The sequence below is a fragment of the Marinoscillum sp. 108 genome (genome assembly GCF_902506655.1).
In the GTDB taxonomy this organism is placed as follows: domain Bacteria; phylum Bacteroidota; class Bacteroidia; order Cytophagales; family Cyclobacteriaceae; genus Marinoscillum; species Marinoscillum luteum.
The window spans coordinates 115344-173014 of sequence record NZ_LR734808.1 but is presented as its reverse complement, the minus strand read 5'-3'; the positions used below and the strand labels follow the sequence as shown (position 1 = coordinate 173014).

Sequence of the window (57671 nt, the reverse complement as noted above, 5' to 3'; positions counted from 1 at the left end):
ATAACAGCATTTAGCTCAGACCACCCAAATTTCAATCTCATATTCAGTCCTCTGCACACATTTTATATAGTGAATGAGTTCATTTATGACTTACCGCTTTACCTTTGAGAGCCAAAATAAACAGCGCTTTGCGCCTGCTTGCCAGCTTCATAATCAACCCCATGAAATTACCTTCGATTCTCGTTTTGCTCCTAATGCTTTGGCATCAAAGCCATGCACAAACAACTATTTCCGGTCATGTGAAAGATGGTGCGAACGAAGAAGCACTCATAGGTGCAATAGTCAGTACGGGAGTCGATACTACAGTCACAGACACAAATGGAAATTTCCATTTGTCCGTGAGGGCTTTTCCTGTAACGCTTCGGGTAAATCACCTGGGGTACCAAACCCTCACCATCCAGATGAGAGCACCTAAGGAAATCACTCTGGCTCTGGAACCCTCCAGCCTCACGCTCAATGACGTGATCGTGACCAGTGGAAGTTTTTCCAGAAAAACACTCAACACGCCCACGAGTATTCAATCCATCAATCAGGAAATGCTCAGACGAGACGACCCTTTTTCAGTCACCAGCGCCCTCAATCGAACTCCCGGGGTGTACATGCATGCGGGTACACTCACCACCAATCGAATCACTATCAGGGGTATTGGCTCCAGAAGCCTCTATGGCACCAATAAGATCAAGGCCTATTATGAGGACATACCCCTCACTGATGGCTCGGGAAACTCTTCCATTGAGGACATTGATCAGGAGATGATCAGCCGGATAGAAATCACCAAAGGCCCTAACTCAAGTGCCTATGGAGCCGGACTGGGGGGAGCCATCAGACTACTGGCCCCTGTACCTTCAGCACAGCAAACCAGTGCCAAAACCAGTCTGACAATGGGCTCATTCGACACCCATAGGTGGATGCTGCAAGGTGCACATCATGACAACAAAACCACCGTATCGGTAGTCTACTCCGACTTACAGCGTCAGGGATTCAGAGAGAACAGTGCCTACAGCAGGCAGCAAGCCGGTGTAACTCTCAAGTACCAGCTGACCCCACAAAGCTACTTTTCTGTACTGGGTATATTCACTCACTTAAAAGCCTTCATCCCCAGCTCTATCAGTGAAGATGATTTTAAAAACAATCCTGAAAAAGCAGCATTCACCTGGAAACAAGCCAAGGGGTATGAAGCCTACGACAAAACGCTGCTGGGTCTGAGCTACCACCAGGCTTTCGGGCAGGATTGGAGCTTGAAATCAACTCTTTTTCTAAAAAACCGTGATGCCTATGAGCCAAGGCCTTTTAATATTTTGGACGAAGAGACCTTTACCATAGGTACCAGAAACACACTGGCCAAGCGATGGGAAAACTTTAGGTTCTTCACTGGTATGGAGCTATTTTTTGATGAATACCGATGGAAAACCTTTGAGAACAACTATGACGAAAATAGCAATGGCAGCGTGAAGGGAGATCCTCTTTCAAACAACCTGGAAAACCGAAGCTATTTCAATGCTTTTATCGAAGCAGCCGCCACATTGGCTCCAAATCTCAATGCTACAGCCGGACTCAACTTAAATTTCACCCATTATACCCTGGATGATCAGTTCAATGAGCCAGGCAACAACATCAGTGGAGATTATGCATTTAATCCAGTGGTTTCTCCCAAGCTGGGGCTGACCTATGTGACAGGTGCTCACAATACGCTTTTTATGAATGTAAGTCACGGCTTCTCTCCTCCTAGTCTGGAAGAGACCCTGTACCCCGATGGTCAAATTAACCCGGACATCCTGCCAGAATCTGGTTGGAATTATGAATTGGGTGTTCGGGGTACGCAGCGCAGGTTTACCTACGACCTCACCACCTACTACATGCAGATCAAAAACCTGTTAGTAGCTCAGCGTATAAGTGACGATGCCTATGTAGGTGTCAATGCCGGATTGAATAATCACCTTGGGGTGGATCTTTTGGGCAATTATTACTTTGTGCTTTCAGACCGATATACTCTCAATGCTTTTGCCAGCGTGGCCTATATGAATTATCATTTTGATGAATTTGTGAACGACGGAAATGACTATAGTGGAAATGAGCTAACCGGAGTACCCCAGTGGATTTTCAACCCGGGAGTAGAGCTACTCAGCGACCTGGGTTTCTATGGAAATATCAGCGGACAATTGGTTGGGGAGATTCCTGTAAATGATGAAAATTCTCTTTATGCCGAACGGTATTTCATCCTCAGAGCCAAAGCCGGGTTCAGGTACGTCATTGGACCCTGGGAGCTCGACATGAATCTGGGTGCCAACAACCTCTCTGATACCAAATATGCTGCAATGCTCTTGATCAACGCAACTGGTTTTGGAGGTAGTCAGCCTCGACATTATTATCCAGGCAATCCCAGAAACTATTTCGGCGGAGTTTCCCTCAAGTACACTTTCAGATAGTCTTACCGGATAATCTCAAGTTTCTTTGCCAAATACCTGTCCATCATTCTGGTAGGCAAAAACTTTGGAAGCCACCAATTCAAGAAGGGCTTGGCCACAATAGCGTACCTCGGTTTCGGGCGGTCTTTTTTGAAAATCCTGAAGATATCCAGGGCCAATTTCCCGGGCTCAAACCCATGTTTAATACTGCCCCTGATAAATCCCTTGGCAAAAATTTGCAGTGAACGAGCGAAGGCCGTATCCTCGTAAAGGCTATCCATCCCTTTGTTCCAAATGGGCGTTTTGATGGCTCCAGGACCCACCACCACTACATCAATGCCGTAATGCATCAATTCGCGCCGCATTACCTGCGAAATACCCTCCAGTGCATACTTGGAACCCACATATGGCCCCAGAAAAGGCATGGCAATCTGGCCGACTACCGAGCTAATATTGATAATCCTGCCTGGTTTTCCAATGTGACCTGCTCTCGCTCCCAGAAGAGGCAGAAAGGCCTGAGTTACCTTTACCAAACCGATGACATTGACCTCAAATTGTTCTCGTAAACGCTCAATGGGGACGTGCATCATGGGCCCACCCAAAGCAACTCCCGCATTGTTAATGAGACAGTCTAATCCCTGATCGCTTAGCGCTTTGGACACCGTGATCGCGGCAAGGTCAATGGCCTCATGATCCGTGACATCAAAAATGAGTGGTGTGAACCTTTCACCGAATGTCTCACTCAGTCTGTCGGCATCTTTTTGAGTCCTCACACTACCAAACACCCGGTACCCTGAGGCGATAAATACCTCGCAGCAAGCATACCCGATCCCGGTAGACACTCCTGTAATGAGTGCATTTCCTGATTCACTCATTATTCGATGTTTTGAATTTCCAGCTTAATCTCCAAAGGCCCTACCTCGTGACTCGTCCCAAGCCATACACCTTTATACTGCTGCCAGTCAGCCCAGCTACTCTCCAGTCCTCCTATCGGGATTTTCTGCACCCAAAATTTCCAGGCGATGGGTCTGTCATTTTCGTCTAATATCCAGAGGTATGAATCGCCGGGAGTCACTCCGCCACTGGTATAGGTCACCAGCAATGCCGGCCCCCGGTCGGTCTCTACGACTTTGCGTTCAGTTCCCGGATCCTTCACCTTGAATGGGGCTATCAGCCAAAAGGAATCATTGGCAAAGAAGTCCCATGCGGTATACAACGCCTTTTCCTTTTCGCTACCGGATAAAGCCTCATTGCCCAAAAAAGCACTTCCATCTAGTGTGGTGGTACAAAGTAAAACTCGCATATTACCCCAGCGCACCTCCACGGTGTCCTTCTGTTTATACCAGTCATACTCATGCGGCCCCCTGGGGTATTTCCAGCTAATTAGCTCGAGATTCTGATAAGCACTATCGTTGAGGGCGAGAAGCATTCGGTCGGCAAGGGCCTCAGCGCGTGGACCCGGCTCCCCTTCAGGTAGCGGCTCATTTGCCGTCAGCCATGCAATGATGAGCACGATTAGCAAGCTCAGAATAGTGATCAGGGTGATTTTAATTGCTCTTTTCATCTGCTTGATTAAGTTTTGAAAAACCACTGGGACACTTCATCGGTCACCCGCTTGGGGCGTTTGGTCACGGCATCCAGCATACACCATTCTGTTTTGGCCTCTGCGATCAGCTCCGTCCCTCTCTTGATCTTCACATAGCGAATGCTTCTCACACCTTCAAACTCCCCCACATAAGTGAGCAGTGTGAGGTGGTCATCGAGCACTGCCGACTTGTGATATTGAATGAAATGACTCAAAACCACCCAAATGTATTGGTTCTGGAGGGTCTGGCTAACTGCCGATCTCCAGTGATTTTCAGCTACCAGCTGCACCCATTTCAGATAAACCACATTGTTGACATGATGGAGCTCATCCAGATCCCCGGCACTTACCTTTATTTCTTCAATGTACTGTATAGGGATCATGAGAGAATTTAACCTGATTGAATAAAAAGAATCTCGTGAAAGATACTAGGTACTGGTCAAACCACCCAAAAACTCAATTCAAATACGGCTCCAGCTTCTGTGGATTTTACACGCAGATTTCCGTTGTGTGCACGCATGATCTGCTTGCTGTAGCTCAACCCTATGCCTGATCCCTCCTTCTTGGTGGTAAAAAACGGAATGAATATCTGGTCTAATATTTCCTCCTCTATTCCGGGGCCATTATCAGCCACCTGCACCACTACCTCAGAGGCATATTTGGCAATGACCAGTTGGATCTGACCGTTTGGAGTATTGGCATCCTTGAGTGCCTCAGTGGCATTTTTGACCAGATTGATCACTACTTGCTGAATCATCTCACCATCCAATGAAAGTGTAAGGGCACCTTTCGGAAAATTGGTTTCCAACGCAATCCCCGCTTTGCGCAGGGGCTTCTCTTGTAACCTCACCACCTCACGTACCAACTCACACAGATCTACCTGCTGTAGCTCTGGTCTGGGTACCCTGGCCAGGTCTCCATAGCTGGCGACGAACTTTACCAATCCCTTGCTCCGTTTTTCGATGGTTCGTATACTCACAATGAGATCATCCTGATCTTCCGGTGAAAGATCACCCAGGGCAAATGAACCTTCACCACTTCCTTTGAGCATGTCATTGATCACTTCCGCCAGGGTAGAGATTGGAATCACTGAATTTTTGATCTCGTGGGTCATCACCCGTATGAGCTTTTGCCAGGACTCCACTTCCTTCTGGTCCAGTTCGGTATTGATATTATGGAAGGCAATGACCTTATTGCGTCGACCCTGCAAAATGAGCTCCCTGGTCACAATGGACAGGTACATCATTTCACCATTGATCTTCACTTTGACCAAGACCTTGTCTCCGGTCCTCAGTGACCGGATGGTCTCCACCAGAGTTGGGTCGGCCCGCTGCAGAGAACCAAGCTTAGTAAAGTATGGAATCCCAAAAAGTGTTTTAACCGATTGATTGACCAGGGTCACCTCCTCGTCATCTACGGTATAGGCCATCAGCGGCACTCCACTGTGCTCCACCACAGTTTTGAGAAAGTGAAAATTGGACTCCTTTTCACTCCGTAATTTGATAAACTCCCCAGTGATCACATTGAAGGCCCTGTGCAGTTGATTAGAACGGCTCCGGGCAGCTGGATAGGTATTGGTAAAATCATTTTGGCGAATGGCCATCAGGAAGCCGGACAGCTCCCGGTCGGACTTTTCTACATAGCGAATCAGTGAAACAATGGTCACCACAAAAAACAGAACCATCCAGGCACTCATCAACCAAAAGGGTGTCAACATCCCAAAATAGTAAGCCACCAGCCCAAAACTCACGGCTAAAACTACTCTGATAACTACATGGAGGCGAAACGACTTCAAGGCTCGCACAGGTTACAATTGCCAATTCATATGCCGTATTTCTTCATTTTCCTATAGAGGGTGGTCCGGCCCATTCCCAGCTCATCTGCTGCCTTACTCAGGTTACCACCATGCTTTTCGATGGCCCTGATTACCGTACTTTTCTCCACGTCTTCTACCCGTAGAGAGCGTGTCTCATTCGATTGTGCTTTCCGCTGCGGGAGGATATCCTCAGCAGCAATCACAGAGTCATCACACATGATTACGGCGCGCTCTATGGCGTGTTGCAATTCGCGGATATTCCCCGGCCATGTATAGTTAGCCAGCTGCCGGTGAGTTCGTTCCTCTATCTTAAGGCCTGATTTCTGATACTTCTCCCCGTATTCCTTCAAAAAATACAGGGAAAGAAGTCGTATATCCTGTTTTCGCTGCCGCAAAGGAGGCAGTTCTATTTCCACGGTATTGATCCTGTATAGCAGGTCCTGACGAAACAACCCCGCTTCCACCATGGGATAAAGTGGCTGATTGGTGGCACTGATCACCCGTACGTCGAAAGCAACTGCCTTGCTCGAGCCCACCCGCGTAACTGATCGGTTTTGCAGTACCGAAAGCATCTTAGACTGCATGGTGATGCTCAGGTTTCCAATTTCATCCAAAAAAAGTGAGCCCCCATCTGCGATTTCGAACCTGCCCGGCCGGTCTTCCTTTGCATCGGTATAGGCCCCTTTCACATGACCAAACATTTCCGCTTCGAACAGGCTTTCCGGTAATGCCCCCAGATCCACCTTAATCAGTCCCTCATCGCGACGCTGTGACCGCCGATGAATCTCACGGGCAATTAGCTCCTTACCGGTTCCGTTTTCACCCAGAATAAGGATGGAAGCATCGGTGGCGGCTACTTTATCAATCTGAGCAAGCACAGTTTGCATGGGTTCACTTTCTGAAACCAGCTGACCATAGCCTGCGTCGATATCCTGTGTGAGGGCTGACTCACGTCCCTTGAGCTTTTCGACACTCCTATTGGAAAGTGCAAGCTGATAGACCGTATTGACCGTAGAAAGCAATTTTTCCTTTTCCCAGGGTTTTACTAAAAAGTCCACCGCACCTAATTTCATAGACTCCACCGCCAGCTGTATATCACCATAGGCTGTATTCATGATGACATATACATGCGGATTAATCGCTTTGATTTTCTTTAGCCAGAATAGGCCCTCATTGCCAGTGGTGGCACCTGTCTTAAAATTCATATCCAGCAGGATAATGTCTACCGACTCCCTTCTGAGCATAGACTCCAGCCTAAGGGGAGAACTCTCCGTAGATACCTGCTCGTAGTGCCCTTTCAATACCAATCTGGCCGTATGCAGCACATCAGCATCATCATCTACAATCAATATGTGTCCTCTTTGCTTCATACAGGGCTCGGGTATGGTCAATGGTTATGACCCTCTGGTACAAAAGTGTTTCATTGTAAATCAATGAAATGTTTCAGTATGAAACAAGTCATGAGAATCAAAAAACACTCAAAATACTGATTATCAACAACTTGAATTAATGGCATACCTCTTGGAACCGGGAGGACAGACTGAAAAAATAATCCTATGCTAAAAAACTATTTTGTCATCGCGCTGCGAAGCTTCAGAAAAAACAAAGCCTACTCTCTTCTGAATGTTCTGGGATTGGCTATAGGCCTGGCCTGCTGCCTGTTTGTATTTACCATCATCCGGTACGAAAACTCCTTTGACAATTGGCACACCAAGAAAGACCGGATATATCGGGTGGTCTCCCACTATCACGGCGACAACAGAATTTATTATTCAGGAATTCTCCCTTATCCAACTGGAGATGCCATTTTACGGGATTTGCCGGATTTCGAAAAAGTCGTACAGTTTCACGGGCCTGAGGATGAAAAGATTTCCCTGATTGACGCCTCTGGCAACTTTCAGGTTTTCAGACAATCAGGTATCCTCTATACCGATGAGCACTTTTTTGAAGTCATGGATTTTGAAATTCTAAAAGGAGCACCCGGAGAGGCGCTCAAAGACCCCTATAAGGTATATCTCACCCAGGAAATGGCCACCAAATACTATGCAGATGAAAACCCCATAGGTAAGATGGTGAAGCTCAACAATGACAAAGACCTGGAGGTGGTAGGCATTGTGCAAACCCCACCCAAAAACACCAACCTGCCCTTCAAAATGATCGTTTCGCTGCCTACCATGCGTCTGAGAATGCCAGATGCCTTTAGGGATAACTGGGGTATGACCTGGGCCTTCTCCTGCTATGCGCTGGCCCCGGAAAATGCGGACATCCCGGAACTGGAAAGGAAACTGGATGCTGCTATGGATGCCTACGACAGGGACCTGGAAGATCGGGAAAAGTCAACCATCAAACTACAACCGCTTTCTGAAATACATAATGACGAACGCTATGGCGATGGTCAAAACTATGTCACCCCATCACTGATGATTTGGGCATTTGTGCTGCTTGGAGCGCTGATCCTGGGTACTGCCTGTCTCAACTTTATTAATCTTTCCACCGCTCAGGCCATACGCAGGGCCAAAGAAGTGGGAGTACGCAAAGTCCTCGGTAGTCTCAAATCTCAGCTCTTTTGGCAATTCATGATTGAAATACTGGTGATCGTACTCGTGGGCATGGTGATCGCACTCACCCTGGGGCAAATCCTTATTTCAAAATTCAACACCTTCCTGACGGAAATTGAGTACGACCTCTCCTATGGCAGTGATGTCATTTGGTTCGCTATACTCCTGGCTGTTGTCGTGGCGTTTTTCGCAGGACTATACCCAGCGCTGATCCTCTCCGGATACAAGCCAGTGGATGCCCTCAACCATAAGATCAATATCAGAAAAGGTAGTGGCAACATCAACCTACGGAGGATCCTGGTGATTACACAATTTGCCTTCACCAACCTAATGCTCATTTGCACGGTGATCATAGCCGCGCAGATGGATTTTATGAAGTCCAAAGACCTGGGTTTCAACTTTGATCGGGTGGTCACCATTGATTTTCCGGATGGAGCCTATCTTAAAATGGATGCCATTGCCGGAGAATATCGATCCAAAAGTTACGTGGAGGATGTTAGCAAAAGCAGAACTACACCCCTTTCCAACAGTAATTGGAACAATTCCTACTTTATCAAGGGCGAAGAGTACATAGATGGGAACAATGCCAACATCAAACACGGAGACAAAAATTATCTTGACTTTTATGACATAGAGCTCCTATCTGGTAGAAATATTCCAGAGCAGCACATCAATGATTCCACCTATGACATCATCGTCAATGAGAAGCTATTGACCACTCTGGGTTGGAAAACACATGAGGAAGCAATAGGGCAATGGATCGACATGGGTTATATAGAGGGAAAGGTCATCGGGGTGATGGAAGACTACAATGTACGTTCACTCCAGTATGGGCTGAAGCCTGCCATATTCATGTACAAGTCAGATGAATTCAATCAGCTGGCCATCCGACTGAAGTCTGAACCTTCACCAGATGTAGTAGCCGATATTGAAGCCACTTTCAGACAGTTTTACCCGAATGATCTTTTCGAATTTGAAGTGCTCAAAGATGAGATTCAGGACCATTACGTTTTGGAGAACATGCTCCACCAGATCATTAAATTTGTATCTGTATTGTCCATCCTGCTGGGTACCATGGGGCTCTATGGGCTGGTTTCCTTCATGACCAATAAAAATGCCAAAGACATAGGTGTAAGAAAGGTGTTTGGCGCATCTGTGGCAAGTATTCTGGGCATCTTTGGGAGAGAATACACCAAACTGATGCTCATCGCTTTTGTGGTGGCCGCACCTTTGGCTTACTGGCTCATGAGCCTGTGGATGGAGGAGTTTGCATACCGCATTGACATTACTTACGGCTATTTCGTCATTGCATTTGGGATATCCTTTGCCATTGCACTGGGTACAGTCGGCTACAGATCCTTCCGGGCCGCTACTGCCAACCCCATACAGTCGCTCAGGTATGAGTAAAAGAGGAGTAAATATGGGAGCCTTAGCCCACGGGAGAGGGCTCCCTTTTCACCAATAAAATAAAATCATTGCCCAGGTGAAGGTAACCCTGATCATAGCAAAACCGGTATTCCTTCTGATCTTTGGTGGTGTAGGTATTGGTGCAGTAGTCAAAGTCAAAACCGGCTTTCAAGAGCTTCTCCCTGTGGGTGGTAGTCTTGCCGTCGGGGTTGAGCTGTACAAGGATGCTATGGTTCTTTTTGAGGCGCCTGTTGACCGTGCGCATGTACTTGTCACCCCCGGCAAGGGCCTTATTGTTATAGGCACTGCGGCAGGCATCCGAACAGAACTTTTTATCCGATCTGCCGAACAATTCCCGTCCGCATTCTGTACAAACTTTGGTTTCAGTACTCATACGGGCTTCTTTCCATTCTAAATTAATTATTCCGGGCATTATACGCAACCGCCCCTGTTCATCTATGAAATATACCCATTCACCGAAACTATTTTGATTTTACAGTCGTTTTTAGACTAAATTCATTGTATAATTAAGAACCAGTTATAAGATAAATCCAGCATCATGAGAAAGCCCAATCATCTCAATAATCTAAAAAATATATTGCATTATGCCTTCGATGACCTTATCCAGAGCCTCTGGAAGTTTATCGTTAGACGACAAAATAGGTTCCGATTATTCGAGCATTAATAGCGTTTAAAAGCCGTCACATGACGGCTTTTTTGTAAGCGTCTTCCTCAAGCAAAATTCCCATTTAGCTCACGCTCAAGGATGAGTTCCTTTGACGTAGTGCCAGCAATAGTCTTGGGCTCTCGTCGTTTCATCTGATATCATTTTACCTTTCCACTCGGTCATTCCAGCTCGGATAGCTTCAGTCTTCTTTTTCAGTACACACTATCCACTTTTAATTCCTCCCAAAAATTGTTTCTCCCAACAATCAAACATAAGCGGAATTCCTGCGGGGAGATTGTATTAAAGATGGATGGTGAGGTAGTAACCTGAAACCTTATATATCTCAATCTGCCCGCCCTCCTTTACGTCCCTACTTTTCCGAATTCATGTGGATTAATTCGGTTTTGCAAAATATAACTCTAGTGATACCCCACATAAATATTATCTTAATCCAATTTTACACTCACTTATCAAAAACATTATATCTCTGAAAAACAGCAATATACCCGATTTTAACCGTTTATAATCGGCTGTATTCGGTTACCACACGAATAACGCTTCCACCTCACTTCAACTTTGTCATCGTCAATCGACACAAGTCATCTGCCAATCAGAGACTTTCATGTTTAACACAAATTTTTAACATCATGACAACTTTAAAAAACAGCGTACAATTAATCGGCAGATTAGGTAACGACCCACAAGTGAGAACTTTTGACAGTGGCAAGAAAATGGCCACCTTCTCTCTGGCTACCAATGAAACGTACCTCAATGCCAAAGGGGAAAAAGTAGAAGACACCCAATGGCATAACATTGTGATCTGGGGAAAGAAAGCCGACATAGCCGAAAAATACCTCAAAAAAGGCAGCGAAGTTGCCGTGCAAGGCAAACTGATCAACCGGAGCTATGAAAGCAATGGTGAAAAGAAATACATCACCGAAATCAGCTTGAATGAACTCCTGATGATGGACAAAAAAGCCTGACAAAGGCTCTATCCGATGGCAAGGGCCACAAGCGCGGAGTTACACCACGCACTTGTGGCCCTTCTTTTTTATCAGCTCTCACCAGAATCCCTATCAAGAGCCACCCCTCTTCCTTCTATAAATGTCGCGATGAATACATCCACAACACGGCCTTTATGAAACCAGCATTTTGGCTTTTACGTGCTTATCATCTTGCAGGGCAATCTGAAAGCCCAGCTTTCCATAGTTAAAAATGACTTTCATGAAAAGTACCAAAACCATCGCATCAAGTTGGGATCCAAACAAACACCTACTCACCACCCAACTCAGCGGCGAGGTAGATCAAGCAGACATAGCCTACTGGGAGCAGTCCCTGCATGACGCACTAGGCCAAATCGATGACGACTCCTTTTTCAAAATCTTCATCAATATTCATGGGTTCAAGGCCATAGACCTGGAAGCTCATAAACGTTTCAGAGCCATTATTCCGCTGACCCTCGCACAATACGGTTGGAAGGTTGGGTATGTGGACCTATTTGAAGAAGAAGCCCGTCATATCTCCTACACCCATACCAGGGGCATCCGGTGTGTAGCTGCAGTGCATGCGCATCAGGATGCATCGAAAATAGAACGATACGAAGCAGAATTTAGCCGGGAGGCGGAGCATTTCTTCACCGACGCATCGGAAGCAAGGGCGTGGATTGAGGGATTTATTCCCGGATAACTCAAAACCCATTCTTAGAGTCATCCCGTTGAGTCACCTGGATTTTCAGCAGGCTTGCAATACTTACTAACTAGTAAGTATATTTGTAATATGTCTGATACCAAACAAGATATCCTCAACCTGGCGGAGCACCTCATTAGATCACGAGGCTACCATGCCTTTAGTTATAAAGACCTATCAACACCGCTACAGGTGAAAAATGCCGCCATTCATTACTACTTCCCATCCAAAAAAGATCTGGGTGCGGCAGTGATCCGCAAGAACATTGAGGCTCTTGAGAATTGCTTTGCCAGCTGGGCCGGACTTCCGGCCAGAGAGCAGTTGTTTAATTTTATTGAAATATATTCGCTGAATAATCAGTCCAACCTCATCTGTTTTATGGGGGCACTGGGCCCCGCATATCAGAGTTTGCCCGAGGAAATGCGGGCTCCTTTGACCGAGGCAGGCCTGGAGATTCGGAACTGGCTAAAATGGATTTTAAACAAGGGAATAGAGGAAAATGCATTTCATTTTAATGAAACCATCGAAGAAAAAGCTGACGTCATCATCACATCGCTATTGGCCTCTCTTATTCTCAACAGAGTCACCGGGGATCGGGTACTGGAAAATGTCGTAAGCCTGATCCACAAGACCATCTAAAATCATTTAATCACCTACTTACCCAACCAGGTAAGTGCAAAATCACTTGATATGAAAAGAGTAGTTATAACCGGAATGGGCGCACTCACTCCCATCGGCAATTCAGTTAAAGAATTTTGGGAAAATGCCATTAGTGGACAAAGTGGAGCGGGTCCGATCACGAAATTTGACACCACCCATTTCAAAACCAAGTTTGCCTGTGAAGTGAAAAACTTCGCTCCTGAAACTTACCTTGAAAAAAATGAAATCAAGCGCAGCGATCTCTTTACACAATATGCCATTTACGCAGCCACTGAAGCGCTGCAGGACAGTGGATTAGAAATAGCTACTATGTCACCCTTCGACATTGGCGTGATCTGGGGAACCGGACAGGGTGGTATGCTCACCTTCGAAGAAGAAGTGGGGGGCTATATTTCCAATGGAAGAAAGCCACATTTCAGCCCCTTCTTTGTACCGAAACTCATCTCCAACATGGCCTCAGGTATGATCTCTCTGAAGTTTGGGCTGATGGGTATCAATTATACCACGGTGTCTGCCTGTGCTACCTCCAACACCGCCATCATGGATGCTTACAATTATATCCGTCTTGGCAAGGCGAAAGCCATCATTTCGGGCGGATCTGAATCACCTGTGACTCAGTCATCCATTGGTGGGTTCAACGCCATGCGCGCCATGTCCACCAACAACGATCATCCTAAAGAAGCGTCCCGACCCTTTGATGAGGATCGTGAGGGTTTTGTTATGGGAGAAGGCGCCGGTGCATTGGTACTGGAAGAGTATGAACATGCCAAAGCCAGAGGCGCGAAAATCTATGCCGAAATGGTAGGAGCCGCTATGACTGCCGACGCTTACCACATATCAGCCACGCACCCCGATGGGCTGGGGGCAGCCAAAGCCATGGAACTGGCGCTGGAAGAAGCAGGTCACCACGCGGGTGATGTTGACTATCTCAATACCCACGCCACTTCCACACCAGTAGGAGACATTAGCGAAATCAACGCAGTCCGGAAAATATTTGGTGATGCACCAGGGAAGTTGAAGATCAGTGCCACCAAATCCATGACCGGCCACCTACTGGGGGCCGCCGGAGCGATTGAAGGAATTCTTTGTATAAAAGCAATTCAGGAGAGTGTGATCCCTCCTACTATCAACACCAGCAAGATAGACAAGCAGATTCCGGAGAGTATTCAAATTGTGACCAAGGAGGCCATCCAGCAAAAAGTGGATCTGACCATGAGTAATACCTTCGGATTTGGGGGACACAATGCCATTGTGATCTTCAAAAAGATTAGCTAATTCCCCAAATAATTTCAAAAGAGGGTGCATCAAATGGTACGCCCTCTTTTTTATCCATTCCTAAAAAAGTATTCCTTCATTTCTCGAACAGAGGAGGACTATTGTAGTCAAAAGTCGGTGACAACTTTTACATTTACTTTACCGATCTCGTTATGAATCCACTGGAAGACCTTCTCGAAAAAATTGAAAGCCTTGGACTTTGGGAAAAGCAACTTACGCTGAGCCGAAACGAGTACCTGAAAGTAAAAGGCAGCACGGATACACGTATCTACCTTATTGTGAGTGGCAGCTTGCGGGTATTTGTCACTGATGACAAGGAGGAGCACACCATCCGTTTTGGCTACCAGGGCAACCTCATTGCAGCCCTTGACTCTTACATCACCGGTCAGCCCTCTGATCTCTATATTCAGGCACTTAAGAAAACAACCGTCAAGGCCATCAGCAAAAAAGCCTTTGATTCATTTGTCAATGGCTCAGAAGCAAACATGCGACTGTGGCAGGAAATCCTAACCGCCCTGATATACCAGCAAATGGAACGTGAGCGGGATATTCTTACTTCTTCGCCCATGGACCGATATAATCGGGTCTTAACCAGAAGTCCACAGCTCTTTCAGGAAATCCCACACAAATACATTGCCTCCTACTTGCGCATGACTCCTGAAACACTTTCCAGAATTAAGAAAGATTGATCTTCCCTTCCATTGGTCTTTACCAAAATGACACCCTAACGGCATTTTTTCGTTTACCCAATGGAGTCCACTTCAAACCCCAACCCCATGGTCGAAAATATGCATCTTCCCATACAAGCCATCTGGAAAGATCTCCATCTGGAATTAGATAAGTTCATCAACAGTAAGGTGAATGACCCTGAGCTCTCCAAGGACCTCCTGCAAGAAGTATTTATCAAGGTTCATAAGAAGGTTCACACCCTGCGGTCTACCGAGCGCCTCACCTCATGGGTTTATCAGGTCACGCGAAATACCATTTCTGATCACTTCAGAAAAGAAAATAAGCATTTGAAGACTGAACTACCCTTGTTGCTTGCAGAGACACCAGAAGACGAACCGCTCTATGCCCGATTAGCCAACTGTGTAAACTCCAAGATCGCTCAGCTCCCACCCAAATATCGCGATGCGGTGTTGCTCACCAGCTTTCAGGATTTGAGCCAACAGCAGCTGGCAGACACCCTCGACATTTCCCTCTCAGGTGCTAAATCACGGGTGCAGCGAGCACGCCAGCAGCTGAAAGAGGCACTGCTCAACTGTGATAACCTGGAATCAACCAACGCTGGCCGGCCAATAGATTACTCTGGCGACTAATTTTTTTGCGTCTTTTTGATGGTTCGTTCGTCTATGGTTCAAACAAACCTCAGAATCATGACAATAGATGTGCAAATTGTAAATGCTTTTACAGAAGCAGAAGCCGGAGGAAACCCCGCCGGTGTAGTATTCAATGCTGACCAGCTCACCAGCGCACAGAAACTCGCCATTGCCGCACAGGTAGGGCTTTCAGAAACTGCCTTTGTCTCCGCTTCAGAAATAGCGGACTTCAAATTGGACTTTTTCACCCCCAACAGACAGATTGCTCACTGCGGACACGCCACTGTGGGTACATTTTCCTACCTCAGACAGGCGGGCCTTATACAGGGAGCAAATTCTTCCAAAGAAACCATAGATGGTCGTCGTGAAATTCACCTAAAAGGAGATCAGGCCTATATGGAGCAGCTGGCTCCTGTTTACAGGCCTGCCGACCATTGCGAAAATGAGATCTTGCAGGCCCTGGGTCTCAGAAAATCCGACCTCATCCCAGGCGCTCCTTTAGAGGTAGTCAACACCGGAAATAATTTCCTGATCATCCCTATTAAAGATGCAAAGACGATGGCAGCCATTGTTCCCAACATGGCAAAAATCACTGAACTGAGCGAGGCGTTTGACCTCATTGGCTTCTATCCTTTTACCCTGGATACTGGCACAGAAGAGCGCATTGCCGATACGCGTATGTTCGGACCACGCTATCAGATCTACGAAGAAGCTGGCACCGGAATGGCGGCAGGGCCACTGGCTTGCTATCTATATGATGTCCTTGAGATCAAACAAGAGGATTTTCTGATTCGTCAAGGAAGATTTATGGCCAGCCCGTCACCCAGCTTGATAGAAGTACACCTCAATATCCAAAATGGAGCCATCGCAAGTCTGCTGGCAGGAGGAAAAGGTAAAGTTTCACAACAATTAACCATTGAAATATGAAAACATCTCACAACCCCGAAACGCTCGTATTAACTTTTTTTGAACGGGTATGGCATGCGCCACACGAGCTGGAGGCCATCGATGAACTGATGACCGAGGACTATATAATTTACACTGCAGGAACGGCCGTAGCAGGTAGGGAACGATTCAAGGATTGGATTCGGGGATTTCAGACACTTCTGCTCGATGCCCGCACCGATAGTGAAGACATTTTCTATAATGAGGCCCAAAACAAAGTGGTTTCCCGATGGATTTGCTCTGGCCGAAACAATGGGATTTTTGGTCTCCCCGCTGATGGCCGTGAAGTATCCTTTAGTGGGATCGCCATCTGGGAGGTTCGAAATGGACGGTTGGCCAGGTGCTGGGCTGAGCGAAGCGCTTATGAACTCTACCAACAGCTCATCACCACCGATCGTCCCGGACAGTTTGTATGAATGGAAAGTGATCCAAACACCTCATTTTAAGGTGATTAATGAGAAGACTTGAAATATGGCCCGGTTCTTGAAAGCAAAACGAAAACAATCTTTATTTTACACGCTAACCAATAGAATCTATGAAACCATTTTTCACCATTGCATTTTGTCTCACCCTCACTATCACTCAGGCACAGTACTTCATTCCGGCCATGGACAACTCTGAAATAGGCATGTCCAAAGAAGCGTATGTAGTGACCAATGCCGGTGATACGGTCAGAGGCCGTGTGCTTTCAGCCATGATCATGTCCGGGCAGCTGCGTTCCTTCACCATAAAAGATGCTGATGACAACAAACAGAAATTTAAATCTACCGACGTGAAATTGCTCGCCGTGAAGCCAAGCAAGCTTTCAAACATCAGCAGCGCCATGTCTGTACCCAATCTCTCCAGAGCTATGGAAGTGGATTTCAGTGACATCATCGACAGAGAATGGGTCTACTTTGAGCAGGCTTTATTGCCGAAGAAAAAAGACAAGTATGTGATGATGCAACTGCTCAACCCAGGCTATGATTCCAAAATAAAAGTCTACCTTGATCCTAACGCAAACCAAACCATGAACGTAAGTGCGGGTGGTTTAAACCTGGCAGGTGGCGAAGATAAATCATACCTGGTAGTGTATGACGGCAACAAATCTGAGGTGTATAAGAAATCTGGCTATAAGAAAGACGCACTGGAAAAACTCTATAAGAACTGCCCCGTTTTCACAGAAAACTATGAAGGAGAAAAATTCAAGTGGAGCAATTTTGCTGAGCACATCTATGTGTACGATCAGCTTTGCAACTAATCACTAAGCAACATGGCCCTGAGTAAAGATCTGGATGAACTTGTGCAAGCGCAAGTGATCTCACAGCAAACCGCTGATGAGATCACTGCTTACTATGCCTCCAAAAAAGAAGCTTCCGGCAGCTCACTGTTTGTCATTTTCGGGGTATTGGGAGCTATCCTGGTAGGACTCGGGATTATCCTGATCATAGCCCACAACTGGGATCACCTAAGTCGTCTTCAGAAAACCATTTTGGCGTTCGTACCACTGGTATCCGCCCAGGGATTTTGTGCTTTTTCCCTGATCAGAAAACGCAATAATCAACGTTGGGTGGAGAGTTCTGCTGCTTTTTTGTTCTTCTCGCTGGCTGCAGCCATCGCCATGATCGGGCAGATATACAACATCCCTGGTGATCTCCCGGCGTTTCTCATGACCTGGATGTTGCTCTCCCTTCCAATGATCTACATCATGAAGTCTTCCATGCTTTCCATGCTGTATCTCATTGGTATTACTGGATATGGCGCCGAAACTGGCTATTCATCCCAGGATCCATCAGAGTGGTACTACTGGGCGATGTTGTTGGGCGCCTTGCCTCACTACTACCTGCTACTGAAAAAACATCCGAAAGGCTATTTTACGCATATTCATCATTGGCTGATCGCATTGTCACTGACCACCATGCTTGGCACTGTGGCTCACTCACACGAAGAGTTGATGTTCATTGCCTACTGTAGTCTATTCGGGCTTTTCTATGCCATCGGCCATTTCAGTCTATTCCAATCCGTCGGAACATTGGCCAATGGATATAAGCTCATTGGTGCATTGGGCACCCTCATTATTTTATTGATCCTAAGCTTTGAGGAGTTCTGGAGTCACCTCTCCCAACCCAGGTGGCAGCTACCTGACGTGCTCACCTCCCCGGAATTTCTGGTAAGTCTGCTCATCACCCTGGCGGCCACCTGGGTGCTTTCCCTCAGAATACGCAAGGTAGGTCTCCCCCACATCCTGCCAATGGAATGGGTCTTTCTGCTTTTTATCCCCACCTATATGGTTGGGTTTTTCTCAAGCATTTCGGTACTGATAGTCAACCTGATTATTTTAACTCTGGGCATCCTCACAGTACGGCAAGGAGCCAGAGAGGCACACCTCGGCTTGCTCAACTATGGGCTGATCATCGTGACCATGTTGATCGTGAGTAGGTTTTTCGATGATCAAATTCCTTTTGTATGGCGTGGAATCCTATTCGTATTGGTAGGCATCGGCTTTTTTATTGCCAATTATTGGATGCTCAAAAAGAGGAAAGAAAATGTCTAGGTCTAAAATACTCATCCCTGCATTCATTTGTGTGGCACTCCTGCAGCTTTACGTTCCCGGTAGAATGATCTGGGACCGTGAACAGGTGCTGATTCACGGCAAGGAATACCTCTTCAAAACGGCTCCCATTGATCCTACCGATCCCTTCCGGGGCAAATACATACAGCTCAATTATGAAGCTGCCACTTACCCCATCGCTCACAAGGACGACTGGACCAATGGGGCTGCCATTTATGTTACTTTCTCAGAAGACGCCAATGGCCTGGCGGTAATCAAAACGGTGAGCAAGGAAAAGCCAACCGACACCCCCTATTTCCTAAAGGCCCATGTGGACTATGTCACTTATGATGATGTACTCATGATTGCCTACCCTTTTGAACGATTTTACATGGAAGAATCCAAGGCCTATGAAGCCGAGCAAGAATATAACCTGGCCACACAGGGTGACACCACGCTTACCTATGCGGTGGTACACATTCTGGAGGGTAGCGCAGTACTTGAGGATGTCAGAATTAACAACACCTCCATCCAGGAGTGGGTAGTTCAATCCAGAATGGGAAAAGAGTAAAAGACCGTCAACTAAGGGCAATCCGGGCAAACGCTGGTCGGTCTTCAAAAAACTTTAAGTAATCCGCATCTGCCAGTACCCTGAAATAACCCAAATCATGACCTATTTGATCGCTCGCCCCATAATCATTGCGGAGAACCCGTAAAAATCACTTTATTTGTATCAATGAGATTCCGACTCCATTATATCATCCTGTTATTATTGGTTGGCACCCGGCTAATGGCACAGGACAAAATCAAAATGGACAGTCTTTACCTTTTGGTGAATACCAGCAAGGAGGACACCGTGAAAATCAATGCACTGTTGGAAATCAGTCAGCTCTACCATCATGAGAGCTACCAGAAAGCCATGGAGGCCGCCAAGCAAGCGAGTGATATTGCCACCAAGTCAAAAATCAAGGCATATGAAGCCAAAACCGTAAGAGCCATTGCCAATGTGTATCTGTCAATGGGTGATTATAAAAACGCCTCTATCAATTACTTCAACGCCTTACTCTACTATGAGGACATCAAAGACACCTTGGGCCTGCTGGCCATGCACAATAACCTTGGCGTAATCTATGACCGACTGCACGAGTATGACAAAGCGCTGGACGAGTACTTCAAAGCACAGATGCTACTTAATCTCCAAAAGCCCTCAGCTGAAATGACCTTCAGGCTGCCTACCCTCCATAATAACATCGCCAATATCTACCAGACACAGGGAGACACCTCCTCTGCCCTGCAGTATTACACCAGCGCATTACGACTCGCTCAAGAATCCAACAATCAACCCCTACAGGGTACAGCGCTCAATAACCTCGGGAAGCTCTATATGGTAGACCTTAAGCAACCCGAAAAAGCCATAGAATACCTCCTGGAAGGACTGAAGGTACGGGAAGCCTATGGCGACAAGGCGGAAATTGCCAAATCCCTTGTGATCCTCGGCAACTATTATCTAAGATTAGATCAACCCGATAAGGCTGAACCATTTGCCAAAAAAGCCATAACGCTCTCCGAAGAAATAGGTGCTATGGAGACGACCATGAATGCCTATTTATGCCTTTCCGAAATAGAGGAAGCTCAAGGCAAGCTGGGGGCATCTCTCAGTACCTACAAGGCCTTCAAAGCCCAAAGTGACAGCCTAAGAGACATGCAGGCCAATAGAGAAATTACCCGCCTGCAACTGCAATATGATTTCGACAAGGCCGAAAAAGCCAGAGCAGAAGAACGACGCCAGGCCCGGCTCAGGTACATCACTATTATCATTACTTTATCCATTGGCCTTTTGATCGCCATCCTCATCACAGTGATCATCCGCTCACGTGCCCGGCAAACTGCCCTGCTGCAAGAAAACCTCACACAGGATGTGGAGATCAAAAACAAGGAGCTGACCACCAACGTGATGTACCTGATCAGAAAGAACGAGCTTATCAACAGTGTGGCTGAAAGGCTGCTGAAGCTGCAACCCAATGTGCTTCCCGAAAACTACAAGGAGATCCACAACATTATTCTGGATTTGCAGCGAGAAGCAGATAATGACAGCTGGGCTGAGTTTGAGTTGAGATTCAATCAGGTTCACACGGATTTCTACAACAAGCTCCATGAGCTCCACCCAGACCTGTCTCCGGCTGACGAAAAACTTTGCGCTTTCCTTAGGCTCAATATGAGTTCCAAAGAGATTGCAGCGATCACCCAGCAAAGCGTGAAGAGTGTAGAAGTAGCCAGAGCTCGCCTACGCAAAAAGCTCAATCTCACCAATACCACCTCCAATCTGGTCACTTATCTTTCCTCATTACACTGAAAAGTGAAATTCTTCCTGACAAATCACAAAAGTGCTCTCTTTTAATCAGTACAGCCTTTTAGGTCGTTTTGTTAAGGTAATGTTAAGGTATGAAAGCAGGTGCTGAGTGGTAATTCTATGGTCAAAATCCGCGCTGTAGTATTTATTCAAAGGCCGAATATTTAGATCCCGCCATTTACCAAAGTTTATTTGTGTCGTTGCCCCGTAAACGAAATATGCTTTGAAAGACAAGGACAAAGACCAAAAATTAATCAATGATCTGATTAAAAAACGGAAAGAAGAGAATGATGCTTTTGCCAAACTCCTCAACGAGATCAGCAATAAGCAGCAACCTCTTAAGTCCACCAAAAAGAAATCTTAGTTAGAATCCAAACCAATCGTACTATGAATCATTTTTTACCTTTTAAGACCAACCGAATATTGCTCGCGCTGATATTCACTTTGTGCGCCACACTCAGCTGGGCACAAAAGATTGAGCCGGGCGTGAAAAAGGGAATTGTCAAGGTGAAGTTTTCACCTGAGATGACTTCATCTCTACAGCAAATGACGGTCACCAGCCGGAAAAACGAACTGGTCACTGGTCTAAAGCCATTCGATGCCACCGCCAATCAGGTGAAGGCCTCTGATATGTACCGACTCTTTCCGGTGAACTCGGCTACAGAAAGTAAACTTCACAAACATGGGCTTCACCTATGGTACATATTGGAAATAGATGAAGACATCAACCCAAAAGCGGCGGCTGCACAACTTATGCTTCTGGACGAAGTGGAAGTAGCAGAAGCTGAGCGTATAAAGGTCATTGCCCCCTATGAGGTAAAAGCTTACGTGCCCTCATCTTCTACCAGTCGGCAAGCTTCCCTCCCGTTCAACGACCCGCTCCTGGGAGATCAGTGGCATTATGACAATACCGGACAAACCGGGTTTTCCGATGCTGACGTCAACCTTTTTGAAGCCTGGACCAGTGTGACCGGAGCCAGCGACATCATCGTCTCTGTACACGACGAAGGTGTGGATGTCAATCATGAGGATTTGAACAGTAACATCTGGGTTAATGAAAAAGAACTGAACGGACAACCGAATGTAGATGATGATAATAACGGGTATGTGGATGATATCCACGGGTACAATTTTCAAAGAAAAAGCGGGGAAATCGACCCCCAGTACCACGGCACCCACGTGGCAGGCACCATTGCAGCCATCAATAACAATGGAATAGGCGTCTCGGGGGTAGCAGGTGGTGATGGTTCCGGCAATGGTGTGAAAATCATGTCGCTGCAAATCCTGGGCGGAGCGGCCATAGAGAAATCATTCGTATACGCAGCTGACAATGGAGCAGTCATCTCCCAGAACAGCTGGGGCTATTCCTACCCTGGTTCAGTGGAAGAATCTGTATTGGATGCCATCGACTACTTCATTGCGGAGGCGGGAGATTTTGAAGGCAGCCCCATGAAAGGCGGGATTGTCATTTTTGCAGCGGGAAACTCCAACTATGATGCAGACTGGTACCCTGGTTATTACGAAAGTGCTTTTGCAGTAGCCTCCATAGGACCAGAATGGAAAAAAGCCAGCTACTCCAACTACGGTACATGGATAGAGCTTTCGGCGCCTGGTGGAGCCACCGAATATGGAGCCAAAAACGGTGTATTAAGTACCATTCCAAACGATCAGTATGCCTTCCTGGAAGGTACCTCGATGGCATGCCCTCATGTATCGGGGATCGCAGCTCTGGCTCTGGTCAACAGCCCTGCACAGATCACTAACACTGAGCTGTGGAATAAACTACAAACCGGAGTAGTAGACATCACGGCCTTTAACCCTGGCTACGAGGGCCTCCTCGGCTCAGGAGCCATTGATGCAGCCCTGGCCATTAAGAATGATCTTGGTAAAATTCCAGCCACCATCTCAGACCTTACGGTCACAGGCATCGCTCAGGAGTTTGCCACATTGAGTTGGAAAGTACCCGCTGACGAAGATGATGGAGCTCCGGTTTCCTTTACTCTTTACTACCATACCGCACCTATCAACAGTGCAAATCTTACAGCTGCTTCCCGGCACATCATTAAAAACACTCAATCAGCCGGAAGTGATGTTGCTTTTGAAGTCAACGATCTTTTGGGATTGACCACTTACTACTTTGCGATCACCTCCACCGACAGATGGGGCAACGTGTCAGAACTCTCAGAAGTGATCTCTGAGACCACTAATGAAGGGCCTTCCATAGCTGTAGACGAAAACAGCCTGCAAATAGCACTGAATGTGGACGCCTCTGGCAGCCTGACTGCCAGTCATGACCTCACCATCCTCAATGAGGCTGCCGGAGTGTTGCGCTGGGAATATTTTACCAGACATAGCAATTCCTCCCTGGCATATGGCGCCGACCGACTGAACTACCCAACCTCCACTGCTACCAAAAAAGCATCTGCTGCGAAAGTCGCTCAGCGCAATGCCGACGATAATCAGGATAAGCTCAGGGGTCAGTCTCCAGAGACATATTCATTTACGCCTGTAGTTAAATCATACGCAGATTGGGCGACCAACATCATTGGCGAAACGGATATTAACCTTAGCAACTCAGCCGCTACCAAATTCATCGTGTCCGAAACGGAAGGTTTTAACCTGACTCAAGCACGGATGTACCTCAAGCACGACCCTGCACTAGGACCCGTGATTATGGAGGTATACGAAGGTGACACACCTTCTAAAGAAAATCTGATCTACGCACAAGAACACAGCAACTGGAGCGCTGATGAAAGCTGGGCGTATATTACCCTCAACGAACAACTATATTTTGGGTCAGGCTCTACCTTTTGGCTTGTCTTCCACGTACCTGCAGGAAACCTGTTTCCCCTGGGTATTGGTTATGAGACTGACCCAAAATATTCTGAATATTGCTTCATGTCCTTTGATCTGGGTGGCACCTGGGCCCCGCTGGAGGATCTCCTGGATAGCAAAGAATTTACTTTCGCTGTGGCTGCCGATAGCTACAACGAACACCTGGGCACTTACCTGACCCTGGATCCGGCCAACGGAGACGTAGAAGGTAATAGTGAGATGAATGCTACCCTTACGGCCAATGGCTCCACGCTGATCAATGGTACTTACAATGCCAATCTGGTACTGGCTTCTAATGATGCCAACCAACGAGAATTGAGGGTTCCGGTGAGCCTGAATGTAAGTGGTCATCAGCCACGCATTGTCCACACAGATATCGTCGATTTCGGAAGCGTTTTCATTGGTACTTCTGAAACCGTAGAAATCGTTCTGGACAATCAGGGGTTTGGTAATTTCAACAACCCGTCTTTTAACATAGCAGGCGATCAATTTGCCATAGATGGCTATGCTCCGTGGCAAATACAGGCACGCGGTGAGGTAACACTAAAACTCAATTATCAACCTACTACTTCCGGCAATGCCAATGGTCTCCTTACTATCACCAATGGCGATCAAACCTATGAAATCTCCCTCTTTGGAGTGGGTGCCGAAACTTCGGAGATTAACATCACTCCTACTGAGCAGGTGGTAAACAATGTGGCCATTGGGGATGTCATCAATGCTGAAGTGCTCGTTAAAAACACTGGCGGCTATCCATTGAAATACTTTATCCCTGGTTTTGACACCAAAGGAATAAGCAACGACTGGCCATCTGCCTACCATACTTATGGGTATAAGTACAAAACCAGCGACCCTTCAGAAACCAACCCCATTGCCTATGATTTTCAGGACATCTCTGCCACAGGTGTGGACGTGACTGAAACGATCAAGGATGATGGAGCTTACTATGAGGTAAACATGGGATTTGACTTCCCTTACTACGGGGAGTCATTAAAGACACTCTATATCGCACAAAAAGGTTTCACCACCTTTGACAACAGCGTGCGACCCGTCAATACCCCCACCCTCAATAATTTTTATAGCCCAAAAGGATACATCTCTCCGCTGGGTACATTTCTCGACTTCTCTGCACAGGGACAGGTATTCTATCAGGTAGAAGCTGACCGTGTGATCGTGCAATACCACAACGTGACAGATGGATTCAATGCTCCCATCACTGCACAAATGGTGCTTCACTCTAATGGAGACATCAGGTTCTACTATGAGGAAATGGGCTTTGACTCCTGGTCACAATCCTATCTTACCATCCTGATCGAAGACCTGAATCGGACCGATGGTATCCTCGTTCACAACTATGAGCAGAAGATTTCACTGTACAGCGGACTCGCACTGGGTTTTGACTACCCAGGTCCTAACATCATCAGCAGCATAGAAAATGCTTCCGCGATACTGGCACCTGATAGCAGTGCATTGGTGAGCCTGTCACTGAACACCTCCACCCTGGTGGAAGGTACCACCAAAAGGTATATCAACATCATCAGTAATGATCCGGCCAACTTCCAGACCAGTGCTTTGGTGCAATTGGAAATCACCTCCGGTGGCACTCCACTCCCTGTAGTATCCATGGATACGGTAGAGTTTGGTGAAGTCTTTCAGGGAGCTGTACGCAAAGCAGTTTTCACAGTGAAGAATGAAGGGACTGCCAATGTGAACATCACGGGTATGGCTTTCGCTAACGACGCCTTTAGCCTGACTGGCACACAACCAGCCACTATTAAGCCGGGACTGTATGAAAAGTACGAAATAGTAGTTCCGACTACTACGACTGCCGATTTAGAAGATGTACTCACCATCTCGTATTCCGGTGGTTCCACAAGTACCATTTACGCCTCTGCTGCAGTGGTAGATCCTCCAGCCATCAACGCAGATCTGTCTGTGGTGCAGCAAACCCTCGCTTATGGCGAATCAGCTACTGAACCATTTTCCGTCGAAAATACAGGCCTGGCGCCATTGTCAGTCACCATGACCGGTAAGCAATGGTTGTCTTTCGACACAGAAACACCTGGTACTTCCCATGGGTATGCCTACCAGAAGTACAATGCTGGTGAATTCTACCAATGGATCGACATCAGAAAAACTGGTACCCAAATGCCCTTTGCCGAAGATTTATTTGATAAGGCATACTTCTGGAGAGACCTGACCCTGCCCTTCCCTGTGACAATCTACGGAGAAGAGTATGAAACTATTAAAATAGGTGAAAACGGAATTGTCTCATTGGAAGAAGACCCTGAGGTCATGTTCTTTAACGATGCAATTCCAAGTGTTACCTATGATGGCACCTTCATCATGCCCTACTGGACTTTCGGAGGATTTGATACATACTTCTTCCCTGAGGATGAAGTGGGAATTTTCTACCAGTTCTATGATGACAAAATCATCATCACATGGAGCTACCTGGTCAATAACTTCGGTGGTATGGGTGACCCTATCTCTACTCAGCTCATTTTGTATAAAAACGGAACCATGAAGTTCCAGTACAAAGTGGAGGAGTTTGGTTCAGACCTCACGTCCACCTTCACAGCCGTGGGAATCCAGGAGAGCTCCGCCAATGGTGTGGGCATCTCTAACCAGAACAACCTGGATCATGGCAGTGGTCTGGCTTACATACTGGTGCCTGCAGAAACCTACACAGTGGCTCCGGGAACTTCCCTGACTGGCCAGATCGGTATGACCGCACAAAACATATACGGTGGTACCTACTCAGAATCACTGAAAATACAAACCAACGTACCGGGCAGTGAAAACCTGGAAAAACCCGTGGAATTGACGGTAACCGGGGATGCCGTATTGGCACTGGAAGAAACCGTGGATTTTGGAAGCAAAATGATCGCCATGGAATGGGGATCTCCCCTATCCAACTACCTGGATTTGGAAATGGCAAATGAAGGATCCGCTCAGTTAGAGGTAAGTTGGGCTCAAATGAAAAGTGGTACCGAAGGTCTGAGTTTACAGATCTGGGCATTGGTAGATGGATGGTTCGGGCCCGAATGGCGCTGGGCTGACATCTCGGAGCTTTACTCGCCCTGGGCATGGGTCACACCGACTTTCACCATCAACCCTGGTGAGGCATTGGAAACCAGAGCGGTATTTGCACCGGCATATTCCGGTGATTTCAGAGACACCCTCGTACTCACTACCAATATCGGGCAGTTCGACATCATCATGACCGGTACGGGCTTTGAGCCTCCTGCCATGACGGTGACCACTGAAAAAGTAGAAGTGGTGATGAATACCATGGATGAAGCATCTACCGGCAGCATTGTTTTCGGTAATACTGAAGGACTTTCTGCCCTCCAGTATGAGGTGAGCATTGACTATGGCAGAGCAGGTGCTACAGCGACTACCTATCAAAGAACGGCCGCAAAGCCTGCTACCGTGGCACTTCAGTCCGAAAGCAGCCAACACTCACTGACTAATAAGGCACGCACGAGTGCTACTTATAACAGGATTTTGAACCATACCGATAAGGAAGCACCGGACACCTATATAGGGATTGGCGGTGGAGCACCTTTCACACTGGCCACACGATACAATGCGGGTGAGCAAGGCTTCAACATTTCACATGTGGAAACCTGGTTCAAACCTGAAGCAGCCACAGAAGGTAAGCTAATGGTAGAGGTGAGAGCAGGTGGTACTGACATAAGTGAAGCCATCCTGCTGGCCAAGGGTGAAGTAACCTTTACCGGATCTGGAGATGACGAAGTAGGTGCATGGCACCAGATCGCTCTGGAGGAGCCCGCAGGCATCTACCCTAACGAGGACTTCTATGTACTCATCACCTACCCGCTGGGCATTCAGTTTCCTCAGGGGTCTGTGACAGGGCAGGAAACCGTACCTGGAAGGTACTACTTCTTCGATGAAGGCTCCTGGTACAACCTGCAGCAAGTGACCTCTTTCGAGACCATGGGCTGGCTGATGTATGCTGCTGAGGAAACCGCCGGCGATGCGGCATGGCTCACCATCACCTCCGACCTGAATGGTGAGGTAGCCATGGGTGCAGAATCTACCATCAACCTTGCTTTTAGCGGTGCATTGGCCAAGCGGGGTGACCAGATCGCAGAGGTGGTGATCACCTCCAACGATCCAAACAATCCGGAAGCCAGAATACCCGTATCACTCCACATGAATGAAGCGCCGATGTTTGGCAAAGTGCCTGCCTCGCTTTTTGTTCAGGAAAATGATACCCTGGTGGTGAGTTTTGAAGTGACCGACAAGGAAAACAACACTTACACGGTGACACCCGCCGAGGAATACCCGAATTTGTCATTCGCAGAAGCCAACGGGCTGATCACCCTCACTCTCACCCCTGACTATGGTGATGAGGGTACCTATAGCTACACCCTGGTGGCTACAGATGAGCATGGTGCTACCGCCGAAGTAACACTGGTTGCTGAAGTGGCCCATACCAATCAAGCTCCGGGGTACATTGCCACTGAACCACTGGTACAGATCAAAGGGCAAGCCATCGAATACGCCATTGGTGATTTCTTTAGCGACCCTGATGGAGATGCGTTTACCTTCACCGTCACCAGCAGTGAGAGTAGCATTGCAGAGGTATTTGCTGCAGCTGATAAATTCCTGATCTCCTCAAAGGTGATTGGTGAAACATCCCTGACTTTCACTGCCACTGATGTGCATGGAGCAGTGAGTGTAGAAACCATCAACCTAACAGTAGGAGCAGTGATGGGAACGGCCAAAGAAGCTGAAGCTTATGGGATATCTGTTTTCCCGAACCCAACTACCAGTAAGCTTCATATTCAGCTTCCGGACGAAAACCGTGGCACAAGTAAAGTAAGATTAATCAACCTGCTGGGAGTAAGTGTCATGGAGATGAGCGGAGATTTTGCCGCCAGCTCCGTCACCACACTTGACCTCACCAGGGTTCCAACCGGGATCTACTTCATTGAAATCACAGATCAAACAGGTACCTATACGACTAGAATCCTCAAAGATTAATGTTTTTGAATTGTGTAATGAGTAGGTTTAAACCGTGGGGGCACAGCCCTCACGGTTTCCTTTTTTTGTACCCTTTTGTTTCTTGGTACCATTATGAAAAATGTCTTCGTGTTGCTCGCTGGGTTGACCTCATTGACCTTTGGAATATACCTCTTCCAAAGCAGACTTAGTTTTATCTATCGAGCCACTAAAACTGAGGGTGTAATAACAGAGATAGAATCCCGTCGCACTTCTAGTAAGACCTATTATTACCCAATTGTCTCCTATCGGGACGTAGAGGGAGATCAACAGACAATGCACTTCGATCTGGGCACCACCGGAGGGTTTGATTACTCTGTAGGCGAAACCATCACCATACTTTATATACCAGACGAACCCGACTCTGCTAAGGTCTGGGTTTTCTGGGAAATGTGGGGAGTGCCTTCTGTCCTTAGTGGAGTGGGCATCATATTCATACTGATAGGCATTGGCAACCTTCGAGGCTACTTTTCGCAGAAGCAAAACCCCGAAGTAGCCAATGAATAAGAGAAATCAAATTCAATGGGGTACAAACATGACTCAGTCTTCCCTACCTCAAAACCCCACATCCCAGCTATAAATACCCCATCTTTGCCGTCTCAAAATTTCACACGGGAGCACATTACCATGGGTACATTAAAAAATCAACAAGACATACTGGACAAGCTGAAGATTGAAAAACTCAATCCGATGCAGGAAGAAGCCCGCCAGGCCATTCACTCCACCCAAAATGTGGTGCTGCTCTCTCCTACCGGTACCGGAAAAACGCTGGCCTTCTTGCTGCCCATTCTTTCGGAACTGGAATCCGACTGTGAGGAAGTGCAGGTGCTGATACTGGTGCCCTCCAGAGAACTGGCCCTGCAGATAGAACAGGTACTCCGCGAGATGGGTACCGGCCACAAAGTAAACGCCATTTACGGTGGTCGTGCCGGCTCTAAAGACAAGCTGGACCTGAAACACCGACCCGCCATTCTCATCGGCACACCAGGGCGTATCGCCGATCGATTCAGAAGGGATAATATGCCCACCGAATTCATCAAAACGCTTGTGCTGGACGAGTTTGATAAATCGCTGGAAGTGGGCTTTGAGAAGGAAATGCGGGAGATTCTTAGCAGCTTACGCAAGGTCAAAAAGAGAATTCTAACCTCTGCCACCCACGGTGTAGAGATCCCCGGATTCGTGGAACTGAGAAACCCTACGTACATCGACTACCTGGGTGAAAAAACCTCACAATTGAAGCTCAAAAAGGTCAGCTCGCCAGACAAAGACAAACTCCAAACACTCACAGCTCTCCTTGGTCATATCGGCAACCAGCCCGGCATCATCTTTTGCAACTACAAAGAGACCATCCAATATGTGAGTGATCACCTCACCAAAAACAGGGTGAGTCATGGCACTTTCTACGGTGGGATGGAGCAAAAGGACAGAGAGCGTGTGCTAATCAAATTCCGAAATGGCACGCACCAGCTCATTATCGCGACAGACCTGGCTGCCCGGGGACTGGATGTATCCGAACTCAAGTTTATCATCCACTACCAGCTCCCGCCCAGAGAAGAGGAGTTTACCCACAGAAACGGCCGAACGGCCCGAATGAATAGCGAAGGAACTGCCTATCTGATCCAGTGGGAAAAGGAACCCCTCCCCGATTTCATCAAAGGAGCCAGGGAAGAAAAGCTCTCCAAAGCGAACCTCCCCGGCCCATCCATCTGGAGCACGCTCTTTATCTCAGGTGGCCGGAAAGACAAGATTTCCAAAGGCGATATCGCGGGGATCTTCTTCAAACAAGCCAACCTGAGCAGTGAAGAAGTGGGCACTATAGAGATCAAGCAGGACTGTGCTTTTGTGGCCATCCATTCGGCGAAAGCCAGTGAAGTGGTCAAGACCCTGGACAACACCCGCATCAAAAAGAAAAAGGTCAGAATCTCGGTCATCTAGTTTTCCGGCCCCGACCGGAACCTAATCCCCTCTTTTTTGTTTAAAGGTCTGAACATTCAAAAAAGAATAAGAAAATGAGTACTGCAGGCAAAAAAATGGAAGTGGAAATCTGGAGTGATGTGATGTGTCCCTTTTGCTACATCGGCAAACGGAAATTTGAGGCCGCGTTGGCTGAATTTCCAGGCAAGGATCAGGTAGCCATCACATGGAAAAGCTTCCAGCTTTCCCCGCATATGGTCACCGATCCGGCCAAAAACATCCATCAATACCTGGCGGAACACAAGGGAATCAGCCTGCAGGAAGCCGAGCGAATGAACGACTATGTGACAGACATGGCCGCACAGGTGGGGCTCTCCTACCGATTTGATCAGGCGGTGGTGGCCAACTCCATGAAAGCCCACCGCTTTTCGCACTACGCCAAAACACAAGGCAAACAGGACGAAGCAGAAGAGAGACTCTTCTCAGCCTATTTTACAGAAGGAAAAAACACCGACGACCTGGATACGCTGGTGACCCTGGCTGAGGAAATTGGACTGGATGGCGCCGAGGTACGTGCCATCCTGGAAAGCGACAAATACACGGAAGCTGTCCGCACCGATATCTATGAGGCGCAGCAAGTGGGCGTGCGGGGTGTGCCTTTTTTCGCTTTCGACAGGAAATATGGTGTGAGCGGTGCGCAGGACTCCCAGGTGTTTCTGCAAACACTCCAAAAGTCTTTTGACGAGTGGAAAAAAGAAAATGTCAGCCCGATAGAAGTCATCGACGGACCTGCTTGTGCGCCTGGTGAAGACTGTGCCTAACTCAACTCTTTCATCGTCACAATGGGCACATTCTGAGTGGATGGCTCTTTGAGAGGAGCCACTCCGGCGCTGTTATACTGATAACCTGTATCCGTCAGCGGCCAAAGCATGGGCGCCAGAAAGAGCAAGCTGGCCTTATACCCCTGCATAATGGCGCCATCATTGCTTGTGGCTTTACTCAGAGCGGCTTCATTTTCCATCTCGAAGGGTCCATCAAACCCCCTGGCCATCAACTCGGCTACAAAGGCTCGCCAATCCATGCTGTCTGAACCGCCAAACCCCGGCATCATGGCCTCATAGTTATGCCGATCCCAGTCATGGGCGGGTATAGGCACGCCGGCTTTCCGAGCCAGCGCCTGATCTACCGACTGCATGGGATACATGGCTCCCCAGTGGTTTCTGGTATCGTTGTGGAGATTTCGTGTGGCCTTCACATGCACCCGGTGGAGTCTGCTGATGTCCATGGCTTTGATCACTTCGGTGGGGTCAATGCCCTGCCACACGTCGTGCGAAGGATCGTAGATTTCTCCATGCGAACAACTGGGGATCAGCTCATACATCAGCTTGCGGGCAGCCAGTACCCCCGGCAGGTTGTTGTAGGTGCTGGTGTAGCCGGCAGACCGCCAGCCCTCCATGGGGCAGTTTTCATACAAGATGGTCACGCCCATGTCTGCGGCATACTGCACGATGGGTGCAAATACCCGTTGGTATTCCTCGAGGTTTCGCTGAAAGCCTCCCTCCTGCACACCCAGCTCATGGTTGTAGCCTACGAAAGTGCCCACCTTCACATCGTTGGCATCTCCACCCAACAAATGGGCGATGCGGATGAGCTTAAGCAAATGATTCTGATTTTTGACCCGCTCTGCTTCATCCCCACCGATGAGGTTTTCAAACGCTCCGATAGAGAGCTTGAGGTTGGCAGCATTGAACTGTGCGATTATCTTTCTGGCCTCCTCCGGTCTAAAATCCTCATAGTCGAGGTGTGTGGCCACATGATCGGCCCGGGTGCCATCCCGGCGAAAGACACACAGATCAAGACCCTGCACACCCACCTGCTGTGCTTTCTCGATGATCTGAGGGAGCTGCAGGTGATCAAAAGCCGAGGTCATCAGCCAAAGGGGGTTGTTCATAACTAGTGGGGTTGGTGTAAGGGCTAAAAGTACACAAGGAGGGTCTAAAAGCAAACTGGGGAGGGGGATCGCGGGCTTTTCTATATGTTGCTGATCGTCTCCTTACATTCCTCAGGCTTACTTTGGCAGCTAACCTTGGTCCAAAAGCTAATTCGCTGTGCTAAAATCAATTAGATAAGGCTTCAGTGGAATATCTTCCGATGTTCTAAAATTGTTGGATATCAATAACTGGTAGTGTTTACCCGGATCCAATTCTACACTAATCGTCCATGATGCTTTATCCTCTGACCAAAACCTCTTGGTTACATCGTTCTTTGGAAAATAATCCTGACCTAATTCCCCAAAGTCCACACCTGTATTGTGACCATTCAGCGGTTCTGAAAAATCAATGGTGATTTGCCTGATTCCCGCGTCAACATTCATGCTGTTATTTTCGAATTGCCTAATTCCCGTTACGTATGGTCGCTTATTTTCAAATCTTTGATACAAAGAGTCAAGCGAGGTAGAAAAATAGCGCGTCTGCTCGACGAAATCTTCAACTTCAACCTCGTTGGTGTAATCCAGCTCTATCATCCTTTTGATGGCCTTCTCTTTATCTTCGGCTTGTGTATAATAGTATTCGCACAACTGATAGCCTATATAATATCCCAAATCTCTTACACCAAATTCGTTGGGGTAATTGCTCCAAAACCATTTGGACTGATTGTTAGGGTAAAACATTTCCAGTTCGAATTTTTCGAGCACCCCTTGTGCATTATTTTTGCCATAGGCGATGGAGGGGGTAGCAGATGGCATCTCCATAGCTAAAGTAGAAACGAATTCAGCCACTCCTTCACGGATGGCAATAGAGAGCAAGTTATTCACCTGGGTTTTTTGTTGGGTATGAATGTATTCATGAACATTCAACAACACTAAATTATCGATGGGATTGGAGTTGAAAAAAGTCTCCAACCACTCTTTCGTGGCTCCATCAAATTCAGAAATATTAGTTTGTTGGTCTGCCATGGCCAATTCACTACCAATCAGCACCAAACTATCTATGGTCGTCCCATTTGACCTCATACAACCTATGGTAAAATAAATTTTGGCAGGTTTCAAATTGGGATAAACAGCTTTCAACTTCTCTATACCAGTGCTTAGCTCGTTGGCCAATTCATTGGATTTGAGGGTGTTCTGTCGGAGAGACGACAAGAAATTGGGATAGCTGGTAATCATTTGGATATATTCTTCAGCTGAATATTCACGGACTTCCATTATTTTTTTCAAGCCAATAGATCCTTGTTGGATATAAAGCGAATCAATCAACTGGATTCGTTTTAAGCTGTCCGATTCTTTTATAATTAAATCATAAGCGGTCCAAAAGTGATCAATATCTGAGGTCATCACATTGATCGGGCTTTTCTCTTCTGTCTGACAAGAAGTCGCCATTCCTATGAGTATAATAAAACGGATTATTTTCATCGATTTTTGTTTTCGGCTTGTGGGTTCAGGAGGCTCCCCCAATGGCTATTAGCCGCCAATACCAAATCTATGTGGTTTTTGAGTCTCGGACAAACCATTGCTGGCTATAGGGAGATAGTTCGCTTGAAGCTTTGGTCATCAACCCGAAGGTCTCCCCACGATATCCAGCCCCCCTTTCACGGGTAGCAACACCCTCCCCACAGCGTGGGAAGGGTAATAAATTCAATGATCTCTGAATGTAGAGAAACCCAAAAATGTCATTTTTGGTCCAGGCGAGTAAAAAAAGTATGAGAATGTGAAAGATTCTATTATTTTGCCGCGTAATAGCGGTATGCATCAATCCAACTCTTTCCATTTCAAGCACTTGCTCCCATGAAAAAGTCCAACCTCTCCATATGTCTCTTGTTGCTAATCAACACATTACTATCCGCACAGTGGGTCCCAACAGGGGGCCCGAGCGGAGGGAACACCTATGATATTGCACAGGCTGGCACATCCTTGGTGGTGGCAGCAGGAAGAGGAGGCGTATTCAAATCAGTGAATAATGGTGTCACATGGGAACCCAAAAACACCACACTCCCTTCCAATATAAATGCTTGGCGCATCAAAGAAAGTAATGGTCTCTTGTATCTCATAACCACTTTTGCAATTTACATCTCATCGGATGAAGGAGAGAATTGGGAGCTTAGCTATTCAGGCATTGATTCATTTAGTGACCTAACGATCCAGGATGGAACTGTATATGTGTACAGTCACGCAAGTAGTGGGGTGCTTTACTCGGAAGACAATGGAGCAAATTGGGTAGAGAAGAGAGCAGGCAACGCTGAAGTAAAGCTGCGTGATTTGGCTTTTTTCAATTCTGCTGTGTATGGTGGAGGCCAATCACTCTTCAGGTCTTCCGATAACGGTGATACCTGGGATGCCATTGAAGTAGAAGGACTGGGTCCGAACGGTATCAGTTCAATGACCGCCACTGAAGAAGTCCTCTACATCGCGGATGATGGCCATGTCTTTTCCTCTCATAATGGGGACGAGTGGGTACAGACCAACATTGACCTAGGTGGAACCATATTAACCATGGGTATATCGGGAGACAGTGTTTATCTCACCACTGGTGATGGAATGGTCTTTTACACAAAAGATGAAGGGCAAAACTGGACAAAGATTCAAAACACAAAAACCAACAGCATTGTTAACAGCGTCACTTTTTTAGAGGGTAAGATTGTTATGTGTACTTCAGAAGGATTGTTCAGTTCTATTGATGCAGGAGCAACCTGGTATGAAAGCAACTATGGAATGACGGCCATGCCGATTGAGTCTTTGGCGGCAAGCGAATCGTCTCTATATGTGGGAACCAAAGGAGCGGGAATTTTTCGATCTGACCTGAAAGGCAACTGGGTGCAGAATAACTCAGGACTGAGTGGCTCGAATGCATTATCTATCTATGATATTATTATTGTAGGAGACTCGGTATTTCTCGGGTCTGGAGGGGGTGTATACGCTGCTACCATTGACGGAGATTCATGGACCAGGCTCCTGGACCCTGGATTGAACAAATCGATACAGGCACTTCATTATGACAATGGGGTATTTGCTGCAGCGGTTAATGGCACGGGGGTCTATATTTCTAATGACAAAGGCAACACATGGGTTCTCGCTTCAAACACTGGTTTGAATACTGACACTAGCTACGAATCGATTTATGTTCAGGGGGATACGATCATAGTTAGCAATGCAAGTCTTGAACTATTTGTTTCGCAAGACCTGGGTGCCACCTGGACAGATATTTCCATTGAGGAAGTATACACAACCAGAGAAGTACAAATTCACCAAGGAAGACTCTACGCAGGGTCAGACCAGGGATTATATTTCAGCGATGACTTGGGAGTGACATGGGTCGCCACAGCAATTGGGGTTTATGGCATACACGGCCTGGTGGTAGGTGATGGCAACCTTTTCGTGGCAACGAATCAGGGAATGTTTTTGGGATCCGACAAAAGGGATGAATGGTACGACGTGAGTGACCAGCTTACGAATAAATCTCTAACCTCTCTCATTCTCGCCGGAGATCACTTTTATGCCGGCACCAATGGGGCCAGTGTCTGGCAGCGTAATGCCTCAGAGGTCAACCTCCCTCCTATTATTCTGGAAGTCAATCAAACACTGATTATAGAGGAAGACACACCTCTGGAATTAAACTTATCTCATCTGTCGGTTGATGATGACAGTGATTTCCCAGGAAACTTCACCCTGACAATCAACGATGGAGAAAATTATTCGGTTTCAGATGCTGGAATTTTACCTGACCCCAATTTTAATGGACTCATTCACGTAGACCTAACTGTAAATGATGGAGTCAATAATAGCGCCCCATTTTGGATCACAATAGAGGTGACTCCTGTCAATGACATACCTGTAGTGACGGGTACAAGCTCCCCCACCACCACCCCAGAGGATACTCCGCTTAACTATTTGGGCTCAAACTTGCTGGTGGAAGACCCGGACAATACCTTCCCGAATGACTTCACCATTTACATCAGGCCTGGGGACAATTACTTAATCTCTCAGAATCAAATTATACCCGACCTGGATTTTAATGGCGTCCTCTCCGTTCCGATAGTAGTCAATGATGGTATCGACAGCAGTGAAGAATTTGAACTACAAGTAAATGTAACTCCGGTTAATGATGTCCCGGTGATCAATGGAAACACCAACACATACACTACTCCTGAAGAAACTGGAATTCAGATTCCCGTCACAGATTTCTCAATAGTGGACCCCGACAATGCTCCTGAGGACTTTACTTTGAATATTATCATTGGGGAAAATTATACGGTATCGGGAAATGAAATACTTCCCAATTTAGATTTTAATGGAATACTGTCTGTCCCGATAACTGTGAATGATGGGGAGGATAACAGCGAAATATTTAATCTATCTCTGGAAGTAACTGCTGTCAATGACGTCCCTATAATAACGGGAATTAATGCTGCCCTTTTCACCCTCAAAGGAACCCCGGTGGAGATTCCTCTAACGAACCTTTTGGTAGAGGATCCTGACAATGATTTCCCAAATGACTTCACACTTAATGTTCTACCCGGAGATCTCTATTCCGTTTCGGGAAACACCGTATTACCTTCTGCAGATTTCACGGGCACCCTGACTGTGTCTGTTTATGTGAATGATGGAACAGATGATAGCGAACCGTTCAATATTAGCCTGGAAGTGTTCAAAGCCCTAGAACTGGAAAGTGCAACGTCAAATACCTGGGAGGTTTATCCAAACCCGACAAAGGATTGGCTTATCATAAAATCGAACAACTTGTCTGATGCCTTCCAAATCAAAATCTACGGCATGAATGGTGAACTCATCAAAGGCCTGGAGCAGATTACCAGTGTCAATCACACCATTGATTTAAGTAGCCTTCAACCGGGAATGTATTTGTTGCAAATTTTAGACGGGGCTAAGGAACATACTGTGCGGTTTATGAAAGAGTAGAAAAAGGCTGATGCTCAGGGAAAACCCGCGTACCAGAAGCCCTTGGTTATTTCTGTGGTAGTTAATGTTGATCCAAAATCTAATTCGCTGTGTTAAAATCAATGAGATAAGGCTTCAGTGGAATATCTTCCGATGTTCTAAAATTGTTGGATATCAATAACTGGTAGTGTTTACCCGGATCCAATTCTACACTAATCGTCCATGATGCTTTATCCTCTGACCAAAATCGCTTAGTTACATCGTTCTTTGGAAAATAATCCTGACCTAATTCCCCAAAGTCCACACCTGTATTGTGACCATTCAGCGGTTCTGAAAAATCAATGGTGATTTGTCTGATGCCCGCGTCAACATTCGTGCTGTTATTTTCGAATTGCCTAATTCCCGTTACGTATGGTCGCTTATTTTCAAATCTTTGATACAAGGAGTCAAGCGAGGTAGAAAAATAGCGCGTCTGCTCGACGAAATCTTCAACTTCAACCTCGTTGGTGTAATCCAGCTCTATCATCCTTTTGATGGCCTTCTCTTTATCTCCGGCTTGTGCATAATAATGTTCGCACAACTGATAGCCTACATAATACCCCAAATCTCTTACACCAAATTCGTTGGGGTAATTGCTCCAAAACCACTTGGACTGATTGTTAGGGTAAAACATTTCCAGTTCGAATTTTTCGAGCACCGTTTGTGCATTCTTTTTGCCATAGGCGATGGCAGGAGTAGCAGATGGCATCTCCATAGCTAAAGTAGAAACGAATTCAGCCACTCCTTCACGGATGGCTATAGAGAGCAAGTTATTCACCTGGGTTTTTTGTTGGGTATGAACGTATTCATGAACATTCAACAACACTAAATTATCGATGGGATTGGAGTTGAAAAAAGTCTCCAACCACTCTTTCGTGGCTCCATCAAATTCAGAAATATCAGTTTGTTGGTCTGCCATGGCCAATTCACTACCAATCAGCACCAAACTATCTATGGTCGTCCCATTTGACCTCATACAACCTATGGTAAAATAAATTTTGGCAGGTTTCAAATTGGGATAAACAGCTTTCAACTTCTCTATACCAGTGCTTAGCTCGTTGGCCAATTCATTGGATTTGAGGGTGTTCTGTCGAAGAGACGACAAGAAATTGGGATAACTGGTAATCATTTGGATATATTCTTCAGCTGAATATTCACGGACTTCCATCATTTTTTCAAGCCAATAGATCCTTGTTGGATATAAAGCGAATCAATCAACTGGATTCGTTTTAAGCTGTCCGGTTCTTTTATAATTAAATCATAAGCGGTCCAAAAGTGATCAATATCTGAGGTCATCACATTGATCCGGCTTTTCTCTTCTGTCTGACAAGAAGTCGCCATTCCTATGAGTATAATAAAACGGATTATTTTCATCGATTTTTGTTTTCGGCTTGTGGGTTCAGGAGGCTCCGCCAATGGCTATTAGCCGCCTATACCAAATCTATGTGGTTTTTGAGTACTGAACAAAACCAGCACTTTTGGCACCTATTCGGGTTTCCCGGCACAGGTCTACCTATCATATTTAGGTTGTGGAAGGGTTGTGCAACAGCCACACTTGTTTGTGTGATTTTGTTTCGTCTTTTGCTGTTGATTAAATCCCCTCAAGCCGGGCTGGCTGTTACTTTTCCTGTGATGAAAAGTAACCAAAAATCATGACAGAATAATCGCTTCCGACCCTTTTCCGATAGTTATCGGGGCCACCGCAGGCCCGGAATTTTGTCGAGCCATCCCGCCTGGAAGTTGAGATTCGGGTTGAGTCTACGGCACTGGTCTACTGATCGTATTTAGATTTTGGAGGGGTTGCGCAGCAGCTATTGGCACTACCAAATGTCTTTTTGTGCTATAAATCAATTCTCTTGATTAATGTACATTAACCCTTCGTACAAAGCTATTAATGGTACAGAGCGATGATTTTCCTTTTCAAAATATTTTATTTCAACGTTTAGAGGTTCTTCCGACCTCTTTGTTATTAATGTATAGAGATTGTCGTGTCTTTGTTTATTCCTCTCGTAATTAGCCTCTCCTTGATTGGCAGTGGCTATATAAAGCTTTTTATTCAATGATATTGATGAAATAGAATCAACTTTGTTTTTCATCATCTCCTCGCTCCACCAGATACTTGGGTCTATAGAAATGTAAGCATTGAATACGCTATTTTCATCCATATAAGAATTTAATGTAAGTAAGCCTCCTAAAGAATGTCCAATAAGGGTTCTAGAGGGTTCTGTTCTATAATTTTCATCAACATAGGGAATTAGTTCATTCTCAATAAAATTCAAAAAACTCCTTCCACCCCCCATAGTATTTGGCCGTTTGGTCTTAATTTTTGTAACCGTAAAATCTCGCTCACGGTCAACATTCTCTATGGCTATGATGATACTTTCTGGCATTAAATTGTTTCGGTTCCTCTTGGAACTCATAAAGTGGACTATTCCAGATGCTGTTTTAAAATGAGTATACCCATCCAGTAATATGATCACTGGATATTTTTTGGAAGCAAGGCATGAATCATTGTATGAATCCGGAAGACTGATTAAACAAGTTCTTTCTTCATCTAAAATGTTAGATTCAATGACAAACTTACTACCTATTACAATCTCTGTTTTATGCTGTCCGAATGTGGTTTGTACTCCTGAAAGAAGAATACACAAAATTACAAATGTAAATTTTTCCATATTTTGATTTGTATGTTTTGAGCACGCCCGACAAACAACCAAATGGCTATTAGCCGCCAATACCAAATCTATGTGGTTTTTGAGTCCTGAACAAAACCAGCACTTTTGGCACCTATTCGGGTTTCCCGGCACAGGTATACCGATCGTATTTAGCTATTGGAGGGGGCAACACTACACCTGTTTGTGTGTTTTATTTCGTCTGCTACTGTTGATCAAATGCCCTCAAACCGCGCTGGCTGTTACTTTTCCTGAGATGAAAAGTAACCAAAAATCATGACAGAATGATCGCTTCCGACCCTATTCCGATAGTTATCGGGGCCATCACACGCCCGGAATTCTGTCGGGCCGTCCTGCCTGGAAGTTGAGATTCGGGTTGAGTCCACGGCACAGGTCTACCGATCATGTTTAGAGGGGCAACAGTTGCGTTTGTTATGGGCTTGTTATCTTAGGTCAGTTTGGAGAGTGCAATCCCATTTTATTCCCTTCCGTGTCAAGAAACATTGCGAAAAATCCGCTTTCATCTGCATGGGGCGTTTTAGGCACAATAATTTTCCCTCCACTCTCCTCCACTTTATCAAGTATGATTTGAAGATTATCTCCACCATTTAGGTATATGGTCACACCATCGGCCGAAGGATTATAGCCATCTCCTTTCACTATTACTCCTGTCACCAGTTGTCCTTCGTAGGGAAATATTCCCATTTCCATTCCCGGCATTTCCATTTTTTCAATCTTAATATTCAAAATTGCTTGATAAAAGTTGACTGCTCTTGATAGGTCTGTGGCAGGGATTTCAAATATTGATATAAAACTACTCATGTCATTACTATTTTGGTTACTTGATAAAGCCTCTGTTTGAGCCATAGTTTCAGTCGGATTGACGTAGGTAATGAAGCCCATTGACAGTATAATTGCTGCTTTGTAAATTTTGTTTTTCATTTTTAATCTACTTGGATGTAATGCATAGTTACACCAGTTCGAAAGACGGAAATTGTAAAACTGCGACAGCTTAGCCTTTTGAATAAATAAGGGATGAAAGGATCATTTGATCATCACTCAAATATTCCTTAGGATTTGTTCCGGTAAATTCTTTGAAGTCTTTGATGAAATGAGCTTGATCGTAGTATTCGCTCTCATAGGCGATCTGAGTCAATTTTTCTCCTTTGTTATTCAGGATCAATTTTAGGGCGGCTTGTAACCTTATGATTTTGCCTAGCTGTTTGGGACTAATTCCCACTTGCTTTGAGAATTTCCGCTCAAGGTTTCTTCTTTTGGATAGATCATCTTTAAGTATAGAGTTAATGGACATTTTGCCTTTAGTTTGTGAGAGGGCATCAATTGTCGATTTTACAATATTTTCAATAATTGATTGATCTTTGAGTTTGCCTAGCAAGAAATTTTCAACCAATTCTATTCTTGATCTGGTGGATGGAGCTTCGATAATTTTTTGTTCCAGCACTCTTACCGATTGCTCTTCAAACAAAGATGTTAGGGGTGTTTCCTTGTCAGCCAATTCACGAATTGGTCTCGTGATGAAATTGGCAAAACCATAGGGATAAAATCGAACAGCAAAAGTGTTCACATAGCCCGTGGGTTGCACATAACAGGGCTTAGTAATCTGCCCAAACACCATTGCTCGGGGTTGAATAATATAGTCAGTTTCAGAGGTAAATCTTCGCACATCATCTCCAAGAATGAAGCACATTTCAATACAACCGTCAGCAATTACTCGCTGTTTAGGAGCCTCCATGTCATCTGGCACCTCTAAAATCCAATGACACTTTACAATAGCATCTAAGTCCGGATGAGGTGCGAAGGTTTCATAGTTCATGAGTAATTCTTTTCGACTAGTGGTGCCAACTCCCTCAAGCCGGGCTGGCTCTTACTTTACCTGTGATGAAAAGTAACCAAAAATCATGACAGAATGATTGCTTCCTACCCTATTCCGATAGTTATCGGAGCCTCCGCACACCCGGAATTCTGTCGAGCCGTCCCGCTATTTCAATACTTCTTCTGTCTTAGTGAGTTCAAGTCAACTACCGTTAAAGTTCGTTCGAAAGACAAGGTAGTGTTGGATGTTAGTTGCTCAATTATTTTGGCCGTTTCCAGCGGTTCAGTTGGTTGCTGGCGGATGAAAATCACTCCGGCGTTCGGCTTGAATCCATATTTGAAGATTAGTTCTCCATAATCACTATCATAGGTTATTATCGTTCGATCTTGTTTGGTAGCGATATCCATAACCTGTTGATCTGATACTCCAGCCTCGTCAACTCCAATTGAGGTGATATCATAGCCTTTGGATTTCAAATAGTTGACACTTGAAACCGGAACATTTTCGTTCGCTAGAAATTTCAAGGTAAGAAGAAGTTAGGCGTTCGAATGAAGAAGACCATCTTTCAGACACTCTTGTATGTATGCGAAAACGGCCTGTAAAGATTCCTGGGTCAAACGCGGGTAGTTGTCCAGAATTTGTTGTTCGGTCCACCCTTGAGCAAGTAAACCGATGATGTGCTCCACGGAAACCCTTGTTCCCTTGACTATAGGCTTGCCCAGTAGGACGTTGTTATCCGATATTACATGTTCTCGCCATTCCATAATATCAAAGTTAAATAGTTTCCGCTGTAACTCCGAATGGCAGAGATGCCTGTAACGAGCTATCGGGCGTATGTCTGCGGCTACCCTATTCCGATAGTTATCGGAGCCATCGCCCGCCCGGGATTCTGTCAGGCCGTCCCGCCAGGAAGTTGAGCTTCGGGTTGAGTCTACGGCACTGGCCTACCCATCATGTTTAGATGTTGGAGGGGTTGTGCAACAGCTACGATTGCCATCGGCTTTTAAGCCAGCTCCACGTGTTCGTTCAGAAGTTCCACGTTGAAGTTGATTTTTGCGTTCAAGGCTTTAAAAACCTTGATGATGGTTTCAAACCTTGCATCAGTTAAGCTATTCTCCAATTTGGAAATTTGAGCCTTTTTGACACCAACGAGTTCTCCCAGTTGTTCCTGCGTGAGATTCCGTTCTTTTCGGGCGCGTTTGATTGCTTCTCCTAAAAGGTCAAGCTTAAGCTCATATTCAAATGCTTCTCTTTTCGCGGTTCCTCTTTTACCGATAAATTTATCGGTTACTTCGTCAAGGGTGTATGTTTTTAGAGCTGCCATAACTATTTGTTTTCAAAATATCTTTTTCTAATCTGCTCAGCATGTTCAATTTCGCCTTTAGGAGTTTTACCTGTCTTCTTCACAAGCCCATGGGTTGTTAAGATGAGTGTTTCAGTACTTCCAGTCTTGTCCCAGAAAGCGAATAAGCGGTAATATGTCTTTTTGAAGAGTGTTCTGAATTCCCAAATGTCATTGGTTAGCTTTTTGAAAAGCTCTTTATCATTGGACATTTGAGCCTTCTTAACATTATAAATAATTTTTTCTCTTGCCTTTTCATCTAATCGATCAAGGAATTCTACTGCTTCCTCAAGAAAGCTTACTTCAAATCTCTTCAAGTGATAAAATTTAACGCTGGAACAAACATAAAAGTTTCTTTTTTAGGAAACAATTGAATTTAAGATTAAGCCCGCAAGGGCAAATCCAGCACCGAGCCGGATACGCCGGCCACAGCCTGAGTGCTGCCCACCCAGCCGGGGCCCGTGGCCCGGGCTGGGTCTTATCTTATCCAGACCACTATGTCGCACAACAACCAACAACCACCATGGCTCTTAGTCGCTTGTAACCTTACCAAATCTAGCTTTTTTTCACTCCTGAACAAACCATTGTCGGCCATATGCCACAGTAGCCTCCGATCCCCAGTATGATGTCATCATTTGGATCTTTGGTGGGTCACTGCCTTTTCAAAATCCGAACGACGCGCCGGTATACGGCTTCAGATTTCATCCACATGCTGCCCCCACTGGTGTTCACAAACTGGATGACCACCGCATCCAGCTCCTTGTGGTATTGGGCAATGCTCTGATACCCCGGCAGCAGGCCTGTGTGCTCATACCTGTATATGGAAGAATAGATGGCCTGCTCGTCTTCACTGAAGAGTGAGCCGTCGTTGAGAGCTCTCAGGAAGATCCCCACGTCTTCTGCAGTGGCCACCATAGAGCCTCCGGGCTGTATGAAGTCATTGTACTTGATGTCAGGCTCATACCCCACGTGGTATCCGCTCATCACATCGTCCAAATCTACTTCGCTCAGCAGGCTGTAGGTATGGTTCAATCCGAGCGGCTTGAGAATTTCCTCTTTGATGTACTGATGGTGGCTATGCCCCAGCGTACTGTCCATGATAGCGCCTATCAGCAGGTAATTGGTATTGGAATACCGGTATTTTTTGTTGGGCTCAAACTCAGCCGACCTGTCCAGCACCAGCTCCAAAATTTCCCTATTGTCCCGGGGTGGGTTGTCCCAGGGGTAGTCTGGCATGTCGGTGAAGTTGGGAATGCCACTCCGGTGCTTGAGCATCATTCTCAGCGTGATTTTTTCTGCGTGCGCTATGCGCCCGGCCAATTCAGGAAGGTATTCGGCGAGTGTTTTGTCCAGAGACAGGCGCTCTTCATGCACCATTTTGGCAGCGGCTGCTGCGATGTACAGCTTGCTGATGCTGGCAATCTTGAACAGAGCGTGAGGGTCGGCTGGAATTTTGTCTTCCCTGTTTTTCCATCCGGCGGCATAGAGCGCAGGCTCCCCGCCTTGCTCCACGTAGACAATGATGCCATCGAAGCCCCGGGCTAAGGCATTTTCTACTTCCTGCTCCACAGTGTCTGGCAGCGGAGGCAGCAATGAACAGCCCGGAGTAAGCGCCAGGGCAAAACCGATCACAAAGTACGTAAGTAACGAGGGAATCTTTTTCATGGTGATATTATTTGGATTAGAACTTTTGGCAAAGGTCTTTCGGTACCGTGAAGCACACTAAAGCACTATGAAGCAAAAGCTATCAAGTTTGAGGAGTGCCTGTCAACGATGATGCACAGCTATCACTCATGACGCAAGAAAGCTCTCTGTCCACTGGAAAGCTCGTCACAGTGCCGACAATCCATTGACAAAACACACACGAAACACCTCTGCCAGATCAGTAATTATCAAAGATTCGCACATAAACTATTCAGATTCGCAATAATTACGGAGCTTTGCCGCTCAATGAAGAATGAGTAAAAAGTAACATTCGGTTTTGCTCAGCCCCCATTCCTCTGTGAGTACCAAACCCAATGCTGATCGGCTGATGTAGCTGATCGGTGAACCATATATTTAGCATCCAAATCATGAAAAAATCTCTTATTTCTCTGGCAGCAGGAGGATTCGGAATCGGCATGACGGAGTTTGTGATCATGGGCATCCTTCCGGAAATCGCCACCTCGATGGACATTACCATCCCAGAGGCCGGCCACTTCATTTCGGCCTATGCCATAGGCGTGGTGGTGGGTGCTCCCCTCCTCACGGCATTGGGCAGCAAATGGCCCGCTCACAAGATGCTCATCGGTCTGATGGTGTGGTTTACTGTCTTCAACTCACTGTCGGGTTTTGCCAATAGTTACTGGTCTCTGATGCTGTTTAGATTTCTCTCCGCACTGCCGCACGGTGCCTTTTTTGGGATTGGCGCAGTAGTGGCCAGCCGCCTGGCCAGGCCTGGCAAAGAGGCTCAGGCGATTGCTGCCATGTTTTCCGGGCTTACCCTGGCCAATATCATTGGGGTGCCATTTGGCACCTATCTGGGACAGGAGTTTCACTGGAGCATGGCCTTTTTTGTGGTGGGGATTGTGGGCATCATCACCATCACCAGTCTCCGGTTTTGGATGCCAGCACTCGCTCAGTCATCTGAGCAGTCCATGAGTGAAGACTTTCAAATCCTCAAAAAAGCTGAATTATGGATGGTCGTGCTGCTGACCACCATCGGCACAGGTGGGTTCTTTGCCTGGTATAGCTACATTGCCCCGCTGATTACTGAGGTGGCCGGGCACGACCCGGGCATGGTCAGCTATGCGATGATATTGGCAGGTTGCGGCATGTTTGCAGGAAACATAGCAGGTGCCAAACTCGCCGAGAAGATGCAACCCATTTATGCGGTGGTGTTGGCGCTGGGGGTGATGACTCTCCTCCTGCTGGCCAATGTGTACCTGGCTCATGATCCGGTAGCCGTGCTGGTGATGACCTTCATCATCGGATTTGGAGCCTTCTGTGTGGCAGCACCCATCCAAATGGCCATGATCAACACTGCCAGGGGCTCTGAGATGTTGGGTTCTTCCCTCAATCAAAGTGCCTTTAATATGGGAAATGCCTCGGGTGCTTACCTGGCAGGCCTTCCCATTGCGATGGGCTACGGATTCACCTCTGCGGATGTGGTAGGTGCGCTGATGGCCTTTGCCGGTGTGTTTTTGGCCCTCGGCATCATACAAATGCGTAAAGCATCCAGGCGCAAGATGGCGGCGGCTGTTGAAGTGGTTGCCTAAAACCCCAGTGCTTCTTTCAGTAGAGCGTATCCCGACCGGCTCACTGATAGCTGTGTATTATCATGTAAAAAGACCACATGACTGTCTTTGCCCATCAGCTCCAGCCTGGCTATTTCTTTGATGCGCACAATGTAAGAGCGATGAATCCGAATGAAGTCCTCGGCAGGCAGATGCTCATCGTAGTACTTCATGGTATCCTGCTTTAAAAATACGCCCTGCTCGGTGTGTAGCTTCACATAGTCGTCCATGGCCTCCAGGTATCTGATCTTGCCCACAGGGATGATCTGGATTTTACTGCCTGTGCGCACGGCCACCCGCGAAAGAATCCCTGAATGATCCTTGTTCTGCACCACCACCTCAGAAAGGCCTTTCGCCGAAGGCACCTCCATCGCCAGTTTTGACTTGGCCTTGGTAAGGGCATCTGCAAACCGATCGTAAGAATAGGGCTTCAGCAGGTAATCAATGGCATTCTGCTCAAATGCCCGAATGGCAAACTCGTCGTGCGCTGTGCTAAAAATCACTACAGGAGGCTCATCCAACAGCTCAAGCATCTCAAACCCAGTGAGTTTGGGCATCATCACATCCAAAAACACCAAATCAGGCTTCTGATCATTGATCTCCTTGAACCCATCAAAGCCATTGGCACATTCTCCGATCAGAGTAATCGTTTCATCTTTTTCCAGATAAGTTCTGATGACCTCCCGGGCCAGCTCTTCATCATCAATGATCAATGCACGTATTTTATTCATTTTCTGTCGGAATTTTAATCTTTACCATAAACTCCCCATCCTGCTGATCTACCTCCAGAAGATCATTTCTACCATAGACCAGCCCCAGCCTCCTGCGAACATTCTCCAGCCCGATACCCGCTCCTTTTGAAGGCATCGACTCTTCATCAAAGTTATTACCAATGTGAATCTCCAACATGCCCGGATGCCCCACACATTTCAGTCGGATGGTTACTTCGTGGATGCTCTCATGCACTCCATACTTAATGGCATTTTCGAAAATGGGCTGCAAAATCAGGTTGGGCACATTCACTTTCAAACAGGCATCATCCACTTCCTTTTCAAACCTGAGCCTGCTGCCAAAACGTATCTTCTCTATGTCCATATAGAGGGTGGCATTGTCCAGCTCCTGAGCCAGGGTATTCATGTGCACGCTATCCTTCCCGAGTGAGTATCTCAGAAAATCACTCAGCTTGATCACCATCTCCCTGGCCGCCTCTGGTTTGGAAACGGTGAGTGCGCTGACAGAATTCAGGCTGTTGAAGATAAAGTGGGGATTGATCTGCGATTTGAGCATTCTCAGTTCCGAGTCTTTGAGCAGGTTCTGAAGTTCCAATTCCCTGTGGGTGCGCTCCTGCAAATCCTGATAATATTTGATCAGGTAAAAGACCAGCACTGTAATGCTGTAGTACATCACACCAATAATCAGTCGCCAGATATAGGCCCGTTTGAGGAACGCCATATATTCCTGATGATCCGGGAAAAGGAAGCGCAGCGCAACTCCCGATAATGCCGCCCAAAGAAAGATGGCCATGGTGGCACCGGCCAGATGGGTACCCACGAGGGCCAGATCGTCCTTGCTGAGGCTGGCAAAGGTGACGATGTACCAAAAACCCGGAGCAATGGAGGCGAACAGCAAATTGTAAACCAGGCTGTCGGCCGCAGAGATCTCCAATGACCACCCGTAATAGAAGTAGAGCACGGTGCCATGCAGGAATACCATCAGTACCCAGACAAGCAAATACACTTTATTACCAGAACCTCTTAATACGGGATGGCTCATTCAGACAATCGGTTGGTTGTGTTTTTTTTAATGACCCCACTTCCAGCGGGACTCAGACGCCCTTCACCTCAGCACCACCAAAGATCACAGACCCTTTGATCCGCAATACCTTCTTGGGTGCACCGGGCTCATAGGAAACCTTTGGTCGTTTGTCGGCGAATCCTCCAAATATGACAAAACTCTCGTTGATTACCGTCCAGTCATTGGGCACGATCAGGCCATTTCCCCCAAACAAACAGAAAATATCCAAAATGATCTCATCGCCGTGCATTTTAGCGCCTGAAAAGTTGATTTCTGAGCCTCCAAAAACAGAGGTGATTTTACCCCCTTTAAAATTTTGCGAACTGAAGGACTTCTCTGACCCCCCAAAGATGGAAGTATCTTCTATGTAATCGTCCGTCAGGTCTCCAGGTGCTCTTTTTACATGATCACGTCTGCGCAAAATAATGCTCACCCCTACCGCGATCAGGATAGCAGGCCACCAGGTACGCAGATTGAATTGCGGCCAGTAGAAGAATTCCGGCAAAAGGAAAAAACCGCCGATAAAGAAAAAGATCAACCCTTCTCTCCTACCGGTCACAATCATGGAGCCGCCAATGACCAGAAAGATCATTTCCCATCCAAACAGATAATGGGGAATAAATTCCGGGATTAGATCCAGGTTGCGAAAGAGCAGATAAGCTCCGAAAGTGACAAATGCAACGCCCAGCCAGGCCCTTTGATTACGATTTTCTTGATTTCTCATGATGGTAGATTGTTATTTTTCTTCAAATGTGATGCTCTTGACCCTTGCTGACAAGGGCCAATCGGCCAACAGTGGTTATTCACCGGTAAGCTGCGGATTGAATATTGCGGTTGATTTCATTACCTTTTTAGCTACAACCCCAAAGGTCCATGAAAACACTCTTGAGTGACATTCGAAAATGCACGATTTGCCAAAGCCACCTGCCGCATCCCCCCAACCCTGTCTTCTCCGCCAGTGTCCATAGCAAAATAGTCATCATCGGCCAGGCGCCCGGGAGTGTGGTCAATCGAACCGGTATTCCCTGGGATGATAAAAGCGGAGAAAACCTTCGGGCATGGTTGCAAATGGACAAACCCACCTTTTACAATCCTGAAATAGTCGCTTTGATCCCTATGGGCTTTTGCTATCCAGGAAAAGGAAAATCCGGAGATCTACCGCCCAGACCAGAATGTGCCCCTCAATGGCACCACCCTCTTCTTAATCAAATGAAAGAGGTGAAACTAACACTCCTGATCGGCCAGTATGCTCAGGCCTACTACCTTGGTGGCCAGCTTAGGCCCACACTCACCGAAACCGTAAAAAACTATCGGCAATACCTGCCCGCTCATTTCGTACTGCCTCACCCCTCTCCAAGAAACAACATCTGGAAGGCTCGAAATCCCTGGTTCGAACAGGAAGTAGTCCCTGCCCTCAGAAAAACGATCAGGGAAATCATTTGATAATAGCTTCCGGGCTGAGGGTTTTTAACCCTACTTTTACACCATGGAGCAGCCCAAAGAAAACCAACCCAACAATCCCCTGCACGGCATCAAGCTGGTGACAATCCTGGAGCATCTGGAAGCCAGGTATGGATGGGAAGGTCTGGGTAGCCGAATCAGGATCAAATGCTTCACCGACAATCCGTCCATTAAATCCAGCCTGACCTTTCTCCGAAAAACGCCCTGGGCCAGAACCAAAGTGGAAGAACTCTACCTCCGCTCCATTAGAAAAAAGTGACGCTTTCCTAAGCGAGAAAATAAAAAGTTGATCGATTTGAAACCTTTATATGTATATACAGTTAATGTATTAACATATATTAAATTTCTATAAAAACATGGCAACACAAAACTGGAACATCGACCCTACGCATAGCGAAGTGCAATTCAAAGTGAAACACCTGGTGATCTCCACCGTGACTGGTACCTTCAAAAGTTTTGAAGGCTCGCTCACGAGTGACTCGGAGGATTTTGATGGCGCAAAAGCAGCTTTTACACTGGATGCCAAGAGTGTAGATACCAACGTAGCAGACAGAGATGCGCACCTTAAGAGTGCAGACTTTTTTAATGCGGAGCAGCATCCAAAACTGACCTTTGAGGGAGTGCTCTCTAAAGTAGGTGACAACTACAAGCTGGTAGGTCCACTTACCATCAAAGAAACCACCAAAGAAGTGGAATTGGATGTGGAATTGGGCGGCACCATGGTAGACGGCTACGGTCAGACCAAGGCCGGATTTGAGATCAATGGCAAAATCAACCGTAAAGATTTCGGACTTACCTGGAGTATGGTAACCGAAGCGGGAGGTGTGGTAGTAGGTGATGATGTGAAGCTCCACCTGAACATCCAGGTGACCAAAGCATAAAAAGTACAAGTCTGGTTATAATCCAAACCACTTCGAATGATTCGAAGTGGTTTTTTTATGTCTGAAAATCAATCGCGCCCCTCCATCTCGAACGAAATCACGCTTCACTGTGCTGATCTGGTGGTGAATTTTTAGTGAAATACACCTTTCTTATTGATGTAGTATTGATGTAGTCAAACAGGCCTCATCTACTCTCAGCGCACATCTCCCCTCATCAACCCAATCAATCCCTGCAAATTTTATTTTACAGGTGATGTAATATTGATGAGTTGCGATTTTTTCAATTTCTCTCTTATCTACACACCTTTAAGTGATCAATTAATCACCAAACACACTCATATTTTATTATTATCATAAAACCAATCACAACCTATGCACACAAACAATCACTCACCACACCACTCACAAAGCACTCCACCATAAGGTGTTCCAGTGAATTAACCGCCATAATCAATTCACAAACGATACAAATAACCTATTACCTATGACACCAATCACAATATCCAACCAATACATCAGACCCCTACTGGTTCTGATACTCCTTTTATCAGGCCTCCTTCTGGCGAAAGCCCAGGTAGGCAATGTCCTGTGGGAGGACAATTTTGACACTTTCAATACCGACATATGGACACCCAATGTCGGTGATGGATGCCCGGGCCTCTGCGGCTGGGGAAATGCCGAACTGGAATATTACCACGGCAACAATGTATCCATAGAGGCCATCCCTGGAGAGTCTGGCAATAACGCCCTGGTGCTGGAAGCGAGAAACGAAAGCATGGGATCCCAATCGTTCACCTCAGGAAAAGTGGACACTGAAGGCAAACTCTCCATCCACTACGGACTCATAGAGGTACGAATGCGTGTGCCAAACCTGGAAACAGGACTTTGGCCCGCAGCCTGGCTGCTAGGCACTGTGAACCAGGCCTGGCCCGCAAAAGGAGAAATAGACATGATGGAAATGGGACACAAAGCCGAAGAACGTACCCGCCAGGGATATCCGGGTGTCTCTTCCAATAATTTTGTGGGAGCCAATGCCATTTTCCAAACCGAAGACGGTGGGTATGGAAGTATTGCCTACGACGTAGACTACAACCAGCCATATGTACCGGCCAACGCACTCAGCAACCGATTCGTAACTTATCGCCTATACTGGGAGCCCACTCAAATGCGTTTTGCGGTAGAAGACAATGGCACGGAGTACGACCTGTACACCAACCCACTCCCCCTGGATCCTGATGGGGTGACCGCTGCATTTACCCGACCATTCTTCATGTTGCTCAACCTCGCCGTGGGTGGCAACTTCACGGATGCGGCCAACAGTGGTGCTGTGACTGCCCCCATTCCAGCCAAGATGTACATTGACTATGTGCGGGTATCAGAATGGAACGGACATGGGGAGGTAGCCTTTGACTATGGAGCACTTTCTCCGGAAGCAGGCACTTTTGGAGTCTATACAGACGACACGCCCACTAACAATGAATTGGTATTTGGAAGCGACGCTGCCATCTATGCCTGGGGAGGTACTGTACAGGAGGGAACCACTCCTGCCTATGAAGGTTCCAATGTCATCGCATGGGAAACCACCACCGCGAACAGCTGGTTTGGCGGCGGAGTGACCTCCCTTTACGGAAAAAACATGTCCGGCTTTGTGGAAAATGGTTCTATGAAATTTAGAATTAAAATTCCTGCCAATGTCTCCTTCAGAATAGGGATCACCGACAACTACACCAACGAGCAATACATCAACTTCCCTGCGGGAGTTAATCAGTATGGACTGGTAAGAAACGGTGAATGGGGTCAGGTGGAAATCCCTCTGGAAGACTTCACAGGGTTGGTAGCTTTCCAAAACCTTGGATACCTATTTGCCATTACCAGCCTGGACGGAAGCCTGCCAGCCTCCACTTTTCAATTTGCCATTGACGACATCTATTGGACAGATGGCAATGGATCCAATGTACCAGTAACAGGAGTTTCGGTATCACCTGGCACCGCAAGCCTGGAACCAGGAGAAACGCAACAATTAACTGCAACCGTCACACCAAGTGGAGCGACAAATCCTGGTGTGAGCTGGTCTACCAACAATGCCGCCGTAGCTACTGTCAACTCAAGTGGCTTGGTGACTGCCCAAAGTGCTGGCAATGCAACGATCACCGTGACCACTGCAGACGGAGGATACACAGCCTCCTCTAACATTACAGTAACAAACCGTGCCGGAGGCCTGCCTTCTCCCTGGCAATCACAGGACATTGGAGCGGTGGCCGCTACAGGATCGGCTTCCTATTCATCGGGCACTTTTACAGTAAATGGATCAGGTAGTGATATCTGGGGAACCACAGATGAGTTTCACTATGTGTATCAGTCGCTCACAGGAGATGGCGCAATCACTGCGCAGGTCAATTCCATGACCAATACAGATGTATGGGCCAAAGCGGGCGTAATGATCCGGGAATCTCTTGCCGGCAACTCGAAGCACGCACTCACTGCCATCACACCAACGGGCACCAGTGCCTTTCAGCGGCGTACAGCCACTGGAGGCTCCAGTAGCCACACCGGCGGCCCTACTGCCAACGCACCTTATTGGGTAAAACTGGAACGTGCCGGAGACACCTTCACAAGCTCGGTTTCAGCCAATGGCTCTATCTGGACAACCGTGGGAACAGCCACTATTTCCATGGGATCTTCGGTCTATGCAGGGTTGATCACCACCTCCCACAACGATGGCACGCTCTGCGCTGCCACCATGAGCAATGTATCATTGACCACCGGAAACCCGGTAACCTATGCTCCACTACCAGGCATCGTGCAGTCAGAGGACTATAAAGAAGGAGGCGAAGGTGTGGGCTATCATGATACCTCCGCAGGCAATACCGGAGGCGGATACCGCACGGATGATGTGGATATAGAAGCCACCGGAGATACAGGTGGTGGGTTCAACATCGGCTGGGTAGATGCCGGAGAATGGCTGGAGTACGACGTTACCTCCACTGTAGCCAGCTACGAATTAAGCGTGCGGGTAGCCTCACCAAGTGGTGCTGGTCGTCTACACATAGAAGTGGATGGAATCAACGTAACAGGAACCATCGCCGTGCCTAATACGGGGAGCTGGCAAAGCTATACCACCGTTACAGTACCGGGGATAGCCATAAGCCCTGGGAACCATAGCCTAAGGGTAGTGTTTGATGCCGCAGGCCTCAACCTGAATTACGTGGAAGCCGTGAAAGAAACCTCCACCCCATCAGGCTGTACTCAATCCGGACCAAACGGAGACTATACGGTAGACATCTCAGAGGATGCTTCTAACCCATCCCTCACCTTCATCCCGGGACCTGCGGGCACGGGCACTCCTACCACCATCCTGTACTATGGTACAGATCCCAATGGCACGTATCCCGGATATGGGGTGTCGCCCAATAGTCCGTACACCATCAATGCAGCGAACGGTCAAACCATCTACTTCTACTACACCTATAGTGTGCCGGAAGGAGGAGAAAGAAATTCCTCGACCAACAGACACAGCTTTGTTGTGGGAAATTGCAGTGGTTCAGGAGCCAGGGTAGCCTCCACACCTGCTGACCTGGTGATAAATTCGGACCTTACAGTATTTCCGAACCCTGTAAAGGATATCGTCACCCTCAAAACAGAAGCCAAAGGGTATGATCGCATTCAGGTTCTGGACATCTCTGGTAGGGTAAGAAGAGACCTCAAAATTTCCGGTAACCACGATGAGTTTCAAATTAACCTGAATGGTCTGAGTGCAGGAAATTATTTCATCCGAATCTCTGGTGCGAGTGAAACCAAAGTCAGAAGAATCATTAAGCAATAGCCTAACCAATCTGAACCGGGCGGAGTGATCCGCCCGGTTCTATATTTTCAAACAAAAAAAAGCCCGCCCCGATTGCATCGGGGCGGGCTTTTCGTTTAAGTCATCCGGTTATTTCATCTGACCTTCATATTTCTCTTTGAACTTCTCATACAAGCGCTGCTGCATGGCATCCAGCGACACCTCTCTGCCCTGAATAAAGGAATAGACCACATCATTGGTGCGCATATCCAGCAAATCACCATTAGAGATCACAATGTTGGCATCCAGACCTTGCTCCAAAGTCCCGGTCTTATCATCAATTCCCAGGATTTTGGCGGTATTGGAAGTGATCATCTGAAGGGCTGTTTCTTTATCCACCCCATACCCTGCTACCGTACCAGCAAAAAATGGAAGGTTTCGGGAGCTGGCAATCATTTCCGACACGTGGGTCAGTCCCACCAGAATGCCCTCGTTATGCAACATAGCGGGAAGCTTATAACACCAATCTGTATCCTCCTCTGCTCTACCGGGAATGCGATGCACATTTTCCAATAATACCGGGATGTTGTTTTCCTTGATCAAATCCCGAACGTACCACACATCCTCACCTCCGGTCAGTACCATTTTAGGCACATACTGCTTGATCGTCTGTACTGCTTCGATGATCTGCTTAGGCCTGTTTGCGTAGACAAACAACTGCTTGTCGCCTTTCAAAACAGGCACCATGGCTTCCAGAATGAGATTTTTCTCCTCAGATGACTGCTCCAGATAAGCTTTGGTATCCTGAAGCAATTGGGTTACCTCCGCTACTTGAGCATCGTACTCCTTGTTTTCTCTGCGCTCAGTCTCGCCCATCCACCATCTGGCACCATAGGAAAGTGAGGGCCAATTCAAATGGACTCCATCGTCTTCCTGATAGAGGGCATCCTCCCAGTTCCAGGCGTCCAACTGCATGATACTGCTGGTACCTTCTATCCGACCACTTCTTGGAGCCACCTGGGCCAGCTGAATTCCATTGAACCTCATGGTAGGGATCAACTCCGAGTCGGTATTGTAAGCAATGGCGGTTCTCACATGAGGCTTCAGATTACCCGTCTCAGAAAAGTCTCTGCTGGCTTTCACCGCTTCATACTCTACCAACCCAAGGTTAGTAAGCGGAAGAATCACTCCCGGATATGCATGCTTCCCGGCCGCATCGATCAGCCGGTAGCCTTTCAGGTCTACACGCACTCTGGTGGCATCGGCTACCAGCGTTATCTTGCCCTCTTTGAAGGTGATAATGGAGTTTTCTATGACCTCTCCATTGCCCAGGTGGGCAGTGGCATTCATAATCGCGATTGGTTCGCTTTGAGCAGGGGCCGGTGCCAGCACCTGTGCGTAAGCACTCCACCCCAAGATTATTCCTATGATATATGTAGTGATTTGCTTAGTCATTGTCCTGATGGTTAAGAGTGAAACCTTCTTCTATGATGTCTTCACACTCAAAATAGTGCTTATCTTTCTTTTTAGGCTTTTGAGTCTTTTCTCCGCCATTTTTCGCATCCAGCATTTTCTGGATCAACCTGGCTCGCTCAGCAGATATCTGCTTTCTCATCTCAGCATCCTTTTCCAGGCTAAAGTAAACCACCCCATCAACGAGGGTCATTTCTGGTTTGGCATAAATGCTCAATGGATGGTCATTCCAGAGTACCACATCAGCATCCTTCCCCACCTTGATGCTACCCATCCGATCATCCAGATGAAGCAATTTGGCCGGATTTAAGGTTACCAACTTCAATGCCGAAATTTCATCCATTCCGCCATACTTCACAGACTTGGCGGCTTCCTGATTGAGCCTTCTCGCCATCTCTGCATCATCGGAATTGATCGCGGCTACTACCCCTGCCATGGTCATCAGAGAGGCATTGTAGGGAATAGCATCCTTCACCTCAAACTTGTATGCCCACCAGTCTGAGAAGGTAGAACCACCTGCTCCGTGCTCGGCCATCTTATCAGCCACTTTGTAGCCTTCAAGGATGTGCGTGAAGGTATTGATTCGAAAATCAAATGACTCTGCCACTTTCAAAAGCATATTGATCTCAGACTGTACATAAGAGTGGCAGGTGATGAAACGCTCACTATTAATGATTTCCAAAAGTGTTTCCAACTGCAAATCCTTGCGCGGTGCCGGAGTGGAAGCTTTCATTTTTTTACTAAGGCCTTCATACCGGGCTTTAGCTTCACCATAAGCTTTGGCTCTGGTAAATCCATCTACAAACACCTGCTCTACCCCCATTCTGGTCTGTGGAAAACGGATGCTATAATCTGCGCCCCAGTTGGACTGCTTTACATTTTCTCCCAAAGCAAATTTGATGTATCCATCAGCTCCTTTGATTTTCAATCCTTCAGGACTTGCTCCCCAACGAAACTTAATGAGGGCTGATTGCCCACCTACGGGATTGGCTGAGCCATGCAAAAGCTGAGCCGCAGTAACCCCACCCGCCAGTTGTCTGTACAGGTTAACGTCCTCGGAGTTCAGTGCATCATACATCCGTACTTCAGCAGTGATGGCATGGCTGCCTTCATTCACTGAGGAGAGCGCAATGTGCGAGTGCTCATCTATGATCCCGGGAGTGATGTGCTTGCCTGTGGCATCTACCACCTTTGCTCCTTCACCCGCGAGTCCCTTGCCTACACTGGCTATTTTCCCGGCTTTT

General features: G+C 46.8%; 47 protein-coding genes (1 of these 47 only partly in view). 25 read left to right on the top strand and 22 right to left on the bottom strand.

Going from position 1 to position 57671, the window contains the following annotated elements:
• The first annotated feature begins 161 nt into the window (after window positions 1-161).
• A complete protein-coding gene (locus GV030_RS00610; protein ID WP_159578758.1) occupies window positions 162-2426 on the top strand; it encodes a TonB-dependent receptor domain-containing protein in 2265 nt (754 codons plus the stop codon).
• Window positions 2427-2428: 2 nt separating this feature from the next.
• Here GV030_RS00610 and GV030_RS00605 read toward each other — a convergent pair whose 3' ends face one another.
• The 5 genes from GV030_RS00605 to GV030_RS00585 are packed head-to-tail and all read right to left on the bottom strand — an operon-like array spanning window position 2429 to window position 7176.
• Complete coding sequence (locus GV030_RS00605) at window positions 2429-3280, bottom strand: SDR family NAD(P)-dependent oxidoreductase (RefSeq protein WP_370519049.1); 852 nt, start codon at window positions 3278-3280, stop codon at window positions 2429-2431.
• On the bottom strand, window positions 3280-3969 hold the full coding sequence (locus GV030_RS00600) for a hypothetical protein (protein ID WP_159578756.1): 690 nt from the start codon (window positions 3967-3969) through the stop codon (window positions 3280-3282). The genes GV030_RS00605 and GV030_RS00600 overlap by 1 nt, the downstream gene beginning before the upstream one ends.
• Window positions 3970-3977: 8 nt before the next feature.
• The gene (locus GV030_RS00595; protein ID WP_159578754.1) at window positions 3978-4373 is read right to left on the bottom strand and encodes a thioesterase family protein; all 396 of its coding nucleotides are present in this window, start codon (window positions 4371-4373) and stop codon (window positions 3978-3980) included.
• Between the two features lie 56 nt (window positions 4374-4429).
• Window positions 4430-5785, bottom strand: a complete 1356-nt coding sequence (locus GV030_RS00590) for a PAS domain-containing sensor histidine kinase (protein WP_159578752.1) — start codon at window positions 5783-5785, stop codon at window positions 4430-4432.
• Between the two features lie 26 nt (window positions 5786-5811).
• Window positions 5812-7176, bottom strand: coding sequence for a sigma-54 dependent transcriptional regulator (locus GV030_RS00585; RefSeq protein WP_159578750.1), 1365 nt, complete (start codon window positions 7174-7176; stop codon window positions 5812-5814).
• Window positions 7177-7362: 186 nt separating this feature from the next.
• On the opposite strand from GV030_RS00585, the gene GV030_RS00580 reads away from it, so the two are divergent.
• Window positions 7363-9771, top strand: coding sequence for an ABC transporter permease (locus tag GV030_RS00580; protein ID WP_159578748.1), 2409 nt, complete (start codon window positions 7363-7365; stop codon window positions 9769-9771).
• Window positions 9772-9793: 22 nt separating this feature from the next.
• On the opposite strand, the gene GV030_RS00575 is transcribed toward GV030_RS00580, so the two are convergent.
• On the bottom strand, window positions 9794-10165 hold the full coding sequence (locus GV030_RS00575; protein ID WP_159578746.1) for a hypothetical protein: 372 nt from the start codon (window positions 10163-10165) through the stop codon (window positions 9794-9796).
• Window positions 10166-11085: 920 nt separating this feature from the next.
• Between GV030_RS00575 and GV030_RS00570 the strand changes: the two genes are divergently transcribed.
• The 17 genes from GV030_RS00570 (at window position 11086) to GV030_RS00490 (ending at window position 31807) form a co-directional block, all read left to right on the top strand.
• Window positions 11086-11421: a single-stranded DNA-binding protein gene (locus tag GV030_RS00570; RefSeq protein WP_159578744.1), complete on the top strand. Its 336-nt coding sequence runs from the start codon at window positions 11086-11088 to the stop codon at window positions 11419-11421.
• Between the two features lie 241 nt (window positions 11422-11662).
• Window positions 11663-12124 carry a hypothetical protein gene (locus GV030_RS00565; protein ID WP_159578741.1) on the top strand — a complete coding sequence of 154 codons (462 nt, stop codon included), beginning with the start codon at window positions 11663-11665 and terminating at the stop codon, window positions 12122-12124.
• Between the two features lie 90 nt (window positions 12125-12214).
• A complete protein-coding gene (locus GV030_RS00560) occupies window positions 12215-12763 on the top strand; it encodes a TetR/AcrR family transcriptional regulator (RefSeq protein WP_159578739.1) in 549 nt (182 codons plus the stop codon).
• 51 nt (window positions 12764-12814) lie between these two features.
• The gene (gene fabF / locus GV030_RS00555) at window positions 12815-14059 is read left to right on the top strand and encodes a beta-ketoacyl-ACP synthase II (RefSeq protein ID WP_159578737.1); all 1245 of its coding nucleotides are present in this window, start codon (window positions 12815-12817) and stop codon (window positions 14057-14059) included.
• A 152-nt stretch (window positions 14060-14211) separates the two neighbouring features.
• Window positions 14212-14748: a Crp/Fnr family transcriptional regulator gene (locus tag GV030_RS00550; protein WP_159578735.1), complete on the top strand. Its 537-nt coding sequence runs from the start codon at window positions 14212-14214 to the stop codon at window positions 14746-14748.
• Between the two features lie 87 nt (window positions 14749-14835).
• Window positions 14836-15378 carry a sigma-70 family RNA polymerase sigma factor gene (locus tag GV030_RS00545; RefSeq protein WP_221413263.1) on the top strand — a complete coding sequence of 181 codons (543 nt, stop codon included), beginning with the start codon at window positions 14836-14838 and terminating at the stop codon, window positions 15376-15378.
• Window positions 15379-15435: 57 nt separating this feature from the next.
• On the top strand, window positions 15436-16305 hold the full coding sequence (locus GV030_RS00540; RefSeq protein WP_159578733.1) for a PhzF family phenazine biosynthesis protein: 870 nt from the start codon (window positions 15436-15438) through the stop codon (window positions 16303-16305).
• Window positions 16302-16739 (top strand): ester cyclase, encoded by a 438-nt coding sequence (locus GV030_RS00535; protein ID WP_159578731.1) that lies wholly within the window; start codon window positions 16302-16304, stop codon window positions 16737-16739. The genes GV030_RS00540 and GV030_RS00535 overlap by 4 nt, the downstream gene beginning before the upstream one ends.
• Before the next feature lie 119 nt (window positions 16740-16858).
• Window positions 16859-17563 (top strand): hypothetical protein, encoded by a 705-nt coding sequence (locus GV030_RS00530; RefSeq protein ID WP_159578729.1) that lies wholly within the window; start codon window positions 16859-16861, stop codon window positions 17561-17563.
• A gap of 12 nt (window positions 17564-17575) precedes the next feature.
• Complete coding sequence (locus GV030_RS00525) at window positions 17576-18856, top strand: DUF2157 domain-containing protein (protein ID WP_159578727.1); 1281 nt, start codon at window positions 17576-17578, stop codon at window positions 18854-18856.
• On the top strand, window positions 18849-19424 hold the full coding sequence (locus GV030_RS00520; protein ID WP_159578725.1) for a GDYXXLXY domain-containing protein: 576 nt from the start codon (window positions 18849-18851) through the stop codon (window positions 19422-19424). The genes GV030_RS00525 and GV030_RS00520 overlap by 8 nt, the downstream gene beginning before the upstream one ends.
• 165 nt (window positions 19425-19589) lie before the next feature.
• Window positions 19590-21206 (top strand): tetratricopeptide repeat protein, encoded by a 1617-nt coding sequence (locus tag GV030_RS00515; protein ID WP_159578723.1) that lies wholly within the window; start codon window positions 19590-19592, stop codon window positions 21204-21206.
• A 220-nt stretch (window positions 21207-21426) separates the two neighbouring features.
• Window positions 21427-21567 carry a hypothetical protein gene (locus tag GV030_RS00510; RefSeq protein ID WP_159578721.1) on the top strand — a complete coding sequence of 47 codons (141 nt, stop codon included), beginning with the start codon at window positions 21427-21429 and terminating at the stop codon, window positions 21565-21567.
• A 23-nt stretch (window positions 21568-21590) separates the two neighbouring features.
• Entirely contained in the window at window positions 21591-29054 is a 7464-nt protein-coding gene (locus tag GV030_RS00505) for a S8 family serine peptidase (RefSeq protein ID WP_159578719.1), read from the top strand.
• A gap of 93 nt (window positions 29055-29147) precedes the next feature.
• The gene (locus GV030_RS00500; protein ID WP_159578717.1) at window positions 29148-29579 is read left to right on the top strand and encodes a DUF3592 domain-containing protein; all 432 of its coding nucleotides are present in this window, start codon (window positions 29148-29150) and stop codon (window positions 29577-29579) included.
• 120 nt (window positions 29580-29699) lie between these two features.
• A complete protein-coding gene (locus GV030_RS00495; protein WP_159583534.1) occupies window positions 29700-31007 on the top strand; it encodes a DEAD/DEAH box helicase in 1308 nt (435 codons plus the stop codon).
• 74 nt (window positions 31008-31081) lie between these two features.
• On the top strand, window positions 31082-31807 hold the full coding sequence (locus tag GV030_RS00490) for a DsbA family protein (protein WP_370519048.1): 726 nt from the start codon (window positions 31082-31084) through the stop codon (window positions 31805-31807).
• On the opposite strand, the gene GV030_RS00485 is transcribed toward GV030_RS00490, so the two are convergent.
• Window positions 31804-32937 carry a sugar phosphate isomerase/epimerase gene (locus tag GV030_RS00485; protein WP_159578715.1) on the bottom strand — a complete coding sequence of 378 codons (1134 nt, stop codon included), beginning with the start codon at window positions 32935-32937 and terminating at the stop codon, window positions 31804-31806. The two genes, GV030_RS00490 and GV030_RS00485, sit on opposite strands and share 4 nt — an antisense overlap.
• 147 nt (window positions 32938-33084) lie before the next feature.
• A complete protein-coding gene (locus tag GV030_RS00480) occupies window positions 33085-34398 on the bottom strand; it encodes a hypothetical protein (protein ID WP_159578713.1) in 1314 nt (437 codons plus the stop codon).
• 372 nt (window positions 34399-34770) lie between these two features.
• On the opposite strand from GV030_RS00480, the gene GV030_RS00475 reads away from it, so the two are divergent.
• A complete protein-coding gene (locus GV030_RS00475) occupies window positions 34771-37896 on the top strand; it encodes a T9SS type A sorting domain-containing protein (RefSeq protein ID WP_159578711.1) in 3126 nt (1041 codons plus the stop codon).
• Window positions 37897-37975: 79 nt separating this feature from the next.
• Here the strand turns inward: GV030_RS00475 and GV030_RS00470 are convergent, their stop codons facing one another.
• From GV030_RS00470 to GV030_RS00430, 9 genes are all read right to left on the bottom strand, one after another.
• The gene (locus tag GV030_RS00470; protein WP_159578709.1) at window positions 37976-39085 is read right to left on the bottom strand and encodes a hypothetical protein; all 1110 of its coding nucleotides are present in this window, start codon (window positions 39083-39085) and stop codon (window positions 37976-37978) included.
• A gap of 676 nt (window positions 39086-39761) precedes the next feature.
• Window positions 39762-40589 (bottom strand): alpha/beta hydrolase, encoded by an 828-nt coding sequence (locus GV030_RS00465; RefSeq protein ID WP_159578707.1) that lies wholly within the window; start codon window positions 40587-40589, stop codon window positions 39762-39764.
• A 450-nt stretch (window positions 40590-41039) separates the two neighbouring features.
• Window positions 41040-41528: a VOC family protein gene (locus tag GV030_RS00460; RefSeq protein WP_221413262.1), complete on the bottom strand. Its 489-nt coding sequence runs from the start codon at window positions 41526-41528 to the stop codon at window positions 41040-41042.
• Between the two features lie 70 nt (window positions 41529-41598).
• Entirely contained in the window at window positions 41599-42420 is an 822-nt protein-coding gene (locus GV030_RS00455; RefSeq protein ID WP_159578705.1) for a helix-turn-helix domain-containing protein, read from the bottom strand.
• 170 nt (window positions 42421-42590) lie between these two features.
• Entirely contained in the window at window positions 42591-42944 is a 354-nt protein-coding gene (locus tag GV030_RS00450) for a DUF5615 family PIN-like protein (RefSeq protein ID WP_159578703.1), read from the bottom strand.
• Window positions 42945-42956: 12 nt separating this feature from the next.
• Window positions 42957-43184: a DUF433 domain-containing protein gene (locus tag GV030_RS00445; RefSeq protein ID WP_159578701.1), complete on the bottom strand. Its 228-nt coding sequence runs from the start codon at window positions 43182-43184 to the stop codon at window positions 42957-42959.
• Between the two features lie 239 nt (window positions 43185-43423).
• Entirely contained in the window at window positions 43424-43744 is a 321-nt protein-coding gene (locus GV030_RS00440) for a helix-turn-helix domain-containing protein (RefSeq protein ID WP_159578699.1), read from the bottom strand.
• A 2-nt stretch (window positions 43745-43746) separates the two neighbouring features.
• Window positions 43747-44079, bottom strand: coding sequence for a type II toxin-antitoxin system RelE/ParE family toxin (locus tag GV030_RS00435; protein WP_159578697.1), 333 nt, complete (start codon window positions 44077-44079; stop codon window positions 43747-43749).
• Window positions 44080-44413: 334 nt separating this feature from the next.
• On the bottom strand, window positions 44414-45427 hold the full coding sequence (locus GV030_RS00430) for a serine hydrolase (protein ID WP_159578695.1): 1014 nt from the start codon (window positions 45425-45427) through the stop codon (window positions 44414-44416).
• A gap of 407 nt (window positions 45428-45834) precedes the next feature.
• Here GV030_RS00430 and GV030_RS00425 point away from each other — a divergent pair, with 407 nt between their 5' ends.
• Window positions 45835-47019 carry an MFS transporter gene (locus GV030_RS00425; protein ID WP_159578693.1) on the top strand — a complete coding sequence of 395 codons (1185 nt, stop codon included), beginning with the start codon at window positions 45835-45837 and terminating at the stop codon, window positions 47017-47019.
• On the opposite strand, the gene GV030_RS00420 is transcribed toward GV030_RS00425, so the two are convergent.
• From GV030_RS00420 to GV030_RS00410, 3 genes are read right to left on the bottom strand one after another with little or no spacing between them, the layout of a single operon-like run.
• Window positions 47016-47768, bottom strand: a complete 753-nt coding sequence (locus GV030_RS00420; protein WP_159578691.1) for a LytTR family DNA-binding domain-containing protein — start codon at window positions 47766-47768, stop codon at window positions 47016-47018. The two genes, GV030_RS00425 and GV030_RS00420, sit on opposite strands and share 4 nt — an antisense overlap.
• Entirely contained in the window at window positions 47761-48810 is a 1050-nt protein-coding gene (locus GV030_RS00415; protein WP_159578689.1) for a sensor histidine kinase, read from the bottom strand. The genes GV030_RS00420 and GV030_RS00415 overlap by 8 nt, the downstream gene beginning before the upstream one ends.
• A gap of 52 nt (window positions 48811-48862) precedes the next feature.
• Window positions 48863-49555: a LiaI-LiaF-like domain-containing protein gene (locus GV030_RS00410; RefSeq protein WP_159578687.1), complete on the bottom strand. Its 693-nt coding sequence runs from the start codon at window positions 49553-49555 to the stop codon at window positions 48863-48865.
• 149 nt (window positions 49556-49704) lie between these two features.
• Here GV030_RS00410 and GV030_RS00405 point away from each other — a divergent pair, with 149 nt between their 5' ends.
• From GV030_RS00405 to GV030_RS00390, 4 genes are all read left to right on the top strand, one after another.
• Window positions 49705-50274, top strand: a complete 570-nt coding sequence (locus GV030_RS00405) for a uracil-DNA glycosylase family protein (protein ID WP_159578685.1) — start codon at window positions 49705-49707, stop codon at window positions 50272-50274.
• Between the two features lie 43 nt (window positions 50275-50317).
• Window positions 50318-50551 carry a VF530 family DNA-binding protein gene (locus GV030_RS00400; RefSeq protein WP_159578683.1) on the top strand — a complete coding sequence of 78 codons (234 nt, stop codon included), beginning with the start codon at window positions 50318-50320 and terminating at the stop codon, window positions 50549-50551.
• A gap of 97 nt (window positions 50552-50648) precedes the next feature.
• On the top strand, window positions 50649-51173 hold the full coding sequence (locus GV030_RS00395; RefSeq protein WP_159578681.1) for a YceI family protein: 525 nt from the start codon (window positions 50649-50651) through the stop codon (window positions 51171-51173).
• A 484-nt stretch (window positions 51174-51657) separates the two neighbouring features.
• The gene (locus GV030_RS00390; RefSeq protein ID WP_159578679.1) at window positions 51658-54996 is read left to right on the top strand and encodes a carbohydrate-binding domain-containing protein; all 3339 of its coding nucleotides are present in this window, start codon (window positions 51658-51660) and stop codon (window positions 54994-54996) included.
• A gap of 108 nt (window positions 54997-55104) precedes the next feature.
• Here the strand turns inward: GV030_RS00390 and GV030_RS00385 are convergent, their stop codons facing one another.
• Window positions 55105-56409: an amidohydrolase family protein gene (locus GV030_RS00385; RefSeq protein WP_159578677.1), complete on the bottom strand. Its 1305-nt coding sequence runs from the start codon at window positions 56407-56409 to the stop codon at window positions 55105-55107.
• Window positions 56402-57671 carry the end of an amidohydrolase family protein gene (locus tag GV030_RS00380; protein WP_159578675.1) on the bottom strand. Its footprint extends 1772 nt past the window's final position, so only the last 1270 of its 3042 coding nucleotides appear in the window; the start codon falls outside the window, past its right edge; it ends in the stop codon at window positions 56402-56404. The genes GV030_RS00385 and GV030_RS00380 overlap by 8 nt, the downstream gene beginning before the upstream one ends.

Bases quoted from the DNA above. Each gene is read 5' to 3' on its own strand.
- GV030_RS00505 (WP_159578719.1), top strand. From the start codon at position 21,591: ATGAATCATTTTTTACCTTTTAAGACCAACCGAATATTGCTCGCGCTG.
- GV030_RS00395 (WP_159578681.1), top strand. From the start codon at position 50,649: ATGGCAACACAAAACTGGAACATCGACCCTACGCATAGCGAAGTGCAA.
- GV030_RS00610 (WP_159578758.1), top strand. From the start codon at position 162: ATGAAATTACCTTCGATTCTCGTTTTGCTCCTAATGCTTTGGCATCAA.
- GV030_RS00570 (WP_159578744.1), top strand. From the start codon at position 11,086: ATGACAACTTTAAAAAACAGCGTACAATTAATCGGCAGATTAGGTAAC.
- GV030_RS00485 (WP_159578715.1), bottom strand. From the start codon at position 32,937: ATGAACAACCCCCTTTGGCTGATGACCTCGGCTTTTGATCACCTGCAG.
- GV030_RS00500 (WP_159578717.1), top strand. From the start codon at position 29,148: ATGAAAAATGTCTTCGTGTTGCTCGCTGGGTTGACCTCATTGACCTTT.
- GV030_RS00565 (WP_159578741.1), top strand. From the start codon at position 11,663: ATGAAAAGTACCAAAACCATCGCATCAAGTTGGGATCCAAACAAACAC.
- GV030_RS00495 (WP_159583534.1), top strand. From the start codon at position 29,700: ATGGGTACATTAAAAAATCAACAAGACATACTGGACAAGCTGAAGATT.
- fabF (WP_159578737.1), top strand. From the start codon at position 12,815: ATGAAAAGAGTAGTTATAACCGGAATGGGCGCACTCACTCCCATCGGC.
- GV030_RS00445 (WP_159578701.1), bottom strand. From the start codon at position 43,184: ATGGAATGGCGAGAACATGTAATATCGGATAACAACGTCCTACTGGGC.
- GV030_RS00585 (WP_159578750.1), bottom strand. From the start codon at position 7,176: ATGAAGCAAAGAGGACACATATTGATTGTAGATGATGATGCTGATGTG.
- GV030_RS00420 (WP_159578691.1), bottom strand. From the start codon at position 47,768: ATGAATAAAATACGTGCATTGATCATTGATGATGAAGAGCTGGCCCGG.
- GV030_RS00385 (WP_159578677.1), bottom strand. From the start codon at position 56,409: ATGACTAAGCAAATCACTACATATATCATAGGAATAATCTTGGGGTGG.
- GV030_RS00595 (WP_159578754.1), bottom strand. From the start codon at position 4,373: ATGATCCCTATACAGTACATTGAAGAAATAAAGGTAAGTGCCGGGGAT.
- GV030_RS00405 (WP_159578685.1), top strand. From the start codon at position 49,705: ATGAAAACACTCTTGAGTGACATTCGAAAATGCACGATTTGCCAAAGC.
- GV030_RS00410 (WP_159578687.1), bottom strand. From the start codon at position 49,555: ATGAGAAATCAAGAAAATCGTAATCAAAGGGCCTGGCTGGGCGTTGCA.
- GV030_RS00390 (WP_159578679.1), top strand. From the start codon at position 51,658: ATGACACCAATCACAATATCCAACCAATACATCAGACCCCTACTGGTT.
- GV030_RS00490 (WP_370519048.1), top strand. From the start codon at position 31,082: ATGAGTACTGCAGGCAAAAAAATGGAAGTGGAAATCTGGAGTGATGTG.
- GV030_RS00525 (WP_159578727.1), top strand. From the start codon at position 17,576: ATGGCCCTGAGTAAAGATCTGGATGAACTTGTGCAAGCGCAAGTGATC.
- GV030_RS00580 (WP_159578748.1), top strand. From the start codon at position 7,363: ATGCTAAAAAACTATTTTGTCATCGCGCTGCGAAGCTTCAGAAAAAAC.
- GV030_RS00480 (WP_159578713.1), bottom strand. From the start codon at position 34,398: ATGAAAATAATCCGTTTTATTATACTCATAGGAATGGCGACTTCTTGT.
- GV030_RS00605 (WP_370519049.1), bottom strand. From the start codon at position 3,280: ATGAGTGAATCAGGAAATGCACTCATTACAGGAGTGTCTACCGGGATC.
- GV030_RS00430 (WP_159578695.1), bottom strand. From the start codon at position 45,427: ATGAAAAAGATTCCCTCGTTACTTACGTACTTTGTGATCGGTTTTGCC.
- GV030_RS00575 (WP_159578746.1), bottom strand. From the start codon at position 10,165: ATGAGTACTGAAACCAAAGTTTGTACAGAATGCGGACGGGAATTGTTC.
- GV030_RS00540 (WP_159578733.1), top strand. From the start codon at position 15,436: ATGACAATAGATGTGCAAATTGTAAATGCTTTTACAGAAGCAGAAGCC.
- GV030_RS00530 (WP_159578729.1), top strand. From the start codon at position 16,859: ATGAAACCATTTTTCACCATTGCATTTTGTCTCACCCTCACTATCACT.
- GV030_RS00470 (WP_159578709.1), bottom strand. From the start codon at position 39,085: ATGATGGAAGTCCGTGAATATTCAGCTGAAGAATATATCCAAATGATT.
- GV030_RS00415 (WP_159578689.1), bottom strand. From the start codon at position 48,810: ATGAGCCATCCCGTATTAAGAGGTTCTGGTAATAAAGTGTATTTGCTT.
- GV030_RS00400 (WP_159578683.1), top strand. From the start codon at position 50,318: ATGGAGCAGCCCAAAGAAAACCAACCCAACAATCCCCTGCACGGCATC.
- GV030_RS00465 (WP_159578707.1), bottom strand. From the start codon at position 40,589: ATGGAAAAATTTACATTTGTAATTTTGTGTATTCTTCTTTCAGGAGTA.
- GV030_RS00515 (WP_159578723.1), top strand. From the start codon at position 19,590: ATGAGATTCCGACTCCATTATATCATCCTGTTATTATTGGTTGGCACC.
- GV030_RS00550 (WP_159578735.1), top strand. From the start codon at position 14,212: ATGAATCCACTGGAAGACCTTCTCGAAAAAATTGAAAGCCTTGGACTT.
- GV030_RS00535 (WP_159578731.1), top strand. From the start codon at position 16,302: ATGAAAACATCTCACAACCCCGAAACGCTCGTATTAACTTTTTTTGAA.
- GV030_RS00460 (WP_221413262.1), bottom strand. From the start codon at position 41,528: ATGAAAAACAAAATTTACAAAGCAGCAATTATACTGTCAATGGGCTTC.
- GV030_RS00560 (WP_159578739.1), top strand. From the start codon at position 12,215: ATGTCTGATACCAAACAAGATATCCTCAACCTGGCGGAGCACCTCATT.
- GV030_RS00475 (WP_159578711.1), top strand. From the start codon at position 34,771: ATGAAAAAGTCCAACCTCTCCATATGTCTCTTGTTGCTAATCAACACA.
- GV030_RS00545 (WP_221413263.1), top strand. From the start codon at position 14,836: ATGGTCGAAAATATGCATCTTCCCATACAAGCCATCTGGAAAGATCTC.
- GV030_RS00440 (WP_159578699.1), bottom strand. From the start codon at position 43,744: ATGGCAGCTCTAAAAACATACACCCTTGACGAAGTAACCGATAAATTT.
- GV030_RS00455 (WP_159578705.1), bottom strand. From the start codon at position 42,420: ATGAACTATGAAACCTTCGCACCTCATCCGGACTTAGATGCTATTGTA.
- GV030_RS00600 (WP_159578756.1), bottom strand. From the start codon at position 3,969: ATGAAAAGAGCAATTAAAATCACCCTGATCACTATTCTGAGCTTGCTA.
- GV030_RS00425 (WP_159578693.1), top strand. From the start codon at position 45,835: ATGAAAAAATCTCTTATTTCTCTGGCAGCAGGAGGATTCGGAATCGGC.
- GV030_RS00520 (WP_159578725.1), top strand. From the start codon at position 18,849: ATGTCTAGGTCTAAAATACTCATCCCTGCATTCATTTGTGTGGCACTC.